41 protein-coding genes (1 of these 41 cut by a window edge) are annotated in these 57,671 nt (G+C 45.7%); 32 read left to right on the forward strand and 9 right to left on the reverse strand.

All coding sequences use genetic code 11. The features are described 5' to 3' along the window. Positions 1–72: 72 nt before the first annotated feature. The 6 genes from uvrA to RS891_RS13710 all read left to right on the forward strand — a co-directional run bounded on the left by uvrA (position 73) and on the right by RS891_RS13710 (position 11,641). Positions 73–2,577, forward strand: a complete 2,505-nt coding sequence (gene uvrA, locus RS891_RS13685) for an excinuclease ABC subunit UvrA (protein WP_315795565.1) — start codon at positions 73–75, stop codon at positions 2,575–2,577. Positions 2,578–2,604: 27 nt separating this feature from the next. Then, positions 2,605–4,134 carry an MDR family MFS transporter gene (locus RS891_RS13690; RefSeq protein ID WP_315795566.1) on the forward strand — a complete coding sequence of 510 codons (1,530 nt, stop codon included), beginning with the start codon at positions 2,605–2,607 and terminating at the stop codon, positions 4,132–4,134. A 66-nt stretch (positions 4,135–4,200) separates the two neighbouring features. Continuing rightward, positions 4,201–4,956 carry an SDR family NAD(P)-dependent oxidoreductase gene (locus RS891_RS13695; protein WP_315795567.1) on the forward strand — a complete coding sequence of 252 codons (756 nt, stop codon included), beginning with the start codon at positions 4,201–4,203 and terminating at the stop codon, positions 4,954–4,956. A 471-nt stretch (positions 4,957–5,427) separates the two neighbouring features. Further along, the gene (locus tag RS891_RS13700; RefSeq protein ID WP_315795568.1) at positions 5,428–6,225 is read left to right on the forward strand and encodes a sulfite exporter TauE/SafE family protein; all 798 of its coding nucleotides are present in this window, start codon (positions 5,428–5,430) and stop codon (positions 6,223–6,225) included. Between the two features lie 189 nt (positions 6,226–6,414). Further along, positions 6,415–8,799, forward strand: a complete 2,385-nt coding sequence (locus tag RS891_RS13705) for a polyprenyl synthetase family protein (RefSeq protein ID WP_315795569.1) — start codon at positions 6,415–6,417, stop codon at positions 8,797–8,799. 202 nt (positions 8,800–9,001) lie between these two features. Continuing rightward, complete coding sequence (locus RS891_RS13710; protein ID WP_315795570.1) at positions 9,002–11,641, forward strand: PAS domain S-box protein; 2,640 nt, start codon at positions 9,002–9,004, stop codon at positions 11,639–11,641. A 104-nt stretch (positions 11,642–11,745) separates the two neighbouring features. Here RS891_RS13710 and RS891_RS13715 read toward each other — a convergent pair whose 3' ends face one another. Next, positions 11,746–13,512 carry an ABC transporter substrate-binding protein gene (locus tag RS891_RS13715; protein WP_315795571.1) on the reverse strand — a complete coding sequence of 589 codons (1,767 nt, stop codon included), beginning with the start codon at positions 13,510–13,512 and terminating at the stop codon, positions 11,746–11,748. Positions 13,513–13,660: 148 nt separating this feature from the next. Here RS891_RS13715 and RS891_RS13720 point away from each other — a divergent pair, with 148 nt between their 5' ends. The 4 genes from RS891_RS13720 (at position 13,661) to RS891_RS13735 (ending at position 19,744) form a co-directional block, all read left to right on the forward strand. Then, positions 13,661–14,881: an MDR family MFS transporter gene (locus tag RS891_RS13720; RefSeq protein ID WP_315795572.1), complete on the forward strand. Its 1,221-nt coding sequence runs from the start codon at positions 13,661–13,663 to the stop codon at positions 14,879–14,881. A gap of 482 nt (positions 14,882–15,363) precedes the next feature. Beyond that, complete coding sequence (locus RS891_RS13725) at positions 15,364–16,095, forward strand: Stf0 family sulfotransferase (protein ID WP_315795573.1); 732 nt, start codon at positions 15,364–15,366, stop codon at positions 16,093–16,095. Positions 16,096–16,232: 137 nt separating this feature from the next. Then, entirely contained in the window at positions 16,233–17,978 is a 1,746-nt protein-coding gene (locus RS891_RS13730) for an ABC transporter ATP-binding protein (RefSeq protein ID WP_315795574.1), read from the forward strand. Beyond that, positions 17,975–19,744, forward strand: a complete 1,770-nt coding sequence (locus RS891_RS13735) for an ABC transporter ATP-binding protein (RefSeq protein WP_315795575.1) — start codon at positions 17,975–17,977, stop codon at positions 19,742–19,744. Before RS891_RS13730 ends, RS891_RS13735 begins: the two co-directional genes overlap by 4 nt. A 106-nt stretch (positions 19,745–19,850) precedes the next feature. Here RS891_RS13735 and cyoE read toward each other — a convergent pair whose 3' ends face one another. Then, positions 19,851–20,774, reverse strand: a complete 924-nt coding sequence (gene cyoE, locus RS891_RS13740; RefSeq protein ID WP_373561693.1) for a heme o synthase — start codon at positions 20,772–20,774, stop codon at positions 19,851–19,853. A gap of 396 nt (positions 20,775–21,170) precedes the next feature. Between cyoE and RS891_RS13745 the strand changes: the two genes are divergently transcribed. Together RS891_RS13745 and RS891_RS13750 are read left to right on the forward strand one after the other, a co-directional pair. After that, complete coding sequence (locus RS891_RS13745) at positions 21,171–22,100, forward strand: NAD(P)/FAD-dependent oxidoreductase (RefSeq protein WP_315795576.1); 930 nt, start codon at positions 21,171–21,173, stop codon at positions 22,098–22,100. A gap of 262 nt (positions 22,101–22,362) precedes the next feature. Further along, positions 22,363–25,614 (forward strand): bifunctional cytochrome P450/NADPH--P450 reductase, encoded by a 3,252-nt coding sequence (locus RS891_RS13750; protein WP_315795577.1) that lies wholly within the window; start codon positions 22,363–22,365, stop codon positions 25,612–25,614. Positions 25,615–25,823: 209 nt separating this feature from the next. On the opposite strand, the gene RS891_RS13755 is transcribed toward RS891_RS13750, so the two are convergent. After that, positions 25,824–27,176, reverse strand: a complete 1,353-nt coding sequence (locus RS891_RS13755) for an IS4 family transposase (RefSeq protein ID WP_315793080.1) — start codon at positions 27,174–27,176, stop codon at positions 25,824–25,826. Positions 27,177–27,353: 177 nt separating this feature from the next. Here RS891_RS13755 and RS891_RS13760 point away from each other — a divergent pair, with 177 nt between their 5' ends. Continuing rightward, positions 27,354–28,571, forward strand: a complete 1,218-nt coding sequence (locus RS891_RS13760) for an MFS transporter (RefSeq protein WP_315795578.1) — start codon at positions 27,354–27,356, stop codon at positions 28,569–28,571. 87 nt (positions 28,572–28,658) lie between these two features. Here the strand turns inward: RS891_RS13760 and RS891_RS13765 are convergent, their stop codons facing one another. Then, positions 28,659–30,161, reverse strand: a complete 1,503-nt coding sequence (locus tag RS891_RS13765; protein WP_315795579.1) for a carboxypeptidase M32 — start codon at positions 30,159–30,161, stop codon at positions 28,659–28,661. Between the two features lie 256 nt (positions 30,162–30,417). On the opposite strand from RS891_RS13765, the gene RS891_RS13770 reads away from it, so the two are divergent. The 9 genes from RS891_RS13770 to RS891_RS13810 all read left to right on the forward strand — a co-directional run bounded on the left by RS891_RS13770 (position 30,418) and on the right by RS891_RS13810 (position 39,761). Continuing rightward, positions 30,418–31,806 (forward strand): ABC transporter substrate-binding protein, encoded by a 1,389-nt coding sequence (locus RS891_RS13770; RefSeq protein ID WP_315795580.1) that lies wholly within the window; start codon positions 30,418–30,420, stop codon positions 31,804–31,806. A gap of 11 nt (positions 31,807–31,817) precedes the next feature. Continuing rightward, positions 31,818–32,024, forward strand: a complete 207-nt coding sequence (locus RS891_RS13775) for a hypothetical protein (RefSeq protein ID WP_315795581.1) — start codon at positions 31,818–31,820, stop codon at positions 32,022–32,024. Between the two features lie 93 nt (positions 32,025–32,117). Then, complete coding sequence (locus tag RS891_RS13780) at positions 32,118–33,068, forward strand: ABC transporter permease (RefSeq protein ID WP_113052258.1); 951 nt, start codon at positions 32,118–32,120, stop codon at positions 33,066–33,068. A 16-nt stretch (positions 33,069–33,084) separates the two neighbouring features. Then, positions 33,085–34,008, forward strand: a complete 924-nt coding sequence (locus RS891_RS13785; RefSeq protein WP_397386914.1) for an ABC transporter permease — start codon at positions 33,085–33,087, stop codon at positions 34,006–34,008. Further along, positions 33,986–35,002, forward strand: coding sequence for an ABC transporter ATP-binding protein (locus RS891_RS13790; protein ID WP_315795582.1), 1,017 nt, complete (start codon positions 33,986–33,988; stop codon positions 35,000–35,002). Before RS891_RS13785 ends, RS891_RS13790 begins: the two co-directional genes overlap by 23 nt. After that, positions 34,980–35,969 (forward strand): ABC transporter ATP-binding protein, encoded by a 990-nt coding sequence (locus tag RS891_RS13795; RefSeq protein WP_315795583.1) that lies wholly within the window; start codon positions 34,980–34,982, stop codon positions 35,967–35,969. The genes RS891_RS13790 and RS891_RS13795 overlap by 23 nt, the downstream gene beginning before the upstream one ends. Before the next feature lie 15 nt (positions 35,970–35,984). Continuing rightward, a complete protein-coding gene (locus tag RS891_RS13800; protein WP_315795584.1) occupies positions 35,985–37,235 on the forward strand; it encodes a M20 metallopeptidase family protein in 1,251 nt (416 codons plus the stop codon). After that, positions 37,232–38,938, forward strand: coding sequence for a M28 family peptidase (locus RS891_RS13805; protein WP_315795585.1), 1,707 nt, complete (start codon positions 37,232–37,234; stop codon positions 38,936–38,938). Before RS891_RS13800 ends, RS891_RS13805 begins: the two co-directional genes overlap by 4 nt. Before the next feature lie 58 nt (positions 38,939–38,996). After that, a complete protein-coding gene (locus RS891_RS13810) occupies positions 38,997–39,761 on the forward strand; it encodes an SDR family NAD(P)-dependent oxidoreductase (RefSeq protein ID WP_113052253.1) in 765 nt (254 codons plus the stop codon). A 48-nt stretch (positions 39,762–39,809) separates the two neighbouring features. On the opposite strand, the gene RS891_RS13815 is transcribed toward RS891_RS13810, so the two are convergent. Beyond that, a complete protein-coding gene (locus RS891_RS13815) occupies positions 39,810–40,739 on the reverse strand; it encodes a LysR family transcriptional regulator (RefSeq protein ID WP_315795586.1) in 930 nt (309 codons plus the stop codon). Positions 40,740–40,979: 240 nt separating this feature from the next. On the opposite strand from RS891_RS13815, the gene RS891_RS13820 reads away from it, so the two are divergent. The 5 genes from RS891_RS13820 (at position 40,980) to RS891_RS13840 (ending at position 45,337) form a co-directional block, all read left to right on the forward strand. After that, positions 40,980–41,567: a TetR/AcrR family transcriptional regulator gene (locus RS891_RS13820; protein ID WP_315795587.1), complete on the forward strand. Its 588-nt coding sequence runs from the start codon at positions 40,980–40,982 to the stop codon at positions 41,565–41,567. 65 nt (positions 41,568–41,632) lie between these two features. After that, entirely contained in the window at positions 41,633–43,114 is a 1,482-nt protein-coding gene (locus RS891_RS13825) for a DHA2 family efflux MFS transporter permease subunit (protein WP_113052844.1), read from the forward strand. A 273-nt stretch (positions 43,115–43,387) separates the two neighbouring features. After that, positions 43,388–44,041: a serine/threonine-protein kinase gene (locus tag RS891_RS13830; protein ID WP_113052250.1), complete on the forward strand. Its 654-nt coding sequence runs from the start codon at positions 43,388–43,390 to the stop codon at positions 44,039–44,041. Positions 44,042–44,156: 115 nt separating this feature from the next. Then, complete coding sequence (locus RS891_RS13835) at positions 44,157–44,477, forward strand: transposase (protein ID WP_053779095.1); 321 nt, start codon at positions 44,157–44,159, stop codon at positions 44,475–44,477. A gap of 23 nt (positions 44,478–44,500) precedes the next feature. Further along, positions 44,501–45,337, forward strand: coding sequence for an IS3 family transposase (locus RS891_RS13840; protein ID WP_315796312.1), 837 nt, complete (start codon positions 44,501–44,503; stop codon positions 45,335–45,337). Between the two features lie 108 nt (positions 45,338–45,445). Here RS891_RS13840 and RS891_RS13845 read toward each other — a convergent pair whose 3' ends face one another. Continuing rightward, positions 45,446–46,426, reverse strand: coding sequence for an alpha/beta fold hydrolase (locus RS891_RS13845; RefSeq protein WP_315795588.1), 981 nt, complete (start codon positions 46,424–46,426; stop codon positions 45,446–45,448). A 105-nt stretch (positions 46,427–46,531) separates the two neighbouring features. Beyond that, positions 46,532–47,065 carry a DUF1572 family protein gene (locus RS891_RS13850; RefSeq protein ID WP_113052249.1) on the reverse strand — a complete coding sequence of 178 codons (534 nt, stop codon included), beginning with the start codon at positions 47,063–47,065 and terminating at the stop codon, positions 46,532–46,534. 172 nt (positions 47,066–47,237) lie between these two features. Between RS891_RS13850 and RS891_RS13855 the strand changes: the two genes are divergently transcribed. Then, on the forward strand, positions 47,238–48,209 hold the full coding sequence (locus tag RS891_RS13855; protein ID WP_315795590.1) for an MBL fold metallo-hydrolase: 972 nt from the start codon (positions 47,238–47,240) through the stop codon (positions 48,207–48,209). A 65-nt stretch (positions 48,210–48,274) separates the two neighbouring features. Here the strand turns inward: RS891_RS13855 and RS891_RS13860 are convergent, their stop codons facing one another. Next, positions 48,275–48,856, reverse strand: coding sequence for a LysE family transporter (locus tag RS891_RS13860; RefSeq protein ID WP_315795592.1), 582 nt, complete (start codon positions 48,854–48,856; stop codon positions 48,275–48,277). A 134-nt stretch (positions 48,857–48,990) separates the two neighbouring features. On the opposite strand from RS891_RS13860, the gene RS891_RS13865 reads away from it, so the two are divergent. Then, on the forward strand, positions 48,991–49,545 hold the full coding sequence (locus RS891_RS13865) for a helix-turn-helix domain-containing protein (protein ID WP_113052246.1): 555 nt from the start codon (positions 48,991–48,993) through the stop codon (positions 49,543–49,545). A gap of 98 nt (positions 49,546–49,643) precedes the next feature. Here RS891_RS13865 and RS891_RS13870 read toward each other — a convergent pair whose 3' ends face one another. Then, positions 49,644–52,058, reverse strand: coding sequence for an arabinan endo-1,5-alpha-L-arabinosidase AbnB (locus RS891_RS13870; RefSeq protein WP_315795593.1), 2,415 nt, complete (start codon positions 52,056–52,058; stop codon positions 49,644–49,646). Between the two features lie 386 nt (positions 52,059–52,444). Between RS891_RS13870 and RS891_RS13875 the strand changes: the two genes are divergently transcribed. The 3 genes from RS891_RS13875 to RS891_RS13885 all read left to right on the forward strand — a co-directional run. Further along, a complete protein-coding gene (locus RS891_RS13875; RefSeq protein ID WP_315795596.1) occupies positions 52,445–56,296 on the forward strand; it encodes an alpha-L-arabinofuranosidase C-terminal domain-containing protein in 3,852 nt (1,283 codons plus the stop codon). Positions 56,297–56,521: 225 nt separating this feature from the next. Beyond that, a complete protein-coding gene (locus RS891_RS13880) occupies positions 56,522–57,427 on the forward strand; it encodes an ABC transporter permease (protein ID WP_090806028.1) in 906 nt (301 codons plus the stop codon). A 15-nt stretch (positions 57,428–57,442) separates the two neighbouring features. Beyond that, positions 57,443–57,671: the 5' end (the start) of a carbohydrate ABC transporter permease gene (locus tag RS891_RS13885; protein ID WP_113052243.1), read on the forward strand. It continues 662 nt past the right edge of the window; 229 of the gene's 891 nt are visible here — the first part of the coding sequence; it begins with the start codon at positions 57,443–57,445; its stop codon lies beyond the right edge, outside the window.

Consider the following 57,671-nt stretch of genomic DNA (forward strand, 5'->3'; position numbering starts at 1 on the left):
TAGATTGACGTATGAATAATTTCAACTTATTTTAACGAACTCTGTACTTATTTGCAAAGGGGACGATCGATTTTGAGAGACACAATGATGATTAAAGGTGCACGGGAGAACAACCTGAAGAATATTTCACTTTCGATTCCGAAGTATAAATTGGTTGTTTTAACGGGTCCGTCCGGCTCCGGCAAATCCACGCTGGCAATGGATACCCTTCAGCGAGAATGCCAGAGACAATACATGGAATCGATGGGGTTAACATCGGATTCGATCAGCAAACCAAAAGTGGAGTCGATCACAGGTCTTTCTCCTTCCATCAGCGTAGGACAGCACATTACTAACCGGAATCCACGCTCAACGGTAGGAACAGTGACAGACATTTACACTTACGTTCGTTTCATTTTTTCCAGACTTGGGGAGCGTACATGTCCATCCTGTAACGGCAACATTTCGCCATCGTGGGAAGCGGCTGGTCATCTAACCGAGGAAGACGAATACATGGGTCATCAGACTATGCATTGCCCGCATTGCAATGTCGAGCTGGAGAAATTGGGTATGTCACACTTTTCGTTCAACAAACCGGAGGGTGCTTGTGATGTATGTAGTGGACTGGGGCATGTGGCATCAATCAACGAAGCCGCTGTATTCAATCCTGAGCTTAGTGTGCGGGATGGAGGTGTAGCTTCCTTAAATGGTGTGCATCGGGATATTCAGATCCGAATTCTGGTTGCAGCTGGAAAGCATTTTGGATTCGGATTCGATCCGGATCGGCCATTGAAGGACCTTGGTGAAATCGACCGTGACTTGCTGTACTACGGCGTCGATAGCGAAGAATTCAAGCAGCATTACCCTAATATCAAGCCGATCCAGGGAACCAAGTTCGAAGGTGTAATCCCCGGATTGTGGCGACGCTATAAGGAAAAGGAAGGAGAAGGTGGTGGAACGGAAAAAGACGGACGTTTTTTTCATCAACAGCAGTGTCCTGAATGTCAGGGGGACCGTTTGAAAAAAGAAATTCTGTTGGTAAACGTAGCTGGCGCATCTATCTCCGAGGTTACCAACTGGTCATTCAGTAAAGTGCTGGAATGGACGGCAGGACTTCAAGAAGTGATCTTACCCGAGGCACATCATCTGCTTGATCCAATCCTTCATGATCTGCCCACCAAATTGAAGCGCATTATGGATGTTGGACTTGGCTATCTCTCCATGGATCGTCAGACCGTAACTTTATCTGGTGGTGAAGCTCAGCGATTACGACTTGCATCGCTTCTGGGCTCTGGTTTAACGGGTGTATTGTATATTCTGGACGAACCGACAACAGGGCTTCATCCGAAAGATACCATTGGCCTGATTCGTGTACTTCAGGAGCTTCGTGATCTGGGCAATACGATCCTCGTCATTGAACACGATATTGAGATGATGCGTGCTGCCGATCATGTGATCGACATTGGACCTGGTGCTGGAGTCAATGGTGGGATAGTTGTTGGTGAAGGGAGTCTGGAGGATTTAATGGCAAGTGAACTTTCGGTTACGGGAGCTTATCTGAGAAATGAATCTTTGGCTAGTCCTTCTTATAACCGAAGAACAGGTACGGGGCAGCATCTTGCCATCCGGGGAGCGCATTTGCGCAACATCGATATTCCGGTTGTATCTTTTCCATTAGGAACACTGATCTCCGTAACGGGTGTTTCGGGGTCCGGCAAATCTACGCTTGTATTTGATATCCTTGCACAGGGTATGGAGTCAGGTCAGAAACCAACAGGTTGTGAAGAGATAACAGGTTTGGAGAACGTCGGTGATATCGTTATTTTTGACCAAACGCCGATGGGCAGAATGCAACGGTCGAATGTTGCCACCTACACCGATGTATTTACGCATCTGCGTCAGCTATTCGCTGGTTTGCCAGATGCCACAGCACGAAAGCTAACTGCGAAGCACTTCTCGTTCAATACACCCGGAGGGCGTTGTGAAACCTGTCAAGGTCTTGGGGTATTGTCTGTAGACATGAACTTCCTGCCTGATCTGGAGGTAACTTGTCATGACTGCAAGGGCAGACGGTTCGTGGATGAAGTGTTACAGGTTCAATACGAAGGCTTCTCGATATCCGATGTCCTAAATATGTCGGTTGCCGAAAGTCTGCCTGTCTTGAAAAGTCAGACCAAAATCGCCGATCTTGTCGAGATGTTGTGTGAAGTTGGACTTGGTTACCTCCAGTGGGGTCAATCAGTTAAAACATTGTCAGGCGGTGAGGGACAGCGGATCAGGCTGGCAAAAGAGCTGAGTAAAAAGACCAAAAAACACACGCTCTATCTGTTGGATGAGCCAACAACCGGCCTTCATCCGTCAGACATCAAGCAACTCCATATTTTGCTGGATAAGCTGGTTGAGTCGGGGAATACCGTTGTCGTTGTAGAGCACAGTCTGGAATTGATTCGGGAATCCGATTGGGTTATTGACATTGGCCCAGAAGGTGGCGCAGCGGGTGGCGAACTGGTAGCCGAAGGTACGCCGGAGCAGGTGGCGGAAGTCAGAGTCTCCCATACAGGACAATTTTTGAAGCGTATATTAGCCGAAGGGCTTTAATCAGAATGGATAAGGGGAAAAATAATCATGGTAAAAAGCAATAAATTAGGCGTTATTCTTGCAGGCTTGCTGCTTGCCATTCTTATGGCTTCGATGGATAACACCATCGTTGCCACTGCAATTGGTACCATCGTAGGTGATCTTGGCGGATTTGATAAATTAATGTGGGTCACCTCTGTCTATATGGTTGCAGAGATGGCGGGTATGCCGATCTTCGGTAAACTATCGGATATGTATGGGCGCAAGCGATTTTTCATTTTTGGAATCATTGTATTTATGATTGGTTCTGCATTGTGCGGGACGGCGGATTCCATCATTCAGCTCAGTATTTATCGTGCGATTCAGGGAATCGGCGGCGGGGCGTTGATGCCGATCGCATTTACCATTATGTTTGATGTCGTTCCCGCAGACAAACGGGGTAAGGTGGGGGGACTATTCGGTGCAGTCTTTGGTTTATCCAGTATTTTCGGACCCCTTCTCGGAGCCTATCTTACCGATTACATTCATTGGTCCTGGATTTTCTATATCAACCTGCCACTTGGTCTGATCGCCTTTGTCATGATTGCATTCTTCTATAAAGAATCCGTAGAGCATTCCAAACAGAAAATTGACTATTTTGGCGCATTCACACTGGTAGCTTCCATCGTATGCCTCATGTTTGCACTTGAACTTGGAGGCAAGGAATACGCCTGGAATTCCAGCATGATCGTGGGTTTGTTTGCTGCGTTCGCCGTGCTGATGACTGCATTTGTGTTCATAGAGCGCCGAGTGGCAGAACCGATTATTACATTTAGCATGTTCAAAAATCGACTTTATTCCACCAGCAATCTGATGGCCATATTTAGCGGTGCAGCCTTTATTACAGCTTCCATCTATATCCCCATTTATATTCAGGGTGTACTTGGTGGATCAGCCACCAATTCCGGTCTTGTTCTTCTGCCGATGATGCTCGGATCGGTTGTGACAGCTGCTGGTGGAGGAGCCATGCTTACCAAGCTCAGATACCGCTCCATCATGTTACCTACACTCGCGTTGCTGGTTATTGGTATTGCCTTGCTGACAACGTTAACGACAGATTCCTCCCGATTTATGGTGACTATCTTCATGATTCTGGTTGGTCTGGGCATTGGGTCTTCGTTCTCTGTATTGAGCAATGCAGCCATTCACGGTTTCTCGGCAAGACAGCGTGGTTCGGCCAGTTCAACACTTAACTTCAATAGGGAACTCGGTATGACGTTGGGAATCACGGTATTTGGTATCGTACAAAGTCACGTATTTACGAGTAAATTGGTCTCCTTCTTTGGAAATAGTAATGGTAGTGAGCAGGGTGGTGGCGTGAATCTGAGTGATCCTAGCCTAGTCCTAAAACCGGACACTCGTGCTGATATTCCTGCGCCAATGTTGGATAAGATTACAGAAGCATTGTCCTCATCCATCGTTCATACGTTTGCCTGGGCCATCATTCCGGCAGTTATTGCTCTATTGGCTGCGTGGTTTATGAGTAAGGAAAAATTCGACCCTGCTTCTGAGTCGGATGAATATTTTGCTTCACACTAGCAAGACTATGTAATGGATTTGTATGCTCAATATGACAATTTGTTCTTATCAAAGGAGACCTACGTTATGTCTGAACAAAATGGAAAAGTAATCATTATCACTGGCGGAGCGAGTGGTATTGGTAAAGAAACAGCGCTTCAGCTTTCGGATCTGGGTGCAACGATTGTTATAGCAGACTTTAACGAAGAGGGTGCGAGAAAGCTTGCAACTGAGATTGAAGCAGGTGGTGGCACAGCCGGGGCATACAAAGTGGACGTGTCCAAAGGAGACGAGATCAAAGCTCTGATCGACTGGACCGTAGAGAAATACGGAACATTGAGCGGTATTTTCAACAATGCGGGCATTGGACTTGTGAAGCCATTTCTGGAGATGGACCCGGAATCCTATCACAGAGTAATCGATGTTGACCAACACAGTGTGTATTACGGCATGTATTATGGCGCCAAAAAAATGGTTGAACTGAATGTACAGGGTACCATTGTAAATACAGCTTCGATCTATGGCAGTATTGCTGCGGTGGGAAGCTTTAACTACAATGCAGCCAAGGCAGCTGTCGTGATGATGTCCAAATCCGGTGCCTTGGAACTTGCCGAACATGGCATTCGTGTGGTTGGTGTAGCGCCAGGCTTCATTGAAACACCGATTCTGGGTGATGACAAAGCGATGAAGGATGCGCTTGCCACGCAACATATGCGGGGAGAGCTCATTCAACCGGAGAAAGTTGCGAGTGTTGTTACCTTCTTGTTCAGTGATGCTGCAAGTGCAGTGAATGGTACAACGGTTGCAGTAGATGATGGATTCCTCAGCTTCAAAACAAAATAAGATTTGAGTTGTAAGTTTGCCACTCCGTATCTGAAAAATAAAAGAAAAACGGTGCAGAACGAATAAATCGTTCTGCACCGTTTTTTTGTATCCCATAATAAGAAGAGTATTTATTATGAAAATAATTCTATATAGTCATCCCAGTAGTTCAGAGATCATGATACAATAAGCAGGCATGCGTCTTTTATCATTTTGTGGTGTCATAGACAATACGCACACCGAGAGAGCCATAGCTCTCTTCTTTGTAGTGACATTCGGAGCATGTTTTTGTAGCACATAACGCATCACTGTGAACTTGTAATTTTTCGTTACACAGCGGGCATTTATTTTCAAAAAGAGTCTTCAACACGTTAAACATGCTTAATCACTCATTTCGGATTAATTTACTTGGTTTTTATTATAGCCGATTATTTTAACTGCGTATACTGTTTTTTGCATCTTTTTTATACCGCAAGAAAGGAAGAAAAACCGATGGATACTCTGCTTTTTGTCATCATGTTTATACTGGGTCTGGTCGGTTCCTTCTTCTCCGGTTTGTTGGGTATTGGTGGAGCCATAATTAATTTCCCGTTGCTGCTGTATGTACCTTCTCTCATGGGACTGGAACCATTCTCGGCACATGAGGTGTCGTCGATCAGCATGTTTCAGGTGTTTTTTGCCTCACTCGCTGGTGTGGTTGCCTACATTAGGAGAACAAGGAAAGGGGAGAAGAGCGAAGCTCTTATTCATAAAGGTCTGGTAGCTTATATGGGCTCCAGTATTCTTGTCGGCAGTCTAATTGGCGGTTTCATATCCGGTCATTTGAATGGAGAAGTCATCAATCTGATCTATGGCATTCTGGCCATTATTGCGATTGTACTTATGTTGATTCCCGGTAAGGGAACAGAAGGCTCGGCTGGACAGCTGACATTCAACACATATGTTGCGGCAGGATCGGCTCTCGCCGTGGGGATCATTTCAGGAATTGTTGGTGCGGGTGGTGCTTTTATATTGATTCCGATCATGCTCACCGTGCTTAAGATCCCTACCCGGACAACCATTGCTTCTTCACTTGCGATCGTGTTCATCTCCGCCATTGGTGGGGTGGTGGGAAAGATTATGGGTGGAGACATTCCGCTGGAGCCGATTATTTATACGGTTATTGGGAGTCTGCTTGGTGCTTCACTCGGTTCCAAAGTAAGCTCAATGATTAATGTGAGACTGCTTCGGTATGGACTGATGGTTCTTATTGCCATTACAGCGGTAAAGGTATGGTCTTCGATATTGTAAAACCACATAGGATTGAAGCGACCATGACGATTTCGTAACCAAACGGATGGAATGCCGTATAAAGGTTATGAACATGAGGTGGCGAATTTGTTGTTGCATGAATTCACATCAGTTTTCGTCCATGGAGCACCCTCAAACTCCTTTCATGGATACATGTTTAACATTCTGAGAAGTTGAGGTATCCATCCTATGAATAACGTACTTACAGATCAGGCTGATGCAGGATATCGGCTGGCTGAGCAGAAGGCAGCTCAGTATTTTACTTCTCTTCATGAACAACTTCTGAATAACACGTATACAACTGCGCTTACGCAAGATATTCACTTGTGGCAAAAGAAACATATTCAATCTTTTTCCTGGTTATCTTTTTTATCAACAAGTCGAAAAAAACCGGATTCCCGGGATGCTCATAGATATATCCATTGGCTGAATGTTACAGGCAAACTGGATGATTACCTGGACCGCAGTATTTCTTACATTTATATGAGAGATCTGGGCAAAGCACTGGATTCCTCGGACACGCAAGCACGCATTCAGCGTGTTGCTCAGGATACCAAAGCGTATTTTATGCGTTCAAATACAACCCATCACAAGGAAAGTCCGGATTATATCAGTCTGGCCGCCTTGTATCGCTGGGCTCAGAAGGAGAACGTGGAAACAGCCGTTATCTGGGTCATCAGCAAATTAAAAAATGTCGCTTCCAATATCCCCAAAGAACTGGACGCAGAACAGGCACAGCGCAAACTGCTCAAGATTATTCTGGGCGTTGTTCTGCATGTGAACGATGATATGAATGATGAGACTCCACAGGCAGAACGTTCCGAGAGGCTAGATGCTGCGATTCGGCTTGGTTATTCTTACGGACTGACCTATCCATTTATTGATGACCTGCTCGATTCGCAGGCGTTGACTGCACAAGAGAAGGAGCAGTATTCTCTCTTGATTCGCAATGCGCTTCTCACCGGGATCGTGCCCGATATCGGCGAATGGAAGGGAGCCAATCTCCAAGTCATTCAATATGTTCACTCCGAGCTTCGTGATGCGTTTGAGTATATTAAGAACTACCAGCGCCCTGAGACGCAGCGTACGTTCTTCGAGCAATCTTATGTATTCTTTCAGTCTCAGGAAATAGACCGTGCCAAAAAACTGTCCAACGCGAATTATTCCAATGAAGAACTTTATATTCCGATTATTATTAAATCCTCATCCTCCAGACTCATTGTTCGCTCCGTGCTCAGTGCATCTGCGGATGAAGGGTTTGATCTGCGGACGTTCTACTATGGCATATATAATCAGCTCGCGGACGATTTCGCTGATATGTTTGACGATATGGAGGATGGGGCAGTGACTCCGTATACCTACTATCTGAAGTATCGTGACCTGCGGCCTGATCTGATCAATCCGTATGAGCTATACTGGGCGGTTATTTCCTATCTGATTCATGAGGTATACCATTCGGATGCGAAGACCCGGGAGGTCATACTGGATCGGGCTATTAATGGTCTAAAGCGTTGTAGAGCGCGTTTGGGTCAAGAACAATACAACGAAGTGATGAATATCTTTGCCTCCGGACAACCGGAATTCAATCGTCTCATTCAGCAAATGGTACGAAAAGCCGATGATGTTGATTTTCTGGATAAATTGCTGCGGGATCAGGTCATCCTCCAATTGCAAAATGACAAGCGCGAAAAACAGGATTTTCTGGATACGATTCGTACGGTTCGTGAACAGATTAATATTGAATTACAGATTTCCAAGCCGGGTGGACTTCCAGAGATGAAAGGAACGCTTATTGATGCAGCGAATTACAGTCTGCAGGGAGATGGAAAACGGCTTAGGCCGATCCTGACCTGGGTGATGGGTGTACGTGAATATGGACTGCATGAATCGTCAATCATTCCTCTTCTGAGATCACTGGAATACATGCATACCGCATCACTGATCTTTGATGATCTGCCGACCCAGGATAATGCTTCGACCCGGCGAGGCCGTTCCACCTTACATCAGGTGCATAATAGCGCAACAGCGGAATTAACAGGATTATTTCTCATCCAAAAGGCCATTGGCGAGCAATCTTCCCTCAATCAATTTGATGCCGCAACTGTGCTTACCCTGATTCAATATTCCGCTGAAAAAGCAGAGGATATGTGTATGGGACAGGCGATGGATCTGAATGCCAAAGGAAAAACGCTGACTCTGGAACAATTGAACATGATCTGTTTCTACAAAACAGGTATTGCTTTCGAGGCTGCACTTGTGATGCCCGCCATTCTGGCTCAGGTGAAGGACGTAGAGATTGAAGCCTTAATAAAGTTTGCGTATCATGCAGGTATTGCCTTTCAAATTAAGGATGACCTGCTGGATCTGGAAGGGGATCATCGGATACTCGGTAAGCCGGCAGGTCAGGACGTTAGGAACAACAGTTCAACCTTTGTATCCATTCTGGGTGAAGATGGTGCGAAGAAAGAGATGTGGGAGCACTATTGTCTGGCAACCGATGCGCTGAACGAAATGCCAAAGCCAATTTCTTTTCTAAGACATCTGTTGGATTACATCATTGGACGGGAGCGGTAAAATCGTTCCTGACTAAATCCCATTTCCATGTTCAGCAAGGTTTATATGAAATCAAAAAAAAGTTGCCTGGATTCCATACGAATAGAATCCAGGCCTTGTTTTGCTTTATTGACACAAACTTTTAGAAAATGAGATGTTTCAACAATGGAAAAATCGGGTATTAAGCAAATATTGTGTTTATACACCAAAAGGAGAGCTAAAGATGCAGGTTCAAAAGGTCGATCATCACGAATTGTTTGAGCAGATTTATAATCAAGCACCTATTGGGATTGCAATTGTTGCTCCAACAGGACAGTGGATGAAAGTGAATCCTGCTTTTTGCAGTATGCTGGGTTATACAGCTCAAGAATTAATCCTTCTTCATTACAAGGAGATCACCCATGCGGATGATTTTGCACAGGATCTGAAGTACGAACGTGAACTGTGTGAAGGAAAATCACAAGAGTACAGGTACGAAAAGCGTTATATTCAGAAAAACGGAGACATTTTATGGATATCAATGCATATATCATTGGCTCGAAACGAAGTCAGCGGTGAACCGTTGTATTTTATCTGCCATGTTGTAGATATTACGGATCATAAAACAACCGAACTAAAGTTGCTTCAAACGGAAGAAATGTTCAAACTCATTTCCGATAATGCACAGGAAATCATCTATATTGCAACTTTTGATGGCATTTGTCGTTATTGTTCTCCTTCCATTTATAAGCTGCTTGGTTACACTCCAGAGGAAGTGGTGGGCAATAATAATACCGCCATTTTTCACCCGCAGGACCTGGATCGTGTCTCGCAGATCGATTTGAGCACAGGTCATATGTTGAATATGCAGGTTCAGCATAAAGATGGACATAGTCTTTGGTTTGAAACCACTTATAAGGTTATTGGGGACTCTGGACAGGAACAACAAATTCTTGCCATTGGTCGGGATATATCGGAGAGAAAGAAACATGAGGAAATTAGTGCAGAAGCTGAACGGATAGCCATGATCGGCAGTTGGGAGTGGAACATGCTCAATGACCATGTTTCCATGTCTGAGCAGATATTCGAGATTTTCGAAATAGACAACAACAAACTGTATAAGGGCAGCGATATCTTTGCATTCATGGAACAAGCGGAGGAGCAGCGGTTGAAGGAGTGTATTGAATGGGTGAAAACGGGTCAACCGCTTGATTTTGAATACCGGCATCTGGGCTCAAATGGTAAAGAAAAGTATCTTCATCTGCGAGGATTAATTACATTTGATGAATATCAACAACCGATACAGTTAAACGGAACTTTGCAGGATATTACAGAGCGTAAACTCGTCGAATTCAAACTTCAGGAATCGGTGGAACGTTATACTTCACTCAAAAAATATAATCATGATGCCATCATTTCTTTTGATATGGACGGCAATATTATAAATGCCAACCCGGTAGCTATGAAAATGACTGGATGCCCGGTTGCGGAAATGATTGGGACAAGTATATGTCGATTTATCGGACCGTATCATCTTGGACTTATTCTCAATAGCCAGTATGAGATGGCTGAAAAAGAAATCAATGCTGTTCAGCACGTAAATGGTTCTGAGACAGAAGTTTTGGCAACGCTTGCGCCTATCATTATTAATGAGAAAAACGTAGGATTCTACCTGATTGCCAAGGATATTACGGAACAGAAAAAGCTTCTTGTAGCCAAAGAGACTGCTGAACGAATGAATAAGGCCAAAAGTGAGTTTTTGGCGATGATGAGTCATGAGATCCGTACACCCATGAACGGCGTGATTGGGATGACGGATTTGCTTCTGGATACGCCTGGACTTAGCGGAGAACAAAAGGAATACATTGAGATCATTCAAAAGAGCGGGGATTCACTGCTTGCGATTATCAATGATATTCTGGACTTTTCCAAAATAGAGTCAGGTAAAACCGATCTGGTGGATGAGCCCTTTGATCTGAAAGAGATTGTGACAGAGACGGTTAAGATCGTAACACCAATGATTCGGGAGAAACAGTTGGATCTTCGTTTAAGCCTGGATGACGCCATTCCTGTTCCCTTGTTTGGGGATGCTTACCGTCTAAAACAAGTCCTAACCAACATCATTGGTAATGCAGTAAAGTTCACCCCGGAAGGTAGTATTGAGATCGAAGTGAAGGTTATTGGACAAGAATATAATGACGTTCAATTTCAGTTCAAGGTGAAGGATACAGGGATTGGAATTCCAGTGGAGAAAAGAGAGCATTTATTCGAAGCCTTCTACCAATTGGAGAATTTCATGACACGCAAGCCTCAAGGTACCGGACTTGGACTAGCTATCAGCAAAAAGCTTGTAGAGCTTATGCAGGGGGATATCTGGATTGAGGATTCGGACGCTACGGGGACCACATTTATGTTTACAGCGTCGTTTAAAGCCAGCAACATGGAGGATTTCAACAGATACGATCTACAACAGAAAAAGAATAAAACAGATCAACTTCGAATTCTGATTGCCGAGGACAATGAGGTGAACCAACTTGTTCTGCGCCGGATGATTGAGAAGAAAGGGCATCTTGTCGATTATGTAGTAAATGGAATCGAGGCAGTGGAAGCTGTCAAACGAAGTGCGTACGATATTGTGTTCATGGATGTGCACATGCCTAGGCTGAACGGATTCGAAGCGACCAAAGCGATTAAGGAATTGATGCGGCCAGAGGCATGCCCTTATATTGTTGCGGTTACCGCAAACGCAGTTCGAGGGGATATGGACAAATGTCTGAAGGCTGGAATGGATGCTTATGTAAGCAAACCAATTAAAAGTGAATCCATTATGCAAGTGATGGAGGAGTTTTACAAAATAAAGAAATATCCCACTGCATACAATTGAAATCAACATTCCGTAGGAACGGATTCTTGATTGGCAATGGCCGCTCTTTTATCAATGGATAAAGGAGCGGCTTTTTTTGCATGTTCATTTTGCGGAATGCTAAACTACTGGTTTTTGATCCATAGTTTGGAGATATCCATGAACCCAAACTCAGCGGTATGAAGACCAAACAGACTTTGATTAAGCAATGCTTTTTTATTCATGTGGCAGCCATACAATATCCAGCAGTTATCACGGAGCAAATCCTCAGCTTCGTTAAGCAGCGATGACCTTTGTTCTTCATTCTGCTGTAGGAAATTCTCCATTTTTCGATAGAATACGGACTGTAAATCAGGTGATAAACAAATATGAAAATAGTTACGTTTGTTGATGAAGAAATTAATCATGCCAAATTGCCAGTCATCTTCCAAAACTTCTTCTGCGATAATTAGGTCGGCTTCGCTTGTTTCCCTCACATTGGGAAATTCAACGAAGGGTTGCAACTCAATACATAAACCAATGCTTGCTCCGCGTTGTTTAAGCCAATCTGCTTCTTTTTGGTCTTTAGCTACAGTATACGCAAGGATGATTTTTTCTCCCCGGTATCCGCTGCTGTGCAGGAGGTCACGTGCATCCTCAAGAGAAGACTCGCGCCAAGCGTGCTCCGCGCTTTTCCAGGGAAGAAAGCTGTTTGCCGGTGTAATTCGATTGCTGCCCAGTTCCCTCACCAAAGCGACTGGATCGAAAACCATTCGCATGGCTTGCCGAAATTCCAGTTGATGATGAATACCGATTTTACGAAAATTAATCAGCATGTATCGGCATCCTGTTGCTGGATAATCAACACTGTTACTCCCCGTCTCGTCTGCAGCCAATTTCAGTCGGTCTGTTCCCGGCAATTCATAATGACGTTCATATGGACCCAGATTCGGGACAAACCAAATATCTACTCGATCCAGATGAGGGCGGATTCCATAATAGGCATCGAATGCGCTTATTGTCAGCACCGTTTCATTTATTTCATTGATCCGAAAAGGTCCGGTACCGATCAATTGTTGGGATACATCGACATCATAGGGGAGAATCGTCATTGAGACACAACTAAGCAAGTTCAGGAAAAAACGATTAGGCCGACTTAGATAAAAACGAATGCAGTAATCCCCGACAACTTCGGTACGCTCAATATCACGGTATAGCCAAATGAATGGACTGTCTACAGTGCACAAGCGTTGCAATGTAGCTTGGACATCTAGGGATGTCATTACCCGACCATGGTGGAATCGCACACCTTTGCGAAGATAGAAAATCCAAACTCTTTGATCCTCGTTGTACTCCCACATATGCGCCAGATCCGGCAGGAAGGTTCCTGTTTTGGCGTCATAGGTAATTAGCGTGCTGCATACCTGCCCAAGCAGATAGGTTTCAAAAGCAGTGTACACAAAGGCAGGGTCCAGCTCTGACAATCTTCGTGACCTTACCATGCGAAGCACGTCCTGACCGGAAGAGCTCTCGGCATGACTGTGGAATCCCATCTGTTTATTTAATGAATTCAGCAGCCGTTCCCGGAGAGCGTCGTTCTTCTCTGTGCTGCCAATCAACTCGATCGCTTCCTTCATTTTACCTCTGCCCATGAGTTCCAAAAAGCTCTCCTCGAGCGCCTCATTCACACTGCGCAGCAATGTCATTTCAGAATGATGTCCCCGGCCTCGCCCAGGCTGCCAGTGAATAAAGCTTTGTTCTTCCAGCTTGCGCAGAATAAACTTCACGTTTCGTGGAGTGCAGCATAGGGCGGCGGAAAGACTTTCGATCGTTACCGGAACCGCTTCATGAAATTGAAGAGAAAGTTCTTTTGCTGTGGCGAGACGCAGATAGTGAGTTGTTGCTGTATCCATATGAATGTGCTCCTTCATAAAAGGTGAAATGTGTTCGCGTTTTCTTACACTTTTATTTCCCCCTTTGATCCATACAATTATACATAAAGGGATAGGGCAAAGGTAGCCCATCTGAGACAAAAACATCTAGAACAGGAGAACCATACGCATGAAGCAGCATTTACGTCAAATTCACCCTTTAGCCTGGACAATCATTGTTGGAACGATGTTTGGACGTCTCGTTACGTCCATGAGCATCCCGTTTTTATCCATTTATCTGACTCAGGTACTGGGAGCTACACCCACACAGACTGGAATTACCGTCGCGGTCAGTTCTCTGGCGGGGGTTATGGTCAGCTTTTATGGAGGTTATATTTCCGATCGGATCGGCCGTAAAGTGGTCATGATGATCTCCGTATTTGGCTGGGCCTGTGTTTTCTTTATCTTTTCAGCAGCTGAGCATCTGTGGGTATTTTTTGTGGCCAATACGTTAAACGGTTTATGCCGCGCCGTGTTTGAGCCCACTTCACGTGCACTTCTATCGGATATTACTCCACCGCAAAATAAACTGCTTGTCTTCAATCTCAGATATGCGGCTATTAATCTGGGTGTTGTGTTTGGACCGATTATCGGTCTTCAGCTTGGATCAGCGGAGTCTACATTTCCGTTCATGATCTCCGGGTTGGTATATATCGTTTACGGCTTGGTTTTGTTCCTGCAATTTCGATTGCAGCGTGCAAATCTGCCGGAACATGTTCAGGTCGCAGCACCTCGTTTACGAGATGCACTGGCTACTACGGGACGCGACCGTGTATTTTTGCCAGTACTTATCGGAACTACGTTTTGCGTACTCGGGTATGGGCACTTTAGCTCGACCTTGGCTCAGTATGTGGCCCAGAATCCTCTCTTTGAACATGGAAGTCAAGTGTTTTCCTATATGCTTTCACTCAATGCGTTGACTGTGCTTGTAATCCAATTCCCGATTGTGCGAGTGGCCAGCAAATTCCCGCCAGTTGTACCCCTCATACTTGGAAACGTGCTGGTCGCAACAAGTCTGTTCCTATTTGGCATAGCTGAAGGTGTTATGCTGCTGATGATCAGTGTCATTCTGTTCACCATTGGGGAAGTGCTCATGTTCACCATGATGGATATGCTGATTGACCGTATTGCCAAACCTGAATGGAAAGGGACCTACTTTGGCACGATTGGATTCAATAACTTGGGGAGCGTCATGGCACCGATTCTTGGAGGGCTCCTATTAACCCAATTTGGGACGGGGAATGGTCTGTTCGTTTTTGTACCGCTGGCACTGACCACTGCACTTGGACTGCCTTTTCTTATCGTAGCGCATAAGCGCCTTGTCGTCAGGGAGAGGGAAGTTAATGTTTAATCTCAGAGAAATTCCCTATCTGGGTTATGATCGTTGAAATCGCTGCATATGATGTTCAGTGTCATGAAGGAAATAACAATTAAGTTAATATTATCTTGACGGATTACAGTGGAGCGAATACAATAAACAACAAATATGTGTGACGGGTGGTTAAGATGAACATGTTCCAGACAGGGCGCATTCTGAATCGATAACTGAATACGCATGAGCAAGTGACTTAACCAATTTTTTTGTGTTGGCGTTTGGACAGTCATGTTTGTGCACCCCTGTCGTGGACGCTCATCATTATTGCGTGCAGAGGAGAAATCCGGAAACGCTTCTTATTTCATATGGTTCTCTTATTGTTACAAGCTGTAGATGAACATTAGTTCATCTATGGCTTTTTTGCATGCATTCCACCCAATTTGTTGCACATGGAAGGGAGATTTTGTAGTGCTTTTTGGTGGGGAATCACCCCTAAGGGGAGAAAGAGAGGCAGCAATATGAAACGACCTACTCAAAGTTATACCATATGGTTTTCTCAACGAACCGGCAGTACTCTGCTGGGTGAAGCCTTAAGTTCTACGGGTGTCGCAGGATATCCGAGTGAGTGGCTGCATTATCAGCATAAGAGTCCAGACACATTAAAGCGTGAAGATCTGGAGCAGATCTGGGATCAGGGTACAACATCGAACGGAGTATTCGGAATCAAAATTAATTTTGAACAACGATGGATAGACGCATTCCGCAGTCTCTATAGTCTACCAACAGCGTTATCGCGTGCTGAGGTATGGAGTACGGGCTTTCCAAATTGCACAAAGCATATTTACATGACGCGTCGCAACAAAGTCAGATTGGCTGTGTCATGGTGGAGAGCCATTGTCTCGGGTGAATGGCACCGCAAGCACGGAGACAGCCCCCAGTTACAAGATATTGCAGATCAATATAACTTTGATGCGATTAAACACCTGCTTGTGGAGAGTAATATGTGCGAAGCTGCCATTGAAGATTTTCTGTCCGAGTCAGGTATTGTGCCGTTGACAATTGTTTATGAGGATTTTATACAAGATTACGAAGGGACCGTCATGAAAGTGCTAGCGTTTTTGGATGTTCAAACTGACGGTGTAATCGTATCGCCCCCGTTCTTTGACCAGATTGCAGACGAGATTTCTGAACAATGGGTGCAAAGATTTCGGGAAGAATGCCAGAGGGATTGGGAGAATGTTAAATGGTAAACACACTTGGTAAGATTCATCCACGGGTAGGAAATGTTGCATTTATTGTTATTATGTATGATTCATCTTAGTGAGGAAGCAAAATGCTTTGAATCACCAAAATCAAATAGAAATGTTATACGAAGGGGTGAGGGGCTATGCCCAAAACAGAGAAACGCTCCATGTCCTGGCTGCTGCAATATCTAAAACCAGTCAAAGGCCGATTGGCCATACTTATGGTGATGTTGCTAACTTCAACAGGACTGCAGCTCCTAAATCCACAGATTATCAAACGATTCATCGATACAGCGGCAAGTGGGGGAATCCTTTCTAACCTGATCCAGCTTGCGGGATTGTTTCTGATTGTTGCCATCGTCAATCAATTGATTACTGTAGCTGTCAGTTATCTGGGGAATGACGTGGCCTGGCGAGCAACGAACCGATTACGGGGAGATCTCCTGAAGCATTGTCTGCGTCTCGATATGCGGTTTCATAATGTAAAGACGCCGGGAGAGATGATCGAACGGGTGGATGGTGATGTGACGAGTATCTCCAACTTCTTCGCGATGTTCATTGTGCAGGTGGTGGGGAGCTTTGTCTTGCTTGCCGGAATTCTTGGATTTATGTTCACTGTCAACGTACCGATTGCGATCGTCATGACGGTGTTTACATTATTATCGATTCTGTTTATGGTGTTCATTCGGAATCTGGGAGTAAACTCTTCCAAAAATGAGCGGGAAGCGAGTGCATCTTTGTTCGGATTAATTGAAGAGCGTATTGCGGGAATTGAAGATGTTCAAGCGAACGGGCATGTCCCGTATGTAATGAATCGTTTTTATCGCACGATGCGTGTTGTATTTCAAAAAGGAAGGAAAGCCTGGCTGCTTCGGGTGATTCCATGGAATACAACAGTCATTCTGTTCGCACTTGCAGTCACGGCGGTACTTCTGCTCGGTGTTCATTACTACATGCAAGGCATCATCAGCATCGGAACTCTGTTTCTGATATATCAATACACTCAGATGCTTAATGATCCGATTGAGATGTTGGGTGATCAGGTTCAAGAGTTTCAGAAGGCGAAATCAGGTATGCTTCGTTCGAGAGAACTGTTGTCTTTACGCAGCGAGATCGAAAACGGAAGAGAAGATGAGCTGCCAGAAGGGCCGCTTGGTCTGGAATTCAGACAGGTGAACTTCAGTTATAACGAGGATAAACCTGTATTGCAGAATATTAACTTTGCCATTAAACCTGGCGAGCGGCTTGGCATCATCGGTCGTACGGGTAGTGGAAAATCAAGTCTCAGTCGGGTACTTCTGCGCCTGTACAATCTGGATAGCGGAACAATCCGTGTGGGTGGCAAAGATATTACAGAGCTTACCTTGCCTGCACTTTACCGCAGGGTTGGTATGGTTACGCAAGATGTACAGCTGTTCGATGGTACGTTGCGAGACAATTTAACGCTGTTCAACCAGGACGTCTCGGATCAGATCATTAAGGAGACAACGGATCGACTTGGATTAAGTCACTGGATTGAATCACAGCCCGCAGGGTTGGACACACATCTAAAAGCAGGCGGTTCTTCATTATCCGCTGGGGAAGCTCAATTGTTTGCCCTGACGCGAGTATTTCTGACTGAACCTAGCCTGGTTATTCTCGATGAGCCTTCCTCACGGCTGGATGCCGCTACAGAGAGTATGCTTCAGTCTGCCATCGATCAGTTGATGAAGCAATGTACCGGAATTATTATTGCACATCGCCTGGCTACTTTGGAGAAGGTCGATCAGATCATGGTTCTGGGTGATGGCAAGGTACTGGAATTCGGAGCCAGAGAAGTACTCGCCAGCGATCCAGCCTCACATTATGCCAGATTGCTGATTACAGGGCGAGAGGAGGAATTGGCGTGAATGTAACCGGATTTATTGGCCGTTTGTTTCGATTCAGGCCTTTTCTATTTTTGATCAACGGATTGTCATGGTGCATATTCCATTCTTTGCCGCTGGCAATAGGGATCGGGATGCAGTGGTTTTTTGACCGGGCAACGGCGGGTTCCAGTGATTATATGTGGCTGGCAGCTCCGCTGATCTTCATTGCTTTGGTCAGAGCGGTAAGAGTAGGAACGTTTTTTGCCGCATTCTATGCATGGATCACGTATATCTACCATATTCAGGCCATTCTGCGTACCAATATGCTCGCTGGGATTATGCGCTGGCCAGGACGTAATCTGCCGGCCTCACCGGGGGAGGCGATGAGCCGCTTTCGAGATGATGTGGATGAAGTGGTTGAGTATATAGAATCCTGGGTGGATTTCTGGGGACGGCTCGTGTTCGCCATCGTATCCATCGTCATCATGGCGAACATTAACTGGAAAATCACTCTCGTTGCGGTATTGCCGCTGGTAATCGTAACGTTACTGAATAACTTGTCTGGTAATCGGGCTCGTCGATATGCACAGGTTAATCGTGAGTCGACAGGACGAATCACCAGTTTCATTGCTGAAACATTTGGAGCGGTGCAGGCACTGAAACTTGGGCAGGCAGAAGAGCATGTCTCTGCTCGTTTTAACAAACTGAATGAAGAACGTCGTCAAGCTGCACTCCGGGATAATCTGTTCAAACAGTGGATGAGATCACTTAATCAGCATGTGCTCAGTATCTGTACAGGTCTCATTCTCCTGATGTGTGCAGCCGAGATGAAATCCGGCAATTTCACCGTAGGTAATTTTGCTTTGTTCACCAGTTATCTTGCCAATATTGGTTTTAGTATTTCATTGTTTGGCTATATGGTATTTCAACATAAACGGCTCAAAGTATCTTTTGACCGGATGCGAACCTTGTTTCGTCCTGGGGAAGAAGACCGGATCATGGATTTCAGAGAGACGTATCTAAATGAAGATCCGCCGGAGCTTCTTAATGAAGAGAGAGATCCCAAAGAGAAGCTAAGAGAGCTGGAGATCAGCAATCTGGCGTACCAATATCCTCAATCTGCAAATGGAATACAGGATATCAGCTTCCGTGTGAAGCGGGGACAGTTTCTGGTCATTACTGGACGGATCGGTTCTGGCAAGTCGACTCTGGTCCGCACACTTCTGGGACTGCTGCCCAAACAGGAGGGCACGATTCGTTGGAATGGTAAAGATGTAGACCCCGCTACCTTCCTGATGCCGCCCAGAGCAGCATATACGCCGCAAGTACCCCGACTGTTCAGTGATACGCTGAAAGAGAATATTGTTCAGGGTAAACAGGGCCGTACGGAAGTCACGCTTGCAAAAGCCATTCGTTTGGCTGTTATGGATAAGGATATTCAAAACCTGGATCAAGGTCTCGAAACGTCCGTAGGTCCAAGAGGTGTGATGTTGTCTGGTGGTCAGATTCAACGTGCGGCTACCGGACGTATGCTGATGACGGAAGCAGATCTGTTCATCTTCGATGATCTGTCCAGTGCGTTGGATGTGGAAACCGAGCAACAGGTCTGGGAAGGCCTGTTCCAAGAACCAGATGTCACATGTATTGCGGTGTCTCACCGCAGAGCAGCACTTGCGAAGGCAGATCATATCATCGTCATGAAGGATGGACGAATTGAGGCCGAAGGCAGCTTATCAGATTTGCTTGCTACTAATGAAGAGATGCAGCTGCTTTGGCAAGGTGAGCAAACACCGGTTAAAGTGGGATAGAATAAGGTATACGATATATAACAAATAATAAAAGCCGTACAGACAACTCTTCTTTTGAAAGAGTTAAGATCTGTACGGCTTTTATTATTGCTCATTTGGTCAATCTTTATTTGATCAGCGGCGCAATTAATGAATACGCAATAATGACCAGGAAGATGATCGTAATGTGGTTTATGGAGAAAATAAACATTTTATGTGACCATTTCTTCGTTTCTTTCTTATCGAAGGTTGCCACACTAAGGATAAGCCATGCCAAACTTACCAGAAACGCAACAATGGCAATGAACGGACTCATCGGCCAGAACAAGAAGCTGGAGAATAACAACAATACCAGATAAACATTTGTCTGGATGTATGTTCGTCTGATTCCTTTTACAACAGGAAGCATGGGAACGCCAGCCGCTTTGTACTCATCAAATCTCCGGATGGCAATGCCATAGAAGTGAGGCATCTGCCACAACAGCATGGTAACAACCAAAGCCCAAATTTCATAATGACCCAGTTCTGGGGAAATAGCTGCCCAACCAATGAGTGGAGGAACAGCGCCTGAAAGACTCCCTACTTCCGTATTGTATACCGTTGTCCGCTTGGTCCACATCGTATAAGGGAACACGTACAACAACAGTCCCAATATGCCGAATACGGCAGCCGAAGGGGAAGCGATATACAACATGATGCCCCCGATAATCGTAATGGCAATACCGAGGATCAAACCTGTTTTGGTATCAACACGACCCGTTACCGTTGGACGTGTTTTGGTGCGCTCCATGATCGCATCGATATCCCGATCATACAAATTGTTAAACACCCCCGCCGCTCCGATAATCAGGGAAGACCCGATGACAGAGAGGATAATGGGTACAATATTAGCTAAGATAGATGCATCAAATACATACAAAGCCAAACTTAAACCGGCAAACATGGCGATCAGATTGGATTTGATAATTCCGATCTTGATCGTATCAAAAAATACTTTCGGAATCGAGCTAGTATACTCCAGGCTGATTTCGGGCCGTGCCCCTTTATTCAATGTTTTCAAGAACTCACTTCCTATATCTATACTTATATATCTCGTGTTTTTATTATAGCATTCAATACACTATGTGAATAAATTAACGATTTAGTATTTAAAATAATGTCATTTGATTGTGAACAATTTAAAAACAAGGTTTTTTTTAATTGTTAAAAATGATTTTCTGTGATACAGGTCATTGAAGTTGAGCAGCAGCAATAACGAGAAAAGAAAATTTTTCTTGCATAATGAATTTTATTTGTTTATTGTAGATATAAGAGGTCTTTAATGGTATGATTGATTTCTTCTTGCATTGTTTCTATTAGAGAACAGCTGTAAGCGGCAAGATGTAATCAGGATAGACCTTTTTTTGTATCAATAAAGGATATTAAATATCTGGAAAGGGTGTTAAATATGGATCAAAAGATGGATGTATTAATTATAGGCGGAGGACCAGCGGGTCTTAATGCCGCACTTGTACTAGGACGAGCTCGCAAACATGTAGTGGTCATAGATGATGAACGCCCACGTAATTGGGTCACGCGTGAAACACACGGTTTCCTGACAAGAGATGGTGCAAGTCCACGTGAATTTCGGGAGGTTGCGAAAGAACAGATTAGCGCTTACCCGTCAGTTCATTTTGAAGGGGACACAGCGACTTCAGTGACAGGAACAGATGGTGATTTCCAAGTTACAACTGCCCAAGGAGTCGTCTATCGCACGAAGAAAATTTTGTTTGCAGTGGGGAAAAAAGATCTTCCACTGGATATTAGCGGGTTGAAAGAGGTATATGGCAAGAGTGCTTTTGTATGCCCTTATTGCGATGGATGGGAATTAAGAGATCAACGGCTTGTCATCATTGTGAATGGAGCCAAGGCATTTCATATGGCCAAGACCATTTCCGGCTGGACAAGTCAATTTACCATTTGCACAAATGGACCGGATGAATTGACGGATGAGCAGCGGGATGAATTGAAGCAGCATGGTGTCCCGATATGGGACTCTCCAATTCAATCTATTGAATCAAGCGATGGTATGGTGCAGCAGGTTGTGTTAGAAGATGGTACCAAAATTTCGTGCACGGGGATTTTCTTTGGACCGAAACTTACGGCTGGATCAGAACTTCCGCAGACGATAGGCTGTGAGGTTACGGATGCGGGTACAGTCGTTGTAGATGATTTCGGCAAAACAACCGTGCCGGGTCTGTTCAGCGCTGGAGATGCAGCATCGGAGTTGTACCAAGCCATTACTGCGGCGTCCCTTGGTGCATTAACCGCTGTAACAATTAACAGTGAACTTAATCAGGAAGCCTGGGATGAGCGCGGTAAACATTTAAACCCGTAGAGTAGCGTTGTACAATTTCTTGTTCAGTACTTTGCACAAACAAAAAGTCAACAAAATAGATCTGATCAAAAAGGGGATTGCAAACGCAATTCCCTTTTTGTGTTTAATCGATCATTTAGTAGATCTTCTCCATCGATAAGTGGATTAATTCCAACCGTTTTTGACATAAAATCAATATTTGATTTTCATTCGTTTACGGTTTATTATTGTATCAAATGATAGATAATACTATCATTTTAAACTCTGGGAGAGGGTGTTTAAAATGAGTATTGCAACTAATGTTCCACAGCCCAAGATGTATGGACCACTCGGGAATCTGCCCTTGATTGATAAAGAAAAACCAACATTGTCCCTTGGGAAATTAGCAGAGGAGTATGGACCGATATATCGATTGACCGTTCCTGGTTATTCTGGATTGATTGTATCTGGTCCAGATCTGGTGGCTGAATTATGTGACGTGTCTCGTTTTGATAAATTTGTATACAATGAACTCGAAAATGTACGCGCCTTTGGAGGTGATGGTTTATTTACAAGCAGAACATCCGAACCGAACTGGAAAAAGGCCCATAATATTTTGCTTCCGACCTTTAGTAAACAGGCGATGAAGGGTTATCATCCGATGATGGTCGACATTGCGGAACAATTGATAAACAAATGGGCACGTTTGAATTCCAACGACACCATTGATGTAGCAGATGACATGACACGTCTTACACTGGATACCATTGGACTGTGCGGGTTCAATTATCGATTTAACAGCTTTTACAGACAGGACCACAGTCCTTTTATCGAAAGTATGGTCCGTGCATTAAATGAAGCTATGCAGAAAAGCTCGCGCTTGAAAATCCAAAATCTACTGATGGTGAAAACCAAACGACAGTTCGAGGAAGACATCCAAACGATGTTCTCATTGGTTGATCAGATTATTGAAGAACGTAAAGCAAGTGCTGCTCCTGAAGAGGTTGACTTGCTTGCTCGTATGCTGAATGGCAAAGATCCGGAAACCGGAGAAACGCTGGACGATGAGAACATTCGGTATCAGATTATCACGTTCCTCATTGCCGGACATGAAACGACGAGTGGTTTGTTATCTTTTGCCCTTTATTTTTTGTTAAACAATCCCGAAGCACTCCAAAAGGCCTATGATGAGGTGGACCGGGTGTTGGTAAGTGACTCTCCACAGTACGAGGAAATCCTTCAACTCCCTTATATTCGCATGATTCTCAGTGAATCGCTGCGTCTATGGCCGACCGCTCCCGGATTTGACGTCTATGCCAAAGAAGACACCGTCATAGGTGGCAAATTTCCACTGAAAAAAGGGGAGAGCTGCAGTATTCTTCTACCTCAGCTTCACCGTGACAAAGGCGCCTGGGGAGAGGATGCAGAGCTATTTCGCCCGGAACGTTTTGAAGATACGACTCAAGTACCTCATCATGCGTATAAACCGTTTGGCAATGGGGAGAGAGCATGTATCGGCATGCAGTTTGCTCTATATGAAGCTACGCTTGTGCTGGGTATGGTACTTAAACATTTTGAATTGGTAGACTATAGTAACTATCAGTTGGACGTGAAACAAACGTTAACGTTAAAACCAGGCGATTTTCGAATACAGGTGAGAACACGTACTGTATCACCGAAACTGAGTGCGTCTGTTACACCCTTAAATGAAAAGCATAATCAGGAACTTCATACAAGTGTAGCTGGTCACAGCCCTATTACGGTATCGATGACGACTTCGACTCCGGCGAATACCAATCCAACATTACTGGTACTGTACGGCTCCAATCTGGGGACGGCAGAAGGCATTGCCAGAGCGATTGCAGAAAAAGCCCGTACCTATGGAATTCCAAGCGAAGCAGCAACATTGAATGAATGGATGGGCCGTTTGCCTAAAGAGGGGATCGTTCTCATCGTGACATCTTCGTACAATGGTAAACCTCCGCAAAATGCAGCGGCATTTATCGAATGGCTAAAGGAAGCGGAGTCAGAGAAGGTGCATGGTGTGACCTATACAGTTCTGGGCTGCGGGGATCGGAGTTGGTCCGGTACCTACCAGAGCATTCCTCGATTGGTCGATGAGAAGCTAGCGAGCTTGGGGGGCAACAGGCTGATATCTCGGGGAGAAGTCGATGCTGGCGGGGATATGGAGAAACAAGTGGAAGAGTGGCAGCGGGTGTTGTGGACTCAGATATTCAACACGTTGGGGATTAGCAAGGAATCGATGGAGCACTCCTCACGAAATACACTTCAAATGGAATTTGTTCACGAGAAAGCCGATCTTCCACTTGCACAAGCCTACCATGCCAGCTGTGCGACTATAGTGGTAAATGAAGAACTTCAGGCAATGGATAGTGAACGGAGTACACGTCACATTGAGATGCTGCTGCCTGAAGGCATGACCTATAAAGAAGGCGATCATCTTGGCGTACTGCCGCTAAATGCCAATGAAATCGCAAATCGCATTCTTCATCGTTTCCGATTAAAAGGAGACGTTCAGATCCAATTAACTTCGAACGAAACACTGTTGACACATCTTCCGCTGAACCGTCCAGTCAAAGTGAATGAATTGCTCCGTTCCTGTGTTGAGCTGCAAGCACCTGTTACTAGAGCTCAGTTGCAGGAGCTGGCGAACCATACGGTGTGCCCGCCTCATAAGCGCGAACTGGAGCTGATGATGGAAGAGAGCAACTATAGAGAACATATACTTCAAAATAGAACTACCATGCTGGAACTACTTGAAAAGTATGAGGCCTGTGAGCTGCCGTTCGAAAGGTTCCTTGAACTGCTGCCTCCACTCAAGCCCAGGTATTACTCCATCTCCAGCTCTCCACACTTCAATGACAAGCGGGCGAGTATCACAGTGTCTGTGGTGAGAGAGCCTGCATGGAGCGGCAACGGTGAATTCCGTGGTGTGGCTTCATCTTATTTGGCCGACTGCCAGACGGGAGAGAGTGTTCTGATGTTTGTACGTACGCCAGAATCCGGATTTGAGCTGTCAGAAGGGCCGGATGTTCCAATTATTATGGTCGGTCCAGGGACGGGGGTTGCACCGTTCAGAGGTTTTCTTCAGGCTAGATCTGCCCTGAAAGAGAGAGGATTGCGACTGAGTGAAGCACATTTGTTTTTTGGTTGCAGGAATGATTCGGATTTCATATATCGTCAAGAACTTGAACAATACGAACAGGCAGGCATTGTCAAGCTGCATTTGGCTTTTTCACGTGTTGAGGGTAAACCCAAAACGTATGTGCAGCATCTGATGTTGCAGGAAGCGGAACAGTTGCTTCATTTACTTGATGCCAAAGGAAGAATTTACGTATGCGGGGATGGAAGCCATATGGCTCCCGCTGTGGAAGAGACTTTGCTGCAAGCATATCAGAAGGCGAAGGGGGCAATTCGCCAGGAAGCGAAAGATTGGCTCAATCAGCTTCAGTCGGAAGGCCGTTACGTTCAGGACGTGTGGGCAGGTAAAAGAACTGCTGAATTGTCTAAGGCCCTGTATGCGGAGACACTTTAAGAAGGAGGCGGCGATAAGCCGCCTTTTTCTTATGTCGAAAAACAGCCCGTGAACTGGAGTTTTAATCCAGATCACGGGCTGTTTTAATTTGGCTGATACGATCTATTGACAAAGATGAATTTTTAAAGCAATATAATAAATGAACTTTATAAAGTATATAAATAAAGTAGTTAACCAGTATTATTATGTTTCATTTACTTTTAATTTACTCAACTTTCGCAGCTTAAATCTCCAAACAAACCCTTGATATAGCTGGGTAAACCGGAGATCCATTCTTGTAGTTGACAAAAAACGTCCATTTTGTTCGTTTTCGTTTTCGCTTGAGACATGTCGAGAAATAAACGCATCAGCTGCTGAAGCGCGGTTTGAAAGTCCAGATCCCGAACCTCATCGGCAAAGAGGAAAAAGAGTCCTCCCAGGGTTCGGTCATCATTGGTTTCGCGTCGTTCGTATTCCATCGCTAAATAACGGCTGAATACAACCGTCGTGTGGCTAATCAGTTGGTCGAAGGAACGGCCCTGAAATTCGGTTCCTAGTTTTAAATAGCTTTTGGTCACTTTAAAAAAGGTCTCAATACTCCAACGCATGCCGTAAATTCGTACAATTTCTGCCGCATCCAGCGTGACGTCTGTACTTAAAATGGTAAGCCATTCCCGTCTTTTATTCCGATTGCGCACAAAAACAAGCTTCACGGGCAGACCGCACGACGTATGTACGACCACGGAGCCTTTGATGTCTTTTGAACTCGATTTAGGCAGGCTTTGAAACACAGCACCTAGCGTCATACGCTGTCCCTGTACGAGATACCGTTGCTTCATTTCTTTAATCATTCCAATCACCGGCAGACCTCTGGCTGTGAGCTCGCGAAGTAATGGAACCTGCGTAAACCAGCTGTCCATCAAAACATAATCCGCCGTGAAGCTGGCTTTTAACGCCCGATCTAACAAGCCCACAACGGCATCGGGCTTCCGAGAAAAAGACTCTATTCGGCGTTTGTATCCATGGCTGCGTTTCGAGAGATGGGAGGCCATTTCGCAAAAACGATTGGCCAGTTTGGCGGAAGACAGCATGACAAAATCGAGCGGTGCAAAGCTAAAACCGTCCGACCAGCCGAGTGTGAGCATCGTGTAGCCTTTGATGTACCTGCCTGCAGAATGGTCAAACACACGTGCCAGCAGTTCTGCTTTTTTACTCCGGTTTCGGCTGAGCACCGAATCATCCACAATAAATACACGTACGCGTTTGGAGGAAATGAGCGTTTCAAAATAGCGTACGATCTGGAGACTTAATGTCTGCAAAAATCGCCGCCAAGCAAAGGAAGATTGATTCAAGAATCGATAGATGACATCTTTACCTGGCAGATCGGCTCCGCGGTTACTCTCCAACAGGCGAAACCAGTTCTTCCCTTCAAAAACCAAGGAGAACACGATTCGAAAAATAGCTAAACTCGAAAGACCAAACGATTTGGAAATCCCTGCATGCCGCAAAGCTTTCCCGATGTGAAGTGAAGCAAAAAGTTTAGAAAAACGAGACTGGTCAGACAGGGAATGTTGTTGTAACATAGGGTTACACACCTTTCTTGTTCATGGTTGGTCGCACTTCCATGATACTAAACAAGCAAGGTGTTTTTTTTGTCAAGAGAAACAGTAATGTTTAAATTCTCTTACGCCCACAAGGGGTTGACTCAATATTCTAGGTGCGAAAGTTGAGTAATTTATATGCAGGGAAGGGATCTATTTATGGCAACTTGGTTTCTTATCATTATCTACCTTGCGTTTATCAGTTTGGGAATTCCGGACTCCTTGCTTGGTTCAGCATGGCCAGTCATGTGGCCTGAACTTGGCGCTTCGTTTGGGTCAGCAGGAATATTGTCCATGGTCGTTGCAGGGGGAACTATCGTTTCAAGCTTGGCTAGCGGTACGGTGATTCAGAAGTGGGGAACAGGAAAGGTTACGTTAATTAGCTGTTGTCTAACTGCCGGAGCACTCCTTGGATTTTCCTTCGCACCTTCATTGGCATGGCTCGTCATTCTTGCCATTCCGCTCGGTCTAGGGGCCGGCGCCGTTGATGCTGCGCTGAATAATTATGTAGCAGAGCATTACAAGGCACACCATATGAACTGGCTGCATTGTTTCTGGGGTGTTGGCGCGACGTCAGGGCCGATTATTATGTCATATTACATTGCGGAACATCATTCCTGGAGAAGCGGCTATACAGCTGTAGCTGTCGTCCAGTGCTGCCTCGTCCTGATTTTGTTTGCCACGTTGCCGTTGTGGAAGCGTGTTGCTGCAAGTCGGGAGCGTGCGAGTCTGAACAACGAATCAGATCATGTGCAAGCAGACAACACGTTAGTACAGCATGAGGAGAGACCCGAACGGAATGTATTGAAGATTAAGGGAGTCAAAAACTCACTGATTGCATTTCTGTTTTATTGTGGCGTGGAGACGACGGTTGGTTTATGGGGAGCCAGCTATCTGGTAGGAGCAAGAAACATTTCGGCAGAAACGGCTGCGGGATGGATCTCCTTATACTACGGTGGTATTACGATGGGCAGGTTGATAACAGGCTTTATCACGTTAAAAATAAAAAATCGGGTGTTAATTCTGGCGGGTCAAGTGACTGCCATTGTGGGTGGAGTCATTTTATTGCTTCCATTATCCATTTCGTTTGCGCTGGCTGGATTTATGCTAATTGGATTGGGGCTTGCACCTATCTATCCCGGACTTCTTCATGAAACTCCAGCTCGATTCGGCAAAGCGAATTCTGCCCGATTGATGGGATACCAGATGGCACTGGCATACACAGGAACTACATTGCTTCCTCCGCTTTTTGGCGTTCTTGCTGCGCAAACCAATATCGGATTTTTCCCGCTGGTTGTACTTGTTTTCCTTATCTTGATGTTGGCTAGCTCAGAGCAAGTGAATCGTATTTTGAAAAAGAGGATTCTTAATGGATAGAGCTGGTAGGGGTGTAACAAGCCATTAAAAGAATGATACAAAAAAAAGCGAGGATCAATCCTCGCTTTTTTTTATTTTGCACAATCATTACAACTCGTAGAGCTGTTCGTATTTATCCGTCAAGTAATGAATTAATGGAGCGGTATCAATACTTTTTCCGGTGATGGACTTGATTAGCTCGTCCGCCGATCTTGATTTGCCAAATTGATGAATATGAGTTGTTAGCCATCCGGTAATCGTCTCAATGTTATCTGATTCAATTAAATGATCATAATCGGGAAGTTCGCGGCGAATGACTTTGTGTATTTGTGCTGCATAGACAAACCCGAGTGCATAGGAAGGGAATAGTCCAAATCCGGCGCTCCAGTGTCCATCCTGTAAAATGCCCTCCAGATGAGTCGGGGGACGAATGCCCAGGTATTCCTCATATTTATCATTCCATGCTTCAGGCAATCCCTCGTAATCCACTTCTCCTGCAATAATGGCTTGCTCCAGCTCATACCGAATAATGAGATGCAGGTTGTAGGTAAGCTCATCGGCCTCAAAACGGTTAAACGTTGGTTTTACTGCATTTAAAGCAAAATAAAAGTCATCCAAACTCACATGGCCAAACGTTTCAGGTTTGATTTTTTGCAAAATAAAATAGTTGTTTTCCCAGAAGCCCTTGTGTCTGCCAATAAATTTCTCGAAAAAGATCGACTGGGATTCATGAATGCCGTACGAAGTGAAGATCCCAAGGCCGGTATGTATCAGGTTGGGGTCAATATTCTGTGTATAGAGTGAGTGGCCTCCTTCATGTAAAGCACTCCAAAGGGAAACGCGAACGTCATTTTCAACAAATTTGGCTGCGAGCCGTGCATCGTAAGAATTGATGGCAGAACTGAATGGGTGCACGGTTGCGCCGAATTGCCCGGCATCAAAGTCGTAGCGAATGGCTTGTAACAGCTCGATCCCTAGCTGCCGCTGCTGTTCAAGTGGGAAGGGATGAGTGAATATGGATGTATCCGGTTGTTTAGCGGCAGATGTGACACGACGGATTAACGGTATTAGAGCGGATTTGAGTTCACTGAAAATGCGATCCAACGTGACCTTATCCAGATCAGGATCAAACTGCTGCACGAGTGGATCGTATGCATGCTGCTCGTATCCCCAGTATCCGGCAAACTTCAAGCTTGCATCAAAGATCTGTTTCAAATGCGGGGCGAAAATGGAAAAATCATTGGCAGCTCTGGCTTCCAGCCAAGCGGCGTTTGCAAAACCTTGCTGCTGTACAAATGCCTGATATTCCTCTAACGGAATGGCACTCCAGCGTTTATACGTTTTCCAATGCTCTGCAATAATTCGCTTGGATAGCTCATCAAGGTCCTCTTGTTGTGCTGTTTCCTCTAATCGCGAACCGAATTCAGCATCGGTCTGTAACTTGAAAAGTTCTCCAGCCAATGTTGCTTTGGCTCGTGCGGCGTAGGGTGCGCCCTTTCGAGGTGCACCTGTGCGAGCATCCCAGGCAAGCAGGGTTTGTACCTGTTTATAATGCTCAACCTTCTCGATATGTGCCGCAAGTGCAGCATCCAAACGTTGTATCGTTGTCATGTTCGTGTCTCCTTCCAGATAAAGGATGAAATTTAAGTTGTATATTACCATCGGAATAGTTGGAAGTACATAGAATCACGCTTTTTTCGTAGATTACAAAAAATGAATCAACCCATTAGGATTGCTTATTTTACAAAAGACCTCTGTTCCCTTAGCCTGAAAATACCAATTTTCACTAATCCGACATGAACACTTGTATATCATTCAGGACAGTGAAATCGGATTTAACATTATGCATGAGAGCGAGAGGGGTTACATGATGAGAAAACATACCAAGCCTGCTTTAATGATGATTCTGGCATTCCTGCTTCTGGCAGGTTGCGCTTCAAGTGGAGAAGGCCAGCAGAGTACACAGGCCTCTTCATCAACCGGAGAAAGCTCGTCACAGCAGACATCGGCAGAAGGCAAGACAGGCGGGACACTGAACATTGGCTATCCAACACAACCGGTCACACTGGATGCACATGTGTCTTCCAATACAGCGGTCAAGGATATTTCACGCGAGATCTATGAGCAGCTGGTAACGTTAGATAAAGATGCACAGGTCATTCCGCTGCTTGCAGAATCCTATGAGATCAGCGACGACAAGTTATCCTATACGTTCCATCTGCGTCAAGATGTGAAGTTCCATAATGGCAAAGAACTTCAGGCGGAGGATGTTGTCGCTTCCCTTAACCGTTGGATCAAACTGTCGAGTCATGGTAAAGCAAACTTTGTGGGTGCAGAGGCCAAAGAAACAGACCCCTATACCGTGGTACTTCAATTGAAAACACCATTTCTGCTAACACTGCAACTTCTTGCTGATCCGATTCCCGCAGCGGCGATCTACCCAAAAGAAGTGGTTGATGAAGCAGATGATAAAGGGATCAAATCATTCATCGGTACAGGTCCGTTTCAATTGGAGGAGTGGAAGCAGGATCAGTATATTCATTTGAAAAAGTATGACGATTACTCCGCCCGTACCGAGCCGAGTGATGGAGCAGGCGGTAAAAAGGAAGCGCTGGTTGATGACCTGTACTTCCGCTTTGTAACGGACGAGTCGACCCGTCTTGCCGGGATTACTTCCGGGGAATACGACATTGCGCTGAATATCTCTGTGGATAATGAACAGCAGATTGCGGACAATCCTGATTTGCAAACCTTCCTCAGTCCGGGAGGCATGATTGGATATTTCTATAACAGTAATGACGGCTTGTTCAAGAACGTCAAACTTCGTCAGGCTGTCAATGCCATTCAGAACGTGGATGACATCCTGACATCGGCATTCCGTGATCCACAATTTTATGTGAAGACATCCTCTCTGGTCTTGCCGGAATATCCAAATTGGTATTCAGAAGCGGGCAAGGAATCGTACAGCCAGGCGAACGCGGATAAAGCAAAGCAACTGCTTCAGGAAGCAGGCTATAACGGCGAAGAAATCAAAATTTTCACAACAAGAGATTATGTGGATCAATATAACGTAGCCGTTGTTTTGCAGCAGGAGCTGGAGTCGATTGGTATCAGGGTCAAGCTGGATGTCTATGATTGGCCTACTTTGCAGGAAAAACTCGGGACAGGTACAGGGTGGGATATTTACCCCATGAGTTATGCGTTCCGGCCTACGTTCTACCAGTATGCGTTCGGGGAGGCGGAGCAGGGCTGCTGAAGAGTGAGAAAATGAGCGAGCTGCTTCAAGGAATCCGGACGTCAGATTCAGTAGAGGCCGCAAGGCCGCTCATTGATGAATTGCAGCAATTTGTATGGACCGAAGTTCCATTCGCTCAGATTGGGCACACCAAACAGGTTACAGCGCTATCGAAAAATATCAGTGGTTTCCAGAACATTTTGGGCCCGATCTTCTGGAATACAACCAATAACAAATAGTTAAAAGGAAAGGACAGCGGATGAAAAGGCGTAGCATCGCTTCCACGGGAATACGCCTTTCCGCTTGCCATTGGAAAGTGAGGTGGCCCTCATATGGGTGGATATATTGTTCGTCGGTTATTGTCCTTGATACCTGTCCTTTTTGTGGTGGCAATCGTGGTGTTCTCCATCATTCATGTTACACCGGGGGATCCCGCTGCGATTCTGCTGGGTGAAGAGGCGAGCAAAGCCGATATCGATGAGCTAAGAAGCAAGCTGGGGTTGGACAGACCGATCTATGAGCAATTCGGTATTTGGTTGCTAGGGCTGTTATCCGGGAATTTGGGGGAGTCCATCTTTCTGGACAAACCTGTGACAGAGGCTTTTTTTGAACGACTGGCGCCTACATTGTCCCTTGCGATCATTGCCCAGGTCATTGGTGTGTTCCTTGCCTTGTTCCTTGGCATTACAGCGGTTAAGCGAAGAGGAACCATCGTGGACCAATCGGTGATGGGTTTTTCCATGCTTGGCATCTCCATTCCGAGTTTTCTGTTGGGATCACTGCTGGTCATGTTCTTTAGCGTGAAGCTGCGCTGGCTTCCCGTTGCAGGGTATCAGCCGCTCACAGAAGGTCTGTGGCAGCATATCAAGTATCTGTTGCTCCCTGGCATCGTGCTTGGCATCATTCAGGCAGCGCTCATTACCCGAATGACAAGATCCTCCATCCTGGATGTGATGTCCGGCAATTTTATCAAAACCGCCAAAGCCAAGGGTGTGAAAGAAAAAACGATCGTGTATACACATGCGTTACGCGTTGCATTCATCCCTATTCTCACAGTTATTGGGGAATCGTTCGGTGGGTTGGTTACTGGTGCTGCGGTTATAGAAACGCTATTCAATATTCCGGGAGTGGGGCAGCTCATCGTCAATTCGATCAGCAGAAGGGATTACTCGGTTATTCAGGGTTCAGTGCTGCTGGTTACGGTGGCTTATGTATTCGTAAATCTAATCGTTGATTTGTTGTATGGTTTGGTCGATCCACGAGTTCGATTAAGCAAGAAATGAAGGGGGTGGAGACAACTTGATAACCAACCCGGATACCACCATTGCTGCGTCAGCATATCAAAAAGGGAAGAGCAGACGCAGCGCATTCAGGCGCTTTATGCATAATCAGTTGTTAAGCACAGGGGCGGGAATTCTGCTTGTTGTTGTGCTTTTGGTAATCATAGGGCCGATGCTTACACCATACGGGCCGTTACAGATTGATCCGGTGAATCGACTTAAAGGGCCCAACGGGCAGCACATATTTGGCACAGATAACTTTGGACGTGATGTATTCACTCGCGCCGTATATGGTTTGCGTATTTCGGTTGCGGTTGGTTTCGCTGTTACGGTTGTATCTTCTTTGATCGGCATGATTGTTGGGCTGTTATCTGCAAGTTATTCGGTACTGGATCATATCTTTATGCGCATCTGTGATGGTTTGTTCGCTTTTCCGTCCATTTTGCTTGCCATCTCCATTATGGCGGCTCTTGGCCCGAATCCGGGTAATGTCATTATCGCCCTAAGCATTATCTTCATTCCATCGATGGCCCGGATTATTCGTTCCAAGGCACTGGTTATTCGGGAGTTAACTTATATTGAAGCGTTGCATGCGCAGGGAGCAAGCAGCTGGCGCATCATTTGGATTCATATGGCGCCCAATACGCTGTCTCCGCTCATTATCCAATCCAGCTTCATTTTTGCCGTATCGATCCTGACGGAAGCTTCTCTAAGTTTTCTTGGAGCGGGTATTCCTTCCCCGTCCCCAAGTCTCGGGAATATGCTTTTTGACGGAAAAACGGTAATCTACAACGCTTGGTGGATGACTGTCTTCCCGGGCATTTTCCTGGTGCTCGTTGTACTGGGTCTGAACCTGTTCGGCGATGGCCTTAGAGATCTGCTCGACCCGCAGGCAAATAAGGTGAAAAGGGGGAGACGTCGTGGGAAAACAACCGCTGCTTGAGGTGAAGGACCTGAAAGTATCCATCTCAACCGAAAAAGGAACCATCCACCCGGTGGAAGGCGTATCCTTCCACGTCCTTGCCGGGGAGACGCTGGGCATCGTAGGTGAGTCCGGCTGCGGGAAAAGCGTAACCGCCGAATCCATTCTCAGACTGTTTGATGAAGATTACGTGGATTACTCGGGTGAAGTCCTCTACGAAGGTACCGATCTCTTAACTTTGTCCAAAAGACAAATGGAACGCATTCGTGGCAATGAACTCTCCATGATCTTTCAAGACCCCATGTCTTCCCTGAATCCGGTTCAGACGATTGGCAAACAAATTGCCGAGAGCTTGAAGCTACATCAAGGCATGAATGGCAGACAGGCGCGTCGGGCTGCCGTGGATCTGCTGCGTATGACAGGTATCCCCTCACCTGAAAAGAGGGTAGATGAGCATCCGCATGAAATCTCGGGAGGGATGAGACAGCGGGTCATGATTGCCATGGCACTTGCCTGTAATCCAAAACTGCTTATCGCAGACGAACCGACAACGGCACTGGATGTGACGATTCAGGCGCAAATACTGGAGCTTATCGAAAGTCTGCAAGCGAAGACGGGACTTGGTGTCATCCTGATTACACATGACCTTGGTGTAGTCGCAGAGACATGTACAAGAGTGGCGGTCATGTATCTTGGACAGGTCGTGGAGGAGGCGAGCGTAGAAGATTTATTTTTCAATCCCCAGCATCCATATACGTCAGGCTTAATGAAATCCATTCCCCGTATTGATGGCGAGCAGCACAGCAAGCTCCATGTCATTGAGGGAACGGTACCCGCGCTGCATCAGGTTCCAGCAGGCTGCCGATTCGCTCCAAGATGTGCTTATGCGGATGAACAATGCCTGCGAGCAGCGCCTACTTTGAAACAGGTGGACGAGAACCATTCGGTACGCTGCTGGTATCCCGGAATAGCAACGATTCAGGAGGAGACACATGAACTCGAAATCATTGGTTGAGTCGAAGCCGCTGCTACAGGTTAGCAATCTGAACAAACATTTCCCTGTTCGATCTTCTTTTGGCAGAACCAGAGGGCAAGTCAAGGCAGTTAACGATGTATCCTTCGACATCCACACAGGACAAACCTTTGGCCTGGTTGGCGAATCCGGCTGCGGTAAAAGCACACTCGGTCGGTCGATTCTCAGACTTGTTGAGCCAACGTCAGGGGAAGCATTTTATGAGGGCACGGATATCCTGGGGTTAAGTAAAAAAGAACTGCGAAGCTACAGGCAGCATATGCAGATGGTATTTCAGGACCCATACACCTCGCTGGACCCTCGCAAACGCATCGGTTATTCCATTGAAGAACCGCTATTAATCCACAACAAGGGCAACAAACGGGACAGAATGGAAACAGCCATGTCGTTACTGCGCAAAGTTGGATTCAGTGAAGAACATTACGAGCGGTTTCCCCATGAATTCTCAGGTGGTCAGCGTCAAAGGCTGGGCATCGCCAAAGCGTTGGCCCTTGGACCGAAGCTCATTATATGTGATGAACCCGTGTCAGCGCTGGACGTGTCGATTCAATCCCAGGTCATTAATTTGCTGGAAGAGGTTCAGGAGGAGCTCGGCATTTCTTATTTATTCATTGCACATGACCTTAGCGTTGTACGCCATATTGCAGATCGCATTGGTGTGATGTATTTGGGCGAGATGGTGGAACAGGGACCAGCGGAAGCTTTGTTCGCCGAACCTTTGCATCCCTATACCAGATCATTATTGTCTGCGGTACCGATCCCGAATCCTCGGGTCAAAAGGGAAAGAGTTGTATTGAGCGGTGAGATCCCATCGCCACTTCATCCGCCTGCCGGCTGTGTTTTTCATACCCGATGCCCATACGTTATGGATACATGCAGACAGTTCGTTCCACAGAAACGATTCGTCGCTCCAGACCGTGAAGTGCAGTGTCATTTATACGATGAATAGAGGAGGAATGAAACAATGAGTTTTCGTAGTTCAGCCGAAAAGTGGAAGGACGAAGCTATACGGCTTCGACGCCATATACACCAGAATCCTGAGCTTGGTCACCAGGAGTTTGAAACGGCCAAGCTGATTGCCCAATTTTTGGAGGACGCTGGTCTCGAAGTCCAGACGGGTGTAGGCGGCACAGGAGTTGTTGGGCTTTTGAAAGGTGGACGTGAGGGAAGAACCATTGGAATTCGCGCCGATATGGATGCACTGCCAATCTTAGAAAAGACAGGATTGCCGTTTGCCAGCGTTCACGAAGGGGTGATGCATGCTTGCGGGCATGATGTGCATACCGCCATTCTTCTTGGAACAGCAGCGGCATTAAGCGAGCACAGGGATGAGCTTCAGGGAACGGTGAAGTTCATTTTCCAGCCTGCTGAGGAAGTACAGGGAGGTGCAACGGATCTTATTGAGGCAGGTGTATTGCTTAATCCGGAAGTGAATGCGATCATTGCGCTCCACGTGTGGCCGGATTTGCCTGCTGGCAAGATTGGTTTGAGAAAAGGGGCCATGCTGGCGGCGGCCGATGCCTTTGATATTCGAGTGACGGGAAAAGGTGGACATGCTGCCTATCCGCATCGAACCGTCGATCCGGTCATCATTGCAGCCCAGATTATAACTGCGTTGCAAACGGTAGTCTCCCGAAACTTGTCTCCGCTTGATTCTTCCGTCATCTCGATCACGAAACTGCAAAGCAATAGCCATGCTTATAACGTTATCGCTGGGGAGGTCCAACTCAGAGGTACCATTCGTACGCACAATCCTGAGACGCGTGAAGCTGTGCCCGTATATATGAAGCGACTCATTGAGACCATTGCGGGAGGGTTCGGTGGTAAAGCGGAATTTGATTACTACCGCGGCGGTTCTCCTGTAATAAACGATGATCGTATCGTTGATGTGATTGAACAGGCAGCGGCAGATACCATTGGCCGGGAAGCTGTGGTGTATCTGAAGGAGCCATCCATGGGCGCCGAAGATTTTGGTGCGTATCTCGAATATGTACCGGGTGCCATATTCCGGCTCGGCACGATTACAGAAGAAGATGCCCGATCAGAACTGCCCCTTCACAGTGATTCCATCATTTTTGATGAGCAAGCGATTGTTACAGGAATATCGGTTCTTGGAGAAGCAGCCATCCGTTACTTGAATCAGAACAGTGATGATGAATCAAGGATTGCGCTGGGCGTTGCAGCAGGCAATGAGCACAGGGGGGGATCGACATGACTGAGTTGCAGCAACAACCGGAGGTAGACTCCATATTGCACGAGGTCGACCGTGATCTTCTGCTTGAATACAACAGACAGATTGCGAAGGAAATTCGTTTGTCGGGTTCCGAAGAGGAACTGCGGGCTTTCCATTATATTAAGGAACAGCTTGAGGATTTTGGGGTGACCACCGAGCTTACGTTGGACAAAGCCTACATCAGTATCCCTGTCAGAGCAGAACTTAAGGTCGGCGGCATTTCTTTTGCAGCTATTACGCATTCCATGTCAGCCCAGGCGAAACAGTTGAACACGTTTTTGAGATGCATAGAGCTAAAGGATTCAGACCAGACCGACTGGATCAATCAAGTGACAGGTCATGCGGTGATCGTTCACGGACTTGCGAATGGACCCACGATTTATCGTTTGCAGCAGTTGGGCGCAGCAGCCGTCATATTTATCAATAGCGGTGCGTATACGCATGAAATGATTGTTTCCTCCGTTTGGGGAAATCCGACACCACAGGATGATGGCTATCCGTCCATTCCAGTTCTGTCGGTCAACCATTCGGATGGAGAGCAGATCAAGTCTTTGATCGCCTCGGAAGAAGGAGAGACTATAGCAATTACATTGACCGTGGAAGTTCGCACAGAATGGGTGAACATTCCAACCCTGATTGCTGAGATTCAGGGGACGGAAGAGCCCGAATCTTTTGTGCTGTTTAGCGGGCATGTGGATTCATGGCATTATGGCGCAATGGATAACGGCTCCGCCAACGCCGTCATGGTGGAGACAGCGCGGGTACTATCATTACATCGTGACACGCTGCGGCGCTCCGTTCGGTTTGCATTTTGGTCAGGCCATTCCCACGGCAGATATGCCGGCTCTGCATTATACAGTGATCTTCATTGGGAAGATTTGCATGAAAACGGGGTGTTGCATATCAATATTGATTCCGTGGGCGCCAAGGGAGCGAGTGAGCTCGGTGCAGCTAATACAATGGCAGAGACTCGGACACTTTGTGCAGATGCCATACGTATCGTCACGGATGAACCTTTTCGCGGATCACCGTTTGGAAGGTCGGGAGATCAGTCCTTCTGGAGTGCTGGACTTCCGTCTGCTTTTATGGGGCTGTCCTATCAGCCTGAGGGCTGGTTTGGCTGGTGGTGGCATACGACTGAGGACACGCTGGACAAAATTGATGCAGATTATCTGGCACGTGATTGCAAGGTGTACGTAGCAGCCGTCCATAATGCTGCCTCTGCTCCCATTATTCCCATTGATCAGAGACAGGCGATCCGAACGCTTTCCGAACGAATTGGCTATTATACGGAGCTTATTGGAGACAAGTTTGACCTTTCACGCTTAACAAGCAGGGTCCGGCAGCTACAGAATGCCACGGAGCATTTCTATGACCGGATAGGTTCCACGTCCTTACCGGCTGCTTCTATTACAAAAGCGAACCGAACGATATTGTCACTTAGCAGATGGCTGGTGCCCATCAATTATGTTCGAGGCAGCCGGTATGATCATGATGCCGCAGGCAGTCATTCGCTTGTACCTGCGCTATCAGACATCGAACTTCTGGCGGCAGCCGAAGTAGGCAGTGAAGCCTTTTTCAGACTCCAAACATCACTTATACGTCAGGTGAATCGGATTGGTTATGAAATAAAGCAGGCAGAGCGACTTGTCGTTGAGGCCGAAAAGAATCTCGTTTTGAATTAACCCAAGTTGAAGCAGCCTATTTACAGCAAGAACATCATGATATAGAGGAGCGACTGTCATGCCGGAACGAACATTTGCAGGGAAAAGGGTAGTCATTACCGGAGGGGCAGGTGTTTTTGGCCAATGGATTGCACAAGCATACGCCGCCGAAGGCGCGAGCCTTTATTTGTCCGATATCCGGGAGGAAGCTTTGAGGGGTACAGTAGATAAGCTGAAGCAGGAGGGAGTGGATGTACACTGGCATGTAACGAATCTTGTGGATGAACACTCCATTAATGAATTGGTTCAAGCGGTGAAGCAGCAATGGAAAGCGCCGGATATTGTCATCAATAATGCGGGAATATATCCATACCGCACACTCATGAACATGACGCTTCAACATTGGAATGAGACGATGGATCTGAATCTGGCAGCACCGTTCCTGCTCACTCAGCATTTTGCCAAACAGATGATTGCGAGCGAAGTAGAAGGTTCCTTCATTAATATAAGCTCTGGAGCAGCTTCCACCGCAGGAGTCGGCATGGGGAATTATTCGGTTTCGAAAGTAGGAATCGAGATGCTGACCAAAACCTTTGCCCTGGAGTTGTCGCCCTATCGCATTCGGGTAAATGCGGTTGTGCCGGGTTACGCACCCGGCAGCGAGGTTAGTGTGATGACGAAGGAGCATACGGAACATATGATCAAAATTACACCGCTAGGCCGGACATCAGGTCCGGATGATGCTCCGCAAGCGATATTGTATCTGACTTCTGACCAGGCATCATTTATTACAGGCAGCATATTAACGGTAGATGGTGGACGCACGGCAGGCAGACTTAAGTAACTGTTTGCGCCCTAATAAAGAAAATAGGATGGCAGCTGGTGAGTCCATTTACGGTATAGCCAGCTGTGAAGGGAGTTCAAATTCGGGAACATATAGATTGCTCTGAAGCAGCGCAGCCCGAATGTCCAGCATGAGCTTTTCACTCGCGGAGCCAAGCGGTATATTTCGCTTACGCAAAATGCCAGCAATGGGCCCAACCTTGAGATCGGCAATTTTCTGAATAACGGTACCTGGAATGGCGGGGCAGATTGTTGCAACCGGAGCAATAGTTATGCCTAATTTGGCTTGTACATAATACTTGTGAGACCGAATATTACTTATTTCAATTCCCTGATAGTCGCTGTCGATTTTCTCGGCCAATAGCTGCTCTATACGGATGCGGATTGGGCAATTGGGGGGTGTGAATAGAAATTGTTGTCCTTTCAGATCTGCCAACTGGATTTCATCACCCTGAGCAAATGGATGTGAATCATACAACAGCAATGCCATCGGTTCAAAAAGCAGCGGTTGAAACTCGGTTTCCATACTCGTCTCAGGAGAAGGGCAGACGGCAAAGTCAAGCTGCTCATCAATTAGCAATTCATTAAGCAGCTTACTGTCCCCGATGCGCACGCTGAGCTTAATCTTGGGATTCTGTTTTACAAAAGAAGACAGAATAGCAGGAAGGCGATGGCTTGCTGTTGGTTCAGATACTCCAATTCGTACAAACCCCGCTTGTCCCTGTTGAATGTCGGTGATCGTATTTGTCAAATACTCGTATTCCTTCAGAAGCTGATCGGCTCTGGCGTAAAATATTTTCCCCGCTTCCGTCAATTTAATCTTTTTGCCTCTATCCAGTAATTTCATACCCAGATCGGCCTCAAGTTTCTGCATATGCAGTGTAATGGCGGGTTGTGAGTACTGCAAAGCTTCTGCTGCCTGCTGAAAGCTCCCGAGCTTTACAATCGTTTGAAAGGTCTTGATCATTCGCATTTCCATGGCAAACACCTTTCTATTCATTATTGTAATGATCAGTATATCATGGTTAATACATACTATCCCAATAGGATATTATGTTTTTAGAGTGTTATCAAGAGTAATTTGCATTTGTTCTTTGCATGCACTGGATTGATAGCGCTATCAAGAAAATTGGCCGAAATATAAGGGTTGACAGTGTTTTTCGAAACGGTTTTAATTATATAGACCGATTGTTATAATTCATTTAAGGATGTGGCTTTATTGAGTGAAAAGTCTAATGCTAGAGAACTAATTGTCAGCACAGCAGCCAGACTGTTTTTTTCACAAGGATATCATGCGACCGGTCTAAATCAGATTATTAAGGAGAGCAGTACGCCAAAAGGCTCGCTATATCATTATTTCCCTCATGGCAAGGAAGAGCTCGCTCACGAGTGCATTCAAAAAGCCAATGAAAACATTCTGCAGAAGTTTGAAGAAGTATTTGCTGCTCATGATAATACGGGGGATGCCATTCAGCAATTTATTCATGACTTAGCCATTGAAACGGAGGCGGCAGGTTTTACGGGTTTTCTTCCATTTAGTTTCTGGGCAGCCGTGGAGACCTCGTGCATCAGTCATCAATTGCGAATTGCCTGTCAGGACGTGTTTGCAGGATGGCAGCAAATCATTACGAAACATCTGATTTTGGATGGCATAGGTGAAAAGAAAGCACAAGAGATGGGACTCCTCGTCATTTCATTAATGGAGGGCGCATTGATTATCAGCCTGACCAACCAGGATAAACAGCCTTTGCTGACGGCTGCTGATTATTTGTCCGTTGTGGCGAAGAATGCAAAAGAGAAGCAATAAGCTTCGTAAAGAGAGAAATAGAAATCGTCAGATTGTTTGAGGAGGATGGGATTGTGGAAGCTGCCATGAAGGCTGGTTCTGTAAAGGATCAACAAGAAACAAAACAATATAAAGTATTTCCGATTTTATTCGCTATGTTACTTAGCGGTTTTATTGGTCTGTTCGGTGAAACAGCACTAAATGTGGCATTGACACCGCTTATGGGCTTGCTCGAAGTTGGACCTACGACCATTCAATGGTTAACGACAGGATATTTGCTCGTCTTGGGTATTTTGGTGCCGGTTTCCGGTATGCTGTTACAATGGTTTTCGACGAGACAGTTGTTCACAACTTCTCTGATTTTTTCGATTGCAGGAACGCTGGTTGCTGCTATTGCACCGAGCTTTGAAATTCTATTGGTGGCACGGGTATTACAAGCTGTAGGTACAGCTCTCTTACTGCCGCTAATGTTCAACACCATATTAGTTATCTTCCCGATTGAGAAGCGTGGCGCTGCCATGGGATTGATCGGTTTGGTAATCATGTTTGCACCAGCGAGTGGTCCGAGTATCTCGGGTCTGATTTTGGCCAATCTGAGCTGGCACTGGATTTTCTGGATCTCCTTGCCTTTCTTCATTATTTCATTGGTATGCGGCTTGCTGTTCTTACCGAATATTTCGAACTTGACCAAGCCCAAAATTGATGTTCTTTCCATTGTGCTTTCCACACTTGGTTTTGGTGGCATCGTGTACGGATTCAGTAGTGCAGGAGGCCATGGGGAAAGTGGTGGTGGCTGGACCAGTCCTATCGTTGTAGCTACACTGGTTATTGGAGTACTATCTTTGCTGTTGTTCAGCATCCGTCAATTGAGAATGAAACAGCCGATGATGGATCTGCGGGCATTCAAATATCCAATGTTTACAGTCGGTTTGATTCTGATCTTCCTTTGTATGATGATGATGTTGTCATCCATGCTTATCCTGCCAATGTACCTGCAACAAGGTATGGCGGTTACGGCTCTGACGGCCGGTCTGGTACTGCTACCGGGCAGCTTGCTGAATGGATTCCTGTCTCCGGTTATGGGGCGTCTGTTTGACAAATTCGGTCCGAAGTGGCTTGTGATTATCGGTCTTGCGATTGTAACTGTTGTACTCTTCCTGTACACAGGAATCACTCCGACAACGACCCTGGGCAAGATTATTACGCTGCATATCTTCATGATGATCGGGATTTCAATGATCATGATGCCTGCTCAAACCAACGGCTTGAATCAATTGCCACCTGAATTCTATCCTCACGGAACGGCGATTATGAATACATTGCAGCAGGTATCGGGAGCTATTGGTACAGCTGTTGCGGTAAGTATATTGAGCGCAGGTCAGACACGCTTCTTGAGCAGTGTGACAGATCCTGAGAGTCCAGAGAATCAGTTGGCAGGTTTCACATCCGGTGTACAAAATGCATTTATTTTCGCACTGGTTCTTGCTGTGATTGGTTTGATCATTTCACTCTTCGTGAAACGAGTTAAGGTCGGTGCTCAGCAGGGCCAACAAGGTCCTATGCATTAATTGAAAGTCATATATGAAATGAAACGATGCTCTCTCTTTAATAGAGGGCATCGTTTTTTTGTACCTTGACATGAAACGGGTTCCATCCATTAGAGTGAAAATAAACCTGCTAGGTGAATAGAATAAATCTTGATTTTGAAAGCAAATAGTTCATGTTCTGGCGAAATTGTATATGTTCATATGGAATTTTAAAGATAATATAGAGAGTAGATTAATAAAAACGGATAGAAGAAAACGTTTTAGAATGTATTTTATAATCAAGGAGACGTCTTTATGAGAATCGTTAAAACTATACCTGCGAATATTGAACAGTTGCTAGATCGATATGAGAAAAATGGTCATCTGACCATGCAAGCTTCTCTAATGGGAAAACAGTCGGTTGTCTATCAATTACAAGAGTACTGCCTTAAAGTATATACGACTCGTGGAAAAGTGGATGGGGAATTGGAGTGTGAGGCGCTCTTGTCATTGCAAAACAACCATCATGTTCCCGAATTGTATGCGTACGCTTCGGGGAATTTTGTCCTGACAGAATGGATCGAAGGCTTCAACCTGAAACAGTATCGGGCAACATACGGGCACATACCGCACAATCTGATATATGATATGTTCTCAACAGAACTTCAGCAGATTCAGGCGGGTTATCGTGATTGGGATGTCATACGATATGAGAATTTGTTATGGACTGCAACAGGGGAGGTCAAGCGGACTGATTTTTGGCTATGTGAATCTGTCAGTTGTATGCGATTGCGGGAGCGATTACAACAAGAGATTATTCGAAAGATTGAGCGGATATACAGCGGTGATGGAGCTGGCCTGGAGGAGATCGTGCATTATTTTGATCGACACGGTCTTACAACCACGGAGGTCCAAGAGGCATTGGCACATTTCAGATCGCTAACACCGAGGATGGCACTAGCACAGTAACGAGTTTAACGAAATAAAAACCCTGACGACTTGGTATTATCCCCTTTAAGTAGACACTTGAAAAAACCTTCATGTTATCATGAGGGTTCAAGTGACACTTGGAGGGGATATTTTTATGGCCAAAAAAGGACAAACATTTCAGACGTATACCGAAGAGTTTAAATTGAATGCAGTTAGATCCTATGTCGAAGGTTCTTCAAGTTACAAGGTGGTCGCTGATCGCGAAGGAATTCGAAACTGTTCACAACTGAAGGTGTGGGTAAAAAAATGGAAAAACGGGGAAGCGTTTGATGAGCGAAAAAACAATGTTCCGAATCCAATGAAAGGACGTCCTCGTACTGCCTTTAGCAGTGTAGAAGAAGAACGGGATTACCTTCAAGCACAGGTGGATTATTTAAAAAAGCGGTATCCAAATCTAGTAAAGGAGAAGCGCTGAGCCAACGGGAGAACTACGATATCATAGACGAATTGCGCTGCTCGCATGGCATTACACGCCTATTATCGATTACAGGAATACCCCGTTCCAGTTACTACAAATGGCGAGCAACACAGCCGCAGCGAGACGCAAGACAAGACCGTGAGCGTGAGATCAAAGAACACATGATGGCTATTCATTTTGCAAACCGAGAGTTTGGTTATCCTCGCATGACAACGGCGTTGTGGGAGGCTGGTCTGAACGTTAATCACAAGAAAGTATGGCGAATCATGCGGGAACTATCGATCCAATCGGTAATTCGTAAGAAGCGGAAGAAGTCCAGCTATACGCCATCTGTGATTTATCCGAATCGCCTGAAGCGCCAGTTTCATGCGACAGCACCCCAGCAAAAAATGGTGACGGATATTACCTATATTCCGAATGGAAGTACATTTGTTTACCTGTCCGTGATTCAAGACCTGTTCAACAATGAGATTGTAGCTTGGCAGTTGTCTAAACGGAACGATGTTCAGCTCGTATTGGATACGGTGGAACAATGGACACAAAAAAGAGACGTTTCAGAAGCCGTGCTCCATTCGGATCAGGGCTTCCAATACACGTCTCAGGCGTACAACACACGATTAGAAGCATTCGGCGTGAAGGGCAGCCACTCTCGCAAAGCAACCTGCCTAGATAACGCATGCATCGAATCCTTCTTTTCGCATCTCAAGACAGAGAAGCTGTACCTTAAACAGTGTAATTCAGAAGTAGAGATTCGACAAGCCGTGGAAGATTATATGTACAATTACAATTACCGACGTTTTCAAGCCAAACTCAAACAGCGCGCACCGATTGAATATCGATGCGCACTGGCAGCATAGCTTTTTTCATCTGTCTACTTGACAGGGGTAAGACCAACTACCAGAATCGTTAGGGTTTTTATTTATTTTGGAACGAATTTTACGCTTTTTTTCGTTTGTTCAGGAAATTTACTTCTTAACCAAATCCAATATTTCATTGGCAACAAGATCCGGGTGATATTGATGAATATAGTGCTCGGTATCCTTAACAGTTATATGTTTGGATTGTTCCGACCAGGACGTAAATTCAGCCTGTGTTTTATCCCACTCGGGTTCACTGGCGCCGAAGTAATCTGCGGTCAGTATGGTAAGCGGAAACAGAAAGGGCTTTTTGTTGTCGATGACAACCTTGGCATTGGTTGTGGTTTCGCGCAATTCATCTACGGTGTTGGCATTGCCGTAATTAAGCAACAGAGCCGTTGTATCTATTTTCTTCAAATCATCTGGTACAAGCTTCAGGCCGTTACGACTGGCATTCGAGGCTTCTACAACAGCGTCAGATTGCATAAGTAATCGGAACAATCCGGTTTGGATACGGAACTGGTTCATGAAGCCGCCGACCACGCTTGCTATATCCTCAGAGTCATTGGCGTAGTATTCCGGGCTTCCTCCATCCACCATCACGATGCCCTGCACCTCATCCGGGTATTTTTGGGCAAATCGCAGTGTTTCCAGCGAGCCGAGCGAATGTGCAACCAGTACGTATGGCGGCTTTTGTCCAGAAACTTCTAATAACTCGTGCAATTCATCCGCAATCGTATCGACATCACGTTTCTTATCGGTCACATCGCTATAACCATAGCCAAAGCGATCATAAACCGCGAATTTCGTATAAGGTGCAAGCTTTTCGTAGAGCGGATAATAATCCACATAAGGATCAGCAGTGCCCCATCCGGATGCAAGGACAACTGTTGTATCTCCTTGCCCAGCCGTATATAAATGCATATTGTCACCATGTATACTGTAGAGCTTGCCAGGTGGAATAAATGTTTTCTGATCCTGACGGGTACTCACTTGTTGATAGATCAAGCCCGTAACCAGAAGGAGAAGTAATGCCACTACTCCGAATATAAACGTCTTAAATAATCTTCTGCGGAATTTTTTCATCATCTCTCACATACTCTCTCTGTATTTTCTCTATCATATATGCCCAATCTTATTGGAGAGAAAACAGAGTCTTAATTCCACCTTAATTATTTTTTTGCTCGATAGTTATTAGTGATATAGTCCTGTGAGATGTTCGTCGCTGGGCTGTAAAATCTTCGACAGCAGTACAATCTGGCCTGTATGGTAGCCGTAATGGGAGGCGACCTTTATCAAAAGAGAACGTACGAATTTATGCTCATGCGCATCTGTGGCTTCATCCTCACGACGGTTCATACGATTCCAATCGGTCAACTCATAGGGAATGGTCACTTCTCTGGACAAATCCTCCTCTTCCAGACTAGATAATATCGCGATTGATTCTGTTCGCACCTTGTGAAGCTTGGTTAATAATTCCTCCCGGCTCAGACCGCTATTGGTATTGAATTCAGCAGAACGTTCCCGGATTAGAGGCTGGTTCCCAATACCAGTCACCAGGTTCTGATACTCATTGCCCGCCAAATGCAGACAATAATTCCCCACACTGTTCATACCAGGCTGAAGTCTGGTCCAAATCTGTTCCTCGTTCAACCTGTTCAAGCTGATTTCAATACGTTCTAGCTGCTTGTTCATGTCCTCAATTACGTCCTGAATAAGTTTAATCATGATAACATGTCCTCCATTCATTAGGGTTGATTGGATATCAAATTCAGATAACCGAAGGCGAATTGATTATAGACGAACAATGATTTAATATAAAGGCTAATATTGCTCCTGTTTTACTCAAGATTGAATGATTGCTTGAATTATTGATTATAGAGAACAGAAGGTATGAATAATGACAAAATACGAAAATCAGGTTCCGACATCCGCAGGTATGAGCTTTAGCTCCCTCGTGAGCATGTTGAAAGATTCCATGCGCAGAAGTATAGAGCGAAGACCTGCGGTTAACATTCCCGTAGAGAAATATGAACCAGCGGAATCGTTAAATGTATCCGATCATCCACAGGTGACATGGTTCGGTCATTCGGCTTTTTTGCTTGAGATTGAAGGACACAGATTGCTCTTTGATCCAATGCTGGGCAACCGTCCATCTCCTGTATCTTGGGCGGGTACGAAACGATACAGTACTAATCTGCCGATTCAACCCGAGGATTTTCCAGCCTTGGATGCGATCATTATATCGCATGACCATTATGATCATCTGGACTATTCCTCTATCCGCAGATTGAAGAATAAAACACAGCGATTTATCGTTCCCCTTGGCGTGCGTCGAAGACTGATTCAACTGGGTGTGCCCTCGGAACAGATTACCGAACATAACTGGTGGGATGAGCTATCCTTTAAAGGTTTGACATTAGCCTGCACGCCGGCGCGGCATTTCTCGGGCAGGGGATTGTTGGACCGCAATTCGACACTATGGTGTTCGTGGGTCATTGTTGGACAAGAAACGAAGGTTTTCTTTAGTGGCGACAGCGGATACGGTCCTCATTTTAAGGAAATCGGCAGTAAGTATGGACCCTTTGACATGACCCTGATGGAATGCGGGCAATATGATGAGCGTTGGTCCAACATTCATATGATGCCAGAAGAAACGGTACAGGCACACTTGGATGTAAAGGGAGGGCTGCTCATTCCGATTCATTGGGCTGCTTTTACGTTGGCTTATCATGCCTGGAACGAGCCGGTTGAACGGATCACCAAGGCTGCACATGCCCTGAACGTCACCGTTGCAACGCCCAAAATCGGTGAGAAGGTTGTACTGCATACGGGATCTTACCCAAGCCAACCGTGGTGGAGATCAAACTGAGGAGATCTGAAATAATTATAAAAGCGTCCAACTCATTAGATGGGAGGACGCTTTTTCTCTTGCATTTATTTTAAAATCGATAGTGCGCTATAGATGAGCGACACACCCATTAGAATATTAAAAGGACGCTCATATTTCATTAAAAAGCTCTGAAATAACATGCCGCATAACCCCCAGGTCATATTGGCACTAATGCCAATGATGGTTAGAAGCAACGAAAATACGATCATATGAACATGAGAGTCTCCGAGAGGCATAACAAATACCGAGATGGCCGTCAGACCATACAGAATGACTTTGGGGTTGAGGAATTGCAGGGTGAAGCCAAAGAGAAACGTAAAACGATTAACCTTTGAGTCTTTGGCATTTGCAGGTTTACTTCGCATAATTTTGATCGCCAAATAGATCATGTATACACATCCCAATATGTTCAGGACCGGTTTGATCCTAGGGATGTATTGGTGGAGAATAAGGTTGAAATAACTGGACAGAAACATAATAAGCAGGCAGCCAGCTGCTACGCCGGCAATAAATGGAAGAATTTTTTTGAACCCTTCGTTTCTTGCATGCGTCATGGCGATGATGTTATTTGGACCCGGTGTGAATGAAGCCACGATTGCGTAAGTCAGTAACGGTAAGATATTCATAAGTCCTCCACATATTATTCTTGTTGTATGTTATATTTAATTGAAATGTACGCTATAACGTACGTTCCGTATAATTGTACAATATGTACGCTATACAGCACAATATAATCTTTTAAAACAGAGGTGACAGTATATTGAAAAACATTAATGTTGTTCTGGCACAGAATTTGAAGCAGCTCAGGGAACAAAGAAAACTTAGTCTGGACAAGGTAGCCGAGATGTCTGGAATCAGCAAGACGATGCTTGGTCAGATTGAACGGGGTGAATCCAACCCTACAATTGCGACAGTATGGAAAATTGCGAACGGCTTGAAAATTTCCTTTACCGCCTTGATCCACGAGCCGAAGTCGGACACTACAGTTGTAACGGGCAGTGATATTCAGGCATTGATGGAGGATGAGGGAAAGATTCGCATTTATCCGCATTTTACCTTCGAAGAGGGGCGTCGTTTTGAAATGTACATGATGGAAATGGATGAAGAGTCTTCTTTGAATGCTGAACCGCATATAGAAGGGGCAGAGGAATTCATTACGGTTTTTGAAGGAGAAGTTACGATTCGGGTTGGGATGGAGGAGTATATGGTAAAACAGGGGGAGTCCATTCGTTTTCGCGCGGATAAGGCTCATGGCTATAAAAATTCGGGAGTCTCTGCGAATAAATTAAGCATGGTCATTCATTATTCAAAGTGAAATGAAATAAAACGCCAATACAACAGTCTGTGAATTCGACCGATATATTGGCGTTTTTGTTATCTCAAATCAATTTCAAACCTAAGGGTTTGAATGAATTAAGGCTTTTCTTTTGCCTGACGCTGAATTTCGTTGGAGGTTAACGCTTTATCATATACTCTTACGTGATCCAGTGAGCCTTTATAGAAGGGATCGGCTGCATAGCGGCTTTTGCCCAAATAAGCTTCCGTCACTTGCAGATCTTTCGGGTTAAACTTGATTTCCGTGCTGCTTGCTACGACTTTTCCATTCACATACATAGTGCCGGTATCTCCTTGAAGGGTAACAGCGACATGCACCCATTGATTGGAGGGCAGCGGCTCAGCAGCAATCAGGCTCTGATCTCGTCCCTGATCATGAATGGTGAATTGCAGAGCTCCGGTATGCTGGGAGGGAGTAAGGAACATATGTCTGGTCAGTCCATTTCCAAAGTCGAAAATTCGCTGCCAGGCTCCGCCGCCACTCCAGTTGACCCATGCACTAAAGGTGAAATCCGTTGTATCGGTAATGATTCCGGGCAGCTGGATGTAGCTGTCGGTTCCATTAAAAGCAGCAGCCTGATTTTTGCTGCCAACCGCAGAAGTCGTCACATTAAAGGCTTTGCCGTGATATTCATTTTTGCTGAAATCCTGTGCGATTTTAGCAAGTTTCTTTTGTTCAAATGTATATTCTCCCAGCAGTGGACTAACCGCCTGTTGTGGAATGATAACGTTAAATGTTTTGGAGCTTACGGCACTACCTTTGCGGATCGTTGCGGTTAATGTCACTTTGGCATCCCCCTTACCAGCACGAGGGCGGTTCACTACTCCGGCAGCTGAAAGGGCAGAGGTGTTGGAAGATTTCCATGTTATCTCTGCATCACGTGTTCCTTTGGTCGGGAGGGAAAGGTTGAAAAATACGTTCCCTGTGTCGCCGATGCTCAAATCCTTTTTCACCGCATTAACAATATCCTGATCCTTGAGTGCAGCCATCTGACTTCCCCAGATGGCCACGCCAGAGGAGGAGAGTGCGCTAAAGGTCAGAACCGTCTTCTGGGAATCTGGCTCCCATTCATGCGTGAAGACACCTGTATACACAACATTATTCGATGTGATCTGCACCTGATTGTCTGCTTCAAGACTCCATGTACCCGTCACCGCACCACTAATTTGCCCATCCGCTGTGAACTGAACGGTCTGTGAAGATTTGATCTCGGCCGTAATTTCCTTCCCGTGATTCACCCATTGGTACTGACCAGCAATCTCCTGGGTTGTCAATTGGGCAGTGTTTTCTTCCAATGCCGCATAGCGGTAAGGAGAAACAACAGGCCATCCTTCCGAATTCATATGCATCTCATGTACACGGGCTTCATGCTCTTCTCCGCGACCTGGAAAGCGTGAATGGAAGATCAGGAATTGTTTTCCCGTCTCAGCATCAATATAAGCGGAGTTATGTCCTGGTGATACATAGCCAACACCCTGACCTGTGCCCGGGTCACCGATCTGTCTTTGAAAGAGGAAATTCCCCAGTAATTTGACGCCAAAAGGCTCGATCGAGCGGTCATCAAACAAGGGTTTGTCCTTATCCGCTTTGACGTTGATCATGTCGTTTCCTTCAGCATCGAGGAAAGGGCCGTCAGGTGTTTTGGAGCGGGCTACCCGAATGTTATATCCCCCGTCAGCACCCAATCCGCCATAGGACAGATACAGATAATAATAGTCGGTTTCGGGACTATAGAGCATATAAGGTGCTTCGATACGGCTGTGATTGCCTCCGGTCAGTTTTTTGCCATACCCCTGATTAGGGAGAGGTTTTCCCGTCGTTTCATCCATCTCCAGAATGAAAATTCCTCCGGAATAGGAACCGTACACCATCCAGAGCTTGCCGTTTTTATCGTAAAATACATCAGGGTCGACCACATTCGGATGTATGGTAGCATCGTAAATAGTGCCATCTTCACTGATCTCATCCCACATGCCGGATTTGAGCAGAATACCCCGATCCTTATAAGGCCCCTCAATGTTGTCTGCCACAGCAACGCCTAACGCAGAGCGGGGAGAGTCCCCTTTACACGCATTGTAGTACATATAAAATTTTCCATCCGCCAACTGAATGACGTCTGCTGCCCATAACGTATCGGTCTGCGCCCATTGCAGGGCTTCAGCGAATTCCTTGGTTACATTAGGCACAACAGGGTTGTCATCCGTAACCCCGGAGGCGACAGAATCCCAATTCATCAAATCCTTCGATTTTGCTACTTGAAGATGTGAACCAAAAATATAAAAGGTATCACCCACCTTAATAACGGAAGGGTCATGAACGGAGACATTCCTGAATGCTGGAATCGCATTCGCAATGGATGTGGAAACTTGCGGGTTGGTACTGGCTGCCCCCGGACTGTCCGCCAATACGGAGACGGGAGCCAAAGCTGTTGTCGTAAGTAATGCAGAGCTCAGTAAAGAAATATTAAGTACGCTTATCCAATAACGTTTCATACGTTTCCCCTTTCCCAATACCTGAAATGAAAAATAGCCCTAATCATTGCCCCAAACGTTAACTCGTTGGACAGCCCTCCTTGTGATTGCCATAATTTATCAAGCGCTTTCATTTGTTATATTATCAATCAATTTATATATTTGTAAACTATAAATATCAGGGTTGAGTGACTTTAGGATTGAGAGGGAGATCGGCAAAAGATTGATTTTTCGTAAGAATTCCTATGATACAACAGATGATTTGTAATTTTGTGATTGAAATATTTACTCGAAATAAGATACTATACGATTAGATTATGTGTTTATATATTTATTAATTAATTTATGTTTATACGAATTAAAGAAAACTTATCTACGAAAATTCAACCTACATAGGAGGAATGAAGATGACCACATTTCACCATCAACTAATCGCACACTATAAGTTTGAAGATGCAGCAGACATTGGCAAGGATAGTTCAGGAAACGGGCACGTTGGAATTGCCGCAGGAGAGAAATCACCCGACATTTCTGAAGTGAATGGCAGATGGGCGGTGACTTTTAACGGTGGATCGAACGGAACATCGTATTTGGAGTTGCCAACGAATTTACTGCAAAATGTAAGCGACAACACCGGAGTGACTGTTGCAGCATGGGTCCATTTGGGCAAGGGATCAAACGTGTGGGAGCGGATTTTCGACTTCGGTAAAGGCGAGAAAGGTCCCTATTTATTTTTGACTCGTCAGATGCGAGGCACGTTATATGCAGGCGATGATCTGGTTGTAGACCCGGGACGCGGATTTGTCAGCGGGGAATGGATGCATATTGCTTTATCGGTGGCAGGCAGTCAGGGCGGCACACGCAGCAGTGCGGGTCCGGTTGTATATGTGAATGGTGAGAAGGTGGCAGACGGTTCCATCAGTCAGACATCCAGTGGCAATTATGCCAAGCTGCGCAGATGGTTTGATTCGTTCGTGGACCCTGCGAATTATAGCCGCAATTATATTGGACGCTCTCAGTACGCGGCAGATGTGGATTTTTCAGGCTCACTGTCTGATTTTCGAATTTATCAGGCGGCTCTGTCCATGGATGAAGTGATCGAAGTCATGTGCGAGTCCCTGACGGATGAAGAGATTGTGAAGCTGGCTGGAGATAAATATTTGTCTGCTCCAGCCCGGATTATTACCAAAGATGTGTCCTTGCCTGTAGTTTTGCTTGGGGGCAAGGTAAACGTTCAATGGAATTCAAGTCAGCCTGAAGTTCTGTCACCGAATGGAAAGGTTCAACCTCTGAGCTCGGCACAGGAGATTCGTTTGAATGTGCTCTTAACCAAGGGTGGGAGTACCCTGAGCAAAAGTTTTGATGTGTCCGTTGTACCTGAACACCTTCCACCTTATACCGTGACAATCCATGGGGACCAGCAGGTGACGGATGTTAGTGAAGTGATGTACGGTCTGTTCTACGAGGATATCAACAATGCAGCAGATGGGGGAATCTATGCAGAGTTAGTTCAGAACCGTTCGTTTGAATCCTTTGCATTCGATACGTACTCGCATGACTCTGGGGAATGTGGTTGTTCGACAGGTCGGAACCGTGATCCTTTGTTTGCCTGGTCCGGGGATACCGAGAAAATGATCGTACAGAATACTGATGGAATAAACAATCATCTTAACGTGGAAGACCCGGAAGTGAATGCTTATTATGTAACGGTTCAGACTGGTGCCACGATTCGAAATCGCGGATTCTCGGATTCCAATCAGCATTGTGCCATGTCCATTAAAGAAGGGGAGGCATATGATTTCACCGTGTGGGCAAAGGCAGTATCCCCAGGTACAATTACGATTCAATTGCAGGATGGAAATGGTGCTGCCATCAGTGATTCAGCTATGCTGCGAGTTGAAGGAGGTAACACATGGAAGAAGTACGGGATCGCCTATTCTGATAACCGTGTCCTTGTGGCCAATGCGGAATTCAGCGGTCATGCAAGTGGCAGCCATGTGTTGACTCACCCCAGTTCGCCCAACATCACCCATTCGAACGTGACCCTGACTGGAACGGAGACCGCGCTGGGGCAATTGGCACTTACCTTTGAAGGAGACATTTCCATAGACATGGTGTCGTTGATTCCGCAGGATGTATGGGGAGCCGATCCGAAAGAGCTGGGAGTATCCTCTTCAGCGCATGCCAACTATACCGGGAATCCGAACTATCGACTTAGGAAAGATCTGGTTCAGGCCCTTGTCGATCTGCATCCAAAGTTTCTGCGTTTTCCGGGGGGATGCATTTCCGAAGGTTCGTTTATTTGGGACAATGTGTATGACTGGAAGGATTCGGTGGGAGCGGTGGAGCTCCGCAAAGAGAACTATAACGTCTGGGGTTACATGATGACGATGGGTCTCGGGTATATGGAGTATTTCCAACTGGCAGAAGATTTGAATGCTGCTCCGGTACCGGTCATGGCCTGTGGCGTTCTGTGCCAGGCTCGTTCGGATTACGCACACCCGGCGGGTGGCGCTTTGAGGGATTACTATATCCAAAACTTTACAGACCTGATCGATTTCGCGCTCAGCACGGATATTAAACATAACGAATGGGCTGCCATCCGAAGCAGCATGGGACATCCTGAACCATTCGATTTGCGTTATATTGGCGTAGGCAATGAGAACTGGGGAACTGAATTTTTCGCCAACTTTGAAGTATTCAAGACGTCAATTGATGATTATATGAAACGTCATTATCCTGATCATGAACTTCACATCATTTCGACAGTTGGAGCCCAAGCAGACGATGATGCATACCAACAGGGATGGAAATTCCTGAGCGGTAATCTGACTGGATCAGCTCAGGTGGCTTTTGCAGATGGCAAAGAGGTAATTGAGGAGACGGTCACTTGGTATGAGAATCAGGATAACTATATGGATACCATTGCGGATGAGCACTACTATCGCTCCAATGACTATTTGCTGAACAACGTGGATCGGTACAACTATTATGAGCGGGCTTATCATGAAGACGGCAGTATGGATTGGACGGAGACATCCAAGGTATTTGTGGGAGAATATGCATCCACGGACAAAAATACACTGGCAGGTGCAATCGCAGAAGCGGCGGTCATGACGGGTTTTGAAAATAATGCGGACGTTGTTCGCTTGGCTGCCTATGCGCCATTGTTCAACAAAGTACTGACGGACGGCACCTATCGCTGGACGCCGGACTGCATCTGGTTTGATGATGAAACGGTGTGGTACACACCGAATTACTATGTGCAGCAGCTTTTTGCCAAGTATGTGGGCGAGCAGGTGCTGGGCACTTCATTTTCAACGTACAGCAAGGGTCAACCGATGGAACTCATTCCACGTGGCGGCATCGAGATTGCGACAGGTAATGCTGACATTGTGGTGGAACGGATTACGGTCACATCGAACCAGGATGGCAGCGTGCTGTTTACAGAAGATTTCAGGGAGCAGACAGCTCTGAGTGAAGCGTGGAATTGGATTCCGGGATCGGCAGGATACACGCTGGAGACGGGGAAAGGATTGATTTTGAAAGCCCAGGCAAACGGCTTGAATGGGTTGTATCTTCTGAACGATGAATGGTCGAATTATAAAGTGGAAGTAGAGGTTCAGCGCATAGCGGGTGAGGATGGCTTCACCATCGGTGTGGGATTGACGGATAGTTCACCTGATAAAAAGGATGCCATTGAATACGCAATCGGATATGGCGGCAATGCAACGGGAGTCAAAGTATACAAACAAGGTGTAGAAGGCTACACTCTGGGTGACTATTCTTCCAGTTCAGCGGCAGGTAATCTCCGGGCAGCCAACTATGAACCGCTGGCGAACGATACGAATTATACGATTACGGTCAATTATGGTGGTGAAACAGGGAAGAATCTGATCTGCTCTTATACCGATGGTCATACGACTAGCAGAATTCTGGATTACAAACTGGAAGCGTACAACCGGGACGTATTCCATTCCGTTACAAGAGACGAGCAGCATGTGTATGTGAAACTGGTGAACGCAGATGGGGTGGACAAAGCAACCCAAATTTGCCTTCAGAATCTGATCGTTACCTCTGTTGCGAGATTGATAACACTTGGCGGAGATGAAGAATTGCTACATGTGCCTAATGTGAATCAGAAGAATGATGAGAAAATTGTTCCACAAGAACAAGTGATACATCTGCAGGAGGATTCGGTTGTCTTGCAGCTTCCTGCAAATTCGGTCAATGTACTGGTTATGGATGTCCAGCGATAATTATCTAAGTTGAACCAATAATTTTCACACAAAGTCACTGCGTGGTCAGAACCATCTTCCGATTGCTGTTATACCCAGATATATATGTTGCACCAAAAAACCGCGATACTCGCGGTTTTTTGGTGTTCCGGGAAGAGGGTCAACAAAAGATACCTAAAGTAAATAGCCTACACTATTTCCGGTTCCTGACGGATTCTATAATGAGTTTGAAGGAGGAGACAGCTTATGCGTTCCAACTACAGACAATTTATACGAAACGTTCCGCTTCATCTCATGATATTGCCTGGACTGATCATCATTATTGTATTCGGTTACATTCCGATGGCGGGACTCTCCATTGCTTTTCAGAATTTCTCTCCCATTGCCGGATTCAAAAATATGAACTGGGTCGGCCTGGACAATTTCAGGTATCTGTTCGATCTGCCTGGGTTCGGACAGGTCGTATGGAATACCGTATTTATTTCCGCCATGAAAATTGTGTCCGGTTTGGTCATTCCGGTACTTGTGGCCCTGCTGCTGAACGAGGTGCGCAAAACAGGCTTTAAACGAACCATTCAGACGGTTATCTATATGCCGCATTTCTTTTCCTGGGTCATTTTGGCTGGAATCATTGTGGATGTATTATCCCCCAGTACCGGAATCGTAAATATGCTGCTTAAGGCAGTGGGTGTAGAACCGGTTCAATTTCTGGCCAGTAACGAATGGTTTCCTTACATACTCGTCATTACGGACCAATGGAAAGAATTCGGATTTGGCACGATTATATATTTGGCCGCACTGACAAACATTGATAAATCCCTGTATGAAGCATCTGTTATGGATGGAGCAGGAAGATGGAAGCAGACCTGGCATATTACGCTGCCTGGCATTCGTCCAATCGTGATTCTGATGGTTACACTGAGTCTGGGTAACGTACTTAACGGTGGTTTTGACCAAGTGTTCAACCTCTACAATCCGCTGGTCTATGAATCCGGAGATATTCTGGATACGATGATTTACCGGATCGGCTTGCAGGATGCACAGTACTCCGTATCAACCGCATTGGGGCTCATCAAATCAGTGGTTTCGTTTATCTTTATCGGGCTTGGCTATTTCCTCGCCTATCGATTAGCCAATTATCGGATTTTCTAGAAAGGAGGCAAGAACATGCATCACGCTTCGAGAGCCTATCGTTGGTTTCTGGGAATGAATTATGTCATCCTGACCCTTCTTGCCTTGCTATGCCTGTTTCCCATTGTGAACATTCTGGCAATTTCGTTTAGTTCGAGTGATGCAGTCAAGGCGGGGAGTGTGACATTCTGGCCGGTGGACTTCACCTTTTCCTCGTATAAATACATTCTCGAAAATCAGCAGTTTCTAAATTCATTCGGTACAA

The organism is Paenibacillus sp. BIC5C1, from assembly GCF_032399705.1.
In the GTDB taxonomy this organism is placed as follows: Bacteria; Bacillota; Bacilli; order Paenibacillales; family Paenibacillaceae; genus Paenibacillus; species Paenibacillus taichungensis_A.

What these genes read in the sequence shown, in the direction of transcription:
- RS891_RS13825 (WP_113052844.1), top strand. Translation starts at nt 41,633, where the DNA reads ATGAAGGCTGGTTCTGTAAAGGATCAACAAGAAACAAAACAATATAAA.
- RS891_RS13815 (WP_315795586.1), bottom strand. Translation starts at nt 40,739, where the DNA reads ATGGAAATGCGAATGATCAAGACCTTTCAAACGATTGTAAAGCTCGGG.
- RS891_RS13800 (WP_315795584.1), top strand. Translation starts at nt 35,985, where the DNA reads ATGAGTTTTCGTAGTTCAGCCGAAAAGTGGAAGGACGAAGCTATACGG.
- RS891_RS13780 (WP_113052258.1), top strand. Translation starts at nt 32,118, where the DNA reads ATGGGTGGATATATTGTTCGTCGGTTATTGTCCTTGATACCTGTCCTT.
- RS891_RS13770 (WP_315795580.1), top strand. Translation starts at nt 30,418, where the DNA reads ATGATGAGAAAACATACCAAGCCTGCTTTAATGATGATTCTGGCATTC.
- RS891_RS13750 (WP_315795577.1), top strand. Translation starts at nt 22,363, where the DNA reads ATGAGTATTGCAACTAATGTTCCACAGCCCAAGATGTATGGACCACTC.
- RS891_RS13700 (WP_315795568.1), top strand. Translation starts at nt 5,428, where the DNA reads ATGGATACTCTGCTTTTTGTCATCATGTTTATACTGGGTCTGGTCGGT.
- RS891_RS13715 (WP_315795571.1), bottom strand. Translation starts at nt 13,512, where the DNA reads ATGGATACAGCAACAACTCACTATCTGCGTCTCGCCACAGCAAAAGAA.
- RS891_RS13710 (WP_315795570.1), top strand. Translation starts at nt 9,002, where the DNA reads ATGCAGGTTCAAAAGGTCGATCATCACGAATTGTTTGAGCAGATTTAT.
- RS891_RS13765 (WP_315795579.1), bottom strand. Translation starts at nt 30,161, where the DNA reads ATGACAACGATACAACGTTTGGATGCTGCACTTGCGGCACATATCGAG.
- RS891_RS13835 (WP_053779095.1), top strand. Translation starts at nt 44,157, where the DNA reads ATGGCCAAAAAAGGACAAACATTTCAGACGTATACCGAAGAGTTTAAA.
- RS891_RS13850 (WP_113052249.1), bottom strand. Translation starts at nt 47,065, where the DNA reads ATGATTAAACTTATTCAGGACGTAATTGAGGACATGAACAAGCAGCTA.
- RS891_RS13875 (WP_315795596.1), top strand. Translation starts at nt 52,445, where the DNA reads ATGACCACATTTCACCATCAACTAATCGCACACTATAAGTTTGAAGAT.
- RS891_RS13845 (WP_315795588.1), bottom strand. Translation starts at nt 46,426, where the DNA reads ATGATGAAAAAATTCCGCAGAAGATTATTTAAGACGTTTATATTCGGA.
- RS891_RS13690 (WP_315795566.1), top strand. Translation starts at nt 2,605, where the DNA reads ATGGTAAAAAGCAATAAATTAGGCGTTATTCTTGCAGGCTTGCTGCTT.
- RS891_RS13730 (WP_315795574.1), top strand. Translation starts at nt 16,233, where the DNA reads ATGCCCAAAACAGAGAAACGCTCCATGTCCTGGCTGCTGCAATATCTA.
- RS891_RS13830 (WP_113052250.1), top strand. Translation starts at nt 43,388, where the DNA reads ATGAGAATCGTTAAAACTATACCTGCGAATATTGAACAGTTGCTAGAT.
- RS891_RS13705 (WP_315795569.1), top strand. Translation starts at nt 6,415, where the DNA reads ATGAATAACGTACTTACAGATCAGGCTGATGCAGGATATCGGCTGGCT.
- RS891_RS13775 (WP_315795581.1), top strand. Translation starts at nt 31,818, where the DNA reads ATGAGCGAGCTGCTTCAAGGAATCCGGACGTCAGATTCAGTAGAGGCC.
- RS891_RS13795 (WP_315795583.1), top strand. Translation starts at nt 34,980, where the DNA reads ATGAACTCGAAATCATTGGTTGAGTCGAAGCCGCTGCTACAGGTTAGC.
- RS891_RS13745 (WP_315795576.1), top strand. Translation starts at nt 21,171, where the DNA reads ATGGATCAAAAGATGGATGTATTAATTATAGGCGGAGGACCAGCGGGT.
- RS891_RS13855 (WP_315795590.1), top strand. Translation starts at nt 47,238, where the DNA reads ATGACAAAATACGAAAATCAGGTTCCGACATCCGCAGGTATGAGCTTT.
- RS891_RS13725 (WP_315795573.1), top strand. Translation starts at nt 15,364, where the DNA reads ATGAAACGACCTACTCAAAGTTATACCATATGGTTTTCTCAACGAACC.
- RS891_RS13880 (WP_090806028.1), top strand. Translation starts at nt 56,522, where the DNA reads ATGCGTTCCAACTACAGACAATTTATACGAAACGTTCCGCTTCATCTC.
- RS891_RS13760 (WP_315795578.1), top strand. Translation starts at nt 27,354, where the DNA reads ATGGCAACTTGGTTTCTTATCATTATCTACCTTGCGTTTATCAGTTTG.
- RS891_RS13695 (WP_315795567.1), top strand. Translation starts at nt 4,201, where the DNA reads ATGTCTGAACAAAATGGAAAAGTAATCATTATCACTGGCGGAGCGAGT.
- RS891_RS13860 (WP_315795592.1), bottom strand. Translation starts at nt 48,856, where the DNA reads ATGAATATCTTACCGTTACTGACTTACGCAATCGTGGCTTCATTCACA.
- RS891_RS13755 (WP_315793080.1), bottom strand. Translation starts at nt 27,176, where the DNA reads ATGTTACAACAACATTCCCTGTCTGACCAGTCTCGTTTTTCTAAACTT.
- RS891_RS13870 (WP_315795593.1), bottom strand. Translation starts at nt 52,058, where the DNA reads ATGAAACGTTATTGGATAAGCGTACTTAATATTTCTTTACTGAGCTCT.
- RS891_RS13720 (WP_315795572.1), top strand. Translation starts at nt 13,661, where the DNA reads ATGAAGCAGCATTTACGTCAAATTCACCCTTTAGCCTGGACAATCATT.
- RS891_RS13810 (WP_113052253.1), top strand. Translation starts at nt 38,997, where the DNA reads ATGCCGGAACGAACATTTGCAGGGAAAAGGGTAGTCATTACCGGAGGG.
- RS891_RS13805 (WP_315795585.1), top strand. Translation starts at nt 37,232, where the DNA reads ATGACTGAGTTGCAGCAACAACCGGAGGTAGACTCCATATTGCACGAG.